Source organism: Exiguobacterium sp. A1_3_1 (assembly GCF_048985645.1).
Classification (GTDB): domain Bacteria; phylum Bacillota; class Bacilli; order Exiguobacteriales; family Exiguobacteriaceae; genus Exiguobacterium_A; species Exiguobacterium_A indicum.
Map to the genome: position 1 here is coordinate 1 of NZ_WBYY01000004.1, position 49,741 is coordinate 49,741.

Sequence of the window (49,741 nt, forward strand, 5' to 3'; positions counted from 1 at the left end):
TCATGACACGATAAAAAGAACGGAATCCGCGGATTCCGTTCTTTTTATTTGAAGCGATAGGCATTTTTGTCTTCCTGCTTGACGGTATACATCGCTTCATCGGCGCGAATCAATAGGAGACTCGTCGTCGTTCCGTCTTCCGGGTAACGTGCGATTCCGATCGAAGGCGTGACGTGCATCGTCTGCGCTTGATAAAGAAACACCTCATTCAGCCGCTTAAGAATGCTTTCTGCATAATGGATCGTACCTGCGCGATTTCGGTGTAAGAAGACGATGAATTCGTCGCCGCCAAGTCGTGCTGCCATCTCCGTCTGCTGCAGATCCGCTTCTAGCCGTCGTGCCGTCTCTTGTAGAACGAAGTCTCCCGCGTCATGACCGAACTGATCATTGATGTCTTTAAAGCCATCTAAGTCGATGAATAGTAACGATCCTTCTTGCCAATGTAGTAATTCATTTGATAGGACTTCCTCGAAATAGCGACGATTCGGTAAGCCGGTGAGCGCGTCCTGATATCCAAGCGAACGTAACATCCGTTCTTCCGTCAAGGCATGCGTCCGGTCCGCTAAGATAATGTAGAAGTCATGCTCGCGCGGAATCGAGATGACCGTCACTTCAAAAGCGCGTCCATCGTCGAGTTGCATCAATTGATGTTCGATTGGTGTTCCTTGCCAACTGATTGGGACGATCTGTTCCATCAGTTGATCTGGAAGCTGTCCGGCAGGAAAATACTGTTCCGCGATCGGATTCATCGCTTTTTCGTGACCGTTGGCATCCATCCGAACGATTGGATACGGATGATTCAGAAATAGTCGACGGTACTCTTCCTTTCGCAGTTCGAGGCGTTCTGTTTTTTCGTTGACGCGTTGTAACAACTCATGTTCCGAAAGGCTCAGCTCACGCAAGAGTCGTGTGTTTTGACGTTCGGAGAAAAATTGGCGTACGAAAAAGAGCGAGAAGAGACCGATGAGACTGCTCCAGTAGATGGTAGATGGAATCGGTACGTACGAGATGCCACCAACGACGATCAAGAGACTGAGATAGGGCAGGTACGAGATCGTCCATCGTTCGGAGGCTTCCGGCGAGTGCGTTTTTCTATAATACTGCAAGAGGCCGTATAAGCTGACCGGATACAACGGGAAGAACCAGCTGGCGATGTCGAGCTGATTCCGGATGAAAAACGTATAGTAACCGAAAATTGCAAAGATGAAGAGAAGCATCGATTTAATCAGTAAGCGATGTGATGTGCTGTGCAAGCCGGTCGTATAAAGTAAGAAGAAAAAGAATAGTTGCGCAATAAAACTAAGCGCAAAACCGCTCATCCCAGCGAGTTCAATGGAAGAACGAGCAATATCCGGTATATACCTCAAGATGATTGTATAACCGAAAACGAATGTCATACCGAAGAGTAAAATCCCGTCGACGTAAAGAAGTGGTAAGCGCCGGACCGTCGACCAATTAATCTGTTTCGCGAAAGTCATCGCTGTCAGGATAAAAAAGCCGGTAATCGTCAGGTTGACGACGGTATCGAGCTCTGGTGGGTGCCAGGCAACTGGTAAAAAGCTAAAGGCAAAGTTCAAGATGATACCGATCGTGAACCACTCGATTGCTCGCCGGATGATCGGTAACGTACCAGACGAACGAGCTACCCACGAGCAATAGAGAAGTCCGGCAATCGTACTGAAGACAGCAAAAATCGGACCAGCATGAAACCAGCTTGATCCGAGAATGGCAATGTACGTAACGATGACATACCACTGGACGCGAGACATGTGTCGCATGCGTGATCCTCCTTTTTATGTAATTTGATTAGACGTTATGTGTTTCACGATACAATTCCCAATGTTCCCGTGCTTCTTTTTTTGTCCGGTCCGACACGGTCTTACTTTGGAAGATGAGACCATACCATTGTTTCGCATCATCCGTCCGTTTTAAGACAGCATATAAGTCGCTGATCCGCAGTAAGAGGACATCGTGAGGGATACCGGTACGAACAGCGTCGGTATAATTGAGATACAAGGCTTCGTACTTCGTGACCGACCGTTCCATCCACTGCAATTCTTGAGCTTCGTCTCCGAGCATTCGGTACATCCAAGCGATTCGAACACCGAGCATGGCAAGAATTGCCTCTTTTTGTCCCGTCACTTGCGCCGTATAGAGCGCTAATTTATATAGTTGTAAGGATTGTTCAATCGTTCGCTCCGTTGCTGCGAACGACAACACTGGGAGCGTTGGTAAAATTTGCTCTTCGAGTGTCTGACGCACGTCCGTCCGCAACTTTTCAAACGATTCATGAAAGACGAATCGACAGTGGGAACACTGGATCGGTTCGTACAGATAGGGATTCGATCCTTGGTAATGGACGAAGCCGTCAAAATCCGTCCGCTCGACTCGAATATGACGGGATAGGACACGCTTCGTCTCCGTTTCTTTTAAGCAATAGGTACACTTACATTTTTTTGAATATAATTCAGGCATGGATAATCTCCTCATGTTGTCGGATTAGACAAAGACGTTGACGAGCATGCCTTTGATTTCCCCGACTTGATCTAAAATATCAAGTCGTCTTGATTCTCCGGATAAGACGGTGTCCGTCAATTGCAACAGCTTCGTATCGACTTGTTCGACGACTTTATAAATTTTCGTCCGTCCACGACGATTGAAGCCACGTTTCTCTTCTAGTTGCTGTGACTGATCCAATGCATCCTTCAGGAAGTCCTTGATCTTCTCCTTGTAGCTCTCTAGATTTTCGATTGTATGACTCTCAGCGAGGAGTTGACCGTGCTCTTCGACGAGCAGTAACTTTTGCTGGAGGCGTTCGTAGCCTTTATGTTCTCGTTTATCCTGCATCAAGGCAGAGAAGGTCGTTGATGCCTCGACTTCCCGAGGACCGGACCGAGCTGCTTGAAGCCGTTGGGTTTCTTGAATGCGGCGAATGTCCATAGCTGACACTTCCTTCTTAGTTGAGTAGTTGCAAGACGCCTTGCGGTAATGCGTTCGCTTGCGCAATCATGGCCATACCGGATTGGTTGAGGATGTTGTACTTCGCATACTCCATCATCTCCCGTGCCATATCGGTATCGCGAATCCGTGACTCGGAGGCCGTCAAGTTCTCACGGCTGATACTGAGGACCGAATTCGTTGCTTCAAAGCGGTTTTGGATCGCACCAAGTTTCGCGCGCTGATTCGAAACGTTGTCGATCGCTTTCGTATAGAGTTCGATGGCGGTATTAGCACTCTCACTCGACATGACGCTTAACGCATATTCCGTCGTGCCACTCGTTTCCGTCATGGCGACACCACCCGTTGCTGGAGCAGTCGTCGTACTGATACCGAGCGCCAGCCCACGCATATCTTCGACGGTAACCGAGATACCTTCGTTCGCCCCGGCATTCGTTTGAATAAAGAGGGCGCTTTTCCCTTCAGCGAAGTCACCCGTTAGGATATCTTTGCCGTTGAACTGGGTCGTCTTCGCGATACGTGTCACTTCATTCGTTAACTGGTCGATTTCGGATTGGATCGAAGAACGGTCTTCAGGAGCGAGCGTTCCGTTACTTGCTTGGACAGCGAGTTCACGCATCCGTTGTAAGAGACTATGCGTTTCATTCATGCCGCCTTCTAAGGTCTGCACCATCGAGATGCCGTCGAGAACGTTTTGTTCTGCTTTATCGAGTGCTTGCAAGCGATTCCGCATCTTCTCAGAGATGGCGAGACCAGCTGCATCGTCTGCAGCACGATTAATCTTTTGACCGCTTGATAGTTTATCCATCGTTGTCTTGACATTTAATTGATTCGCTGTCAGGTTACGATACGCCTTTAGTGCTTGGACATTGTTTGAGATTTTCATTCGTATGCCATCCTTTCATATCCTGCATGATGGGCTGCCCGAGCAAGTGGGCGCTTATTTGTACTTGCTGCTTGCCATGTAACTAGCAGTTCTTCAGCAAAGAAAAGTGCTTCCGTGAGTACGTGATGTTCTGTGTAGGCACGCAGCGTCTGTTGACCGAGGTAAAAGTATAATGCTTCGAGTTGGGAGGTGATGATGCCGCCGTCGTCATGCAGTCCTTCCGAGAGCTTCGTCAGTAGCGCGTAGGCTTTTTGAAGACGTTCATTCATGTGATCAAACGCTTTTGCTTCAATCGCCGTGATTGCCTGTTCATACTGGAAAACGAGTCCTTGTAACATTTTTTCCGTCAATTGTTGTGGGGTCATCTGATACAGTTCTTGTTCTGTCATGTCTGTCGTCCTTTCGCGTGGTCCAGTTCTTCGATTAATAAGAGGAGTTCTGCCATGACGTCATAGAGTTGCGGTGGAATCGCGGTCCCAAGGTCGAGATCGAGCAGGTGACCGAGTAACGAGGTATCGTGTTCAACAGCGATTCCGTTGGCGCGAGCTTCCTGCAAGATCCGATCTGCCGCTTGTCCTGTCGCGCGAGCAACGACGACAGGTGCTTGTCCAGATGCTTCATCGTAACGCAGAACGGCAGCAGATTTTCGGTGCTTTAAATCGATTTTCTGGTACATGGCTTCCTCCTTTAAATCCGATAATCGTACCCATTTGGCGTCTCATCCTTTTGCGTAGCAACGTCTGGGCGTTCTTCTTTCGTGAACGGTCGGAACTGAATCCGGACATCCTGATAACCGGTCGCTTCTAAGGCATCCGTCGTCCGTTCGAGAAAAGGTGCGGCAAGTCGCTCGAGAATCGGGAGATCATTTTCGATCGTGATTTGCATTTTTCGGTTGACGGTTTCGACGCGTACGCCGATATCCCCAAGGCGTTTCGTATTCAGCTGGACGTACAACGTATTGTTTTCCCAGTCGATCACTTCATCCGGTCGCTTGTTTTGAAGGTGAACATGAAGACCGGCTGTCGCTTCGACGATTTGGACCGGGAGTGATAACAGAATCTGATTCAACTGTTGTTGATTATCAGGCTTATTGATTTGCTGTTGCGTTGTTAAGAATGACTGAAGCTTCGAAGCCTCCGGGTTGAGAGTCGGAGCAGCGAGCTTCAACTCGGCGCTTTGTAGCTGCAGTGCTTTTTGAATCGTTTCTTGTAAAACTCGCGGACTGTTTTGTTTCGGTTCATACGGTATGAGTTTTGTCGGTGCGTCGTTTGGCGTTCGAGTGCTTGACGCGTTCCATTCCGGTAAATAGGTCGGACGGACGTTCGCTGGTGCGTAGCGGAAGGCTTCAAAGCCCGTTCGGACTTCTTGCAGTAGTACCTTCGCTTCCGTTCCCCGACCGAGGGAAGCGAGTTCAGCGCCTCGTTCGAGCTTAGATAAGAAGTGGATCAACTGTTTTTCATCCCGCATCGTCGTATGCAACATCGCGTCCGTTTGCTGGAACATTTGCTTCAAGCGGTGTGCCGTACTTTCGATGACAGCAACCATTTGCACCGGACGGGACTCGACGAGTGGTTCGATTTGTCGTAGTTGTGACACAATCGTTCGCTGTTGGCTTTTGAAGTCGTTCGTCACCTCCGCTAAGCGAGGGGTCACCTCTCGGACGAGCGTCAGAGCTGAACGCGTCGCAGTTGCGGGCTCGACCGGACTTGCGGCACGCGCCGTCAGACCGATCAATTGCTCACGGACACTCGTCTTCGGCTCAAGTGGAGCTTGCGGGAAGTAAGGTGTCAGTTGTTTTCGGACCGTTTCGACGTCCCCTTGATCAAGCGCTGTAATGAGTTCGGGGCGTTCCTTCGCTGGCAAATGTTCAATGTACTGACGCATATGCAACGGTGTCGCAGCTTCGATATCCCGCTGCGTCGGTAAAGTAGCGCGTGCAACGTCAAGAGCAACGGCTTTTTCAAAAGTCGGTTGGTCGCGTAAGGCGTCGCGTTCCGGAAGGACATCGACGAAGTCTTCTGTCGTCGCTAACAGGCTATCGATCAAGAGTTCTGCTTCCGGTGGAAGGGAATTGTTAGGACGCGAGACGAGTTCAAGGACAAGATCCTTGTAGCTGCCTTGAAGGGCAGTGACCAGTTGGGCGACGACTTCCGGTGTTTGAGGCAACTGACCGCTCGCAAGGAGTTTTGCGACAGCCGGTTTCAGGTCTGCTGGCACGCCTTCGAGTAAAGCAGGATCGACGTTTGACGGAATCGAGACGGCGGACGGTGTTTCAGCGTCAGATCCTGAGACGGTCGGTAGCTGTTCGATCAGATAACCTTCTGCCGTTTGACCTTTTACTTTAAACTGGAAATCACCTGTCGGAACATCTCCAGTGAATGTCATCTCGATTTTATCCCGTCCGACTTGAACGAGCGCCGTATGCGGTCCTGTTTGTTCCAAGACAGTTCCTTTATATGTCTTCGTCTCCGAAAGAACGGTTTGTCCGGCAGGTACCGTCGAACGAGCTGGATTCAACTGGATATTCATCAAACGTCCTCCTTTTTTCAAAATACATCATCTTATTATATATCGGCAGAAACGAAAAAGGGTTGAGCGAAAATATCGCCCAACCTTCGTTTTTTCAAGATTTGATTGCATTAAAGCGTTCCTCTAATGTCATCGCGTTCAATTGTTGATAGCGAGCCATAAGCTCACCTGTTGCTTTCATTTGGTTGCGGACGATGTAAGGAGAGGCGTTCACGGGAAGGATCATGCCATTGCGGGTCTTCAGCTTAGTCTGTCCATCCTCTTCGAGGACATCAATCATATGACTCCAAGCGTACCATTCGCAATCATCACGTTTCGGTGATTTGGTAGGGAAAAAGACGAGGCCGAGTGACGGTTCGATGACAATCGGGACTTTTCCTTTCACGGATGCGACACGTTTTGCGGTGACGATCCGTTCCTCAATAGAACTATTGTACTGCCTGCACGATAATTGCAACAGTTGATACGGTCGAAGTGGCGTCATGATGGTAGAACCATCTTCTAGCACGATGATGGACTGCTTCATCATGTCGTAGCAAGGTAAGATTGCTACGGTCCGCTTCGTGATTCGATACTTTTCATCATTATGGAATGGTCGCATGTCGACTACATCCTCCTCAAATGGGACAATGGATAAAACAGGTAATTACTAACGATATAATACAATATTACAAATGTAATGACAATGTAATTTTTTGAAATATAGAACAATGTCTTGGTGGAAATTGATAATTACGTGGTAATGGTTTCTAAATAATCAGAATTTTTAATTGTCAATAATTCCTTCTTTTGATAGACTAATTCGTGAGAGCTTGCTCTCGTACTCTGGTTTGCGAAGGGAACGTGAATTCGAATGGAACAAGGTAAAGTCAAATGGTTTAATGCTGAAAAGGGTTATGGATTCATCGAAACGTCTGACGCGAAAGACGTCTTCGTACACTTCTCAGCGATTCAAGTCGATGGCTACAAATCACTTGAAGAAGGCGAAGAAGTGGAATTTGAAATCGTTGAAGGCGATCGTGGTCCACAAGCTGCGAACGTTTCAAAGATCTAATCCAATAGCAGCCGCCACCGTTTTTAGGCCATCCGCCTAAAAGCGGTTTTTGTTTTGAATCCATTTGAAACGGGTATATACGTTAACATCAACATGCTTCAATATTATCGTACGCTAAGAATCGAAGTGAACGTTCATGAGAATGTCATCGTTTTCATGGTCTTCCTTCACTTATCGTGCTATAATAAAAACGAACCAAAGAATTTCGAATATTCAGAAGGAAACGACTGGATCATCTCGAATTCATAGGTTCAACCGGTTACTTAAGGAGGAGTTTACATGATCTACAACATTCGCGGTGAAAACTTGGACGTCACAGATGCTCTCAAGGATTACGTCGAGAAAAAGCTTGAAAAGTTAACTCGTTATTTTACAACTCCTACGGAAGCGCAAACGGCTTATGTCAATCTCAAAGTCAACAATGAGAAGCAAAAAGTCGAAGTGACGATTCCAATGCCAAACCTCTTGCTCCGCGCAGAGGATATCAATGGCGATATGTATGCAGCCATCGACCTCGTCGTCGATAAGCTCGAACGTCAAATCCGGAAACACAAAACGAAGTTGAACCGGAGAGGACGCGCTAAAGAAGGCGGCATCGGAGAGTACTTCAAAACGCTCGAAGGACCGGAAGCGGAAGCGCCAGTCTATGAAGAGGACGAGGCAGAACTCGAACTCGTTCGGACGAAGCGTTTCACACTCAAACCAATGGACACGGAAGAAGCGATTCTTCAGATGGACATGCTCGGACACGCATTCTTCGTCTTCTCAGACGCAGAAACGGGCAACACGAACGTCGTCTACCGTCGTAAGGATGGTCGTTACGGTTTGATTGAACCAGAATAATGAATGTAACAGGGACTCGCTCTTACGGGCGAGTCCCTTTTTGATATGATGGAAAACTATTTTTAAACACGATACGTGTGCTCTATGACGAAAGACCGAGACCGCTACTCGGTCCGCTTGTTGAAATTTGACGTCGTATTCGGTACACTGAATAAAGGAAAAATCTCGGAATTCTGTTCGTTCAAAGAATCGTTCGAAGTAAGGGGACTGTAAGGCATGGCTAATTTTCTAAAAGAATTATTTGCACCAACGAAACGTGTCCTGAAGAAAGCCGAAAAAGCAGCAGACGCTGTGGAAGCATTCGAGACACAAATCGGTGCATTATCGGATCAAGAACTCGAAGGAAAAGTCGTTGAATTCCGTGAGCGTCTCGCTAACGGAGAAGACTTAGATGATATTTTACCGGAAGCTTTCGCGGTCTGTCGCGAAGTGTCAACACGCGTTCTCGGCATGCGCCACTACCGCGTTCAGTTGATCGGTGGATATGTCCTGCATAACGGGGATATCGCCGAAATGAAGACCGGGGAAGGTAAGACACTCGTCGCAACACTCCCTGTTTATTTGAATGCCCTCGCTGGCAACGGCGTTCACGTCGTTACCGTCAACGAATATCTTGCAAAACGTGACCGTGACATCATGGAACCTCTTTATGCGGCCCTTGGTCTATCGGTCGGCTTGAACCTCTCAAGCATGTCGCGTCAGGAAAAACAAGCAGCCTACAGTTGTGACATCACGTACGGAACGAACAATGAGTTCGGTTTCGACTACTTGCGTGACAACATGGTCCTGTATAAAGAAGACCGTGTACAACGACCGCTCCATTACGCTGTCGTCGATGAAGTCGACTCAATCCTCGTCGATGAAGCGCGGACACCGCTCATCATCTCAGGGTCTGCCGAGAAATCGACAGCGCTCTATTCGCAAGCCGATGCATTCGCGAAAATCATGAAAGCAGATGAAGACTACACCGTCGACATCAAGACGAAGAGTGTCCTGTTGACGGAGCAAGGAATTGACCGCGCTGAGAAATATTTCGGCATTGATAACCTGTTTGGTCTTGAGCACGTCTCACTTAACCATCACTTGAGCCTCGCGCTTCGGGCGAACGCCGTCATGCATCGCGACGTCGACTATATGGTCCGCGAAGACGAAGTCATGATCATCGACCAATTCACGGGTCGTGTCATGGAAGGTCGTCGTTACTCAGAAGGTCTGCACCAAGCGATCGAAGCGAAGGAAGGCGTCGAGATTCAACGCGAATCGATGACCCTTGCGACGATCACGTACCAAAACTTCTTCCGAATGTATACGAAGCTTGCCGGGATGACGGGTACAGCGAAGACAGAGGAAGAAGAGTTCCGTAACATCTACAACATGCACGTCGTACCGGTTCCGACGAACAAACCAGTCGTCCGAAACGATATGCCGGACTTAATCTTCAAGACGATGAACGGGAAGTTCGCTGCCGTCGCAGACGAAATCGAACGTGCCCACCGCGAAGGACAGCCTGTCCTAGTCGGTACGGTTGCCGTTGAGACGTCGGAGTTACTCAGTAACATCCTCAAGAAACGTGGCATTCGTCACGAAGTCTTGAACGCGAAAAACCACGCACGTGAAGCGGAAATCATCGAGAACGCTGGTCAAGCGAACTCGGTCACGATCGCAACGAACATGGCCGGTCGTGGTACCGACATCAAGCTTGGTGAAGGTGTCTTAGATAAAGGTGGTCTCTTCATCCTCGGGACAGAACGTCACGAATCACGCCGTATTGATAACCAGCTCCGTGGTCGTGCCGGTCGTCAAGGGGACCCAGGGGCATCACAATTCTATCTGTCACTCGAAGATGAGTTGATGCGTCGTTTCGGTTCCGACTCACTGCAATCTATGATGGATCGTCTCGGAATGGATGATTCACAACCAATCGAGAGCCGGATGGTGTCTCGTGCCGTTGAATCGGCTCAAAAACGCGTCGAAGGAAACAACTTTGATGCGCGGAAACAAGTCCTCGGCTACGATAACGTCATGGCGGACCAACGGAAAGTCATGTACGCGGACCGGGCAGCGATTCTCGATGCGGGTTCCGTGTCAGATATCGTCCGTCCGATGATCGAGCAGACGATCGAAGCAGGCGTCCATCAGTACACGCCGGTCGAGTTCGTCCCGGAAGAGTGGAGCATCGGTGCACTTGCGGAGTGGGCAAACCAGACGCTTGCGATCGAAGAGAAGGTCACGGAAAGCGACCTCTTCGGAAAAGAACGTGAAGAGATCATCGAGTTGCTTAAAGAGCGGACATTCGCGCACTACGAGCACAAACGGTCAGAAGTCCCAGCCGAAGCATTCGATGAGTTCGAAAAAGTCATCGTTCTTCGTGCCGTTGACCAACACTGGATGAACCATATCGATCAAATGGATCAACTCCGTGAAGGGATTCACCTCCGGGCATACGGTCAAAACGACCCGCTCCGTGAATACCAATCGGAAGGTTCGATGATGTTTGATGCGATGAACGCTGCGATCGCAGAAGAAGTGACACAATTCGTCCTTCGGGCAGATCTTGATCCAAACCTCAAACGCGAAAAAGTCGTCCAAGACGAAGTCGCCGTTTCGGGTAAGGAAGACAAAGCGGTCAAGAAAAAACCGGTCCGGAAAAATCCAAACGATCAAATCGGACGCAACGATCCGTGCTGGTGTGGATCCGGTAAGAAATATAAGAACTGTCACGGCCGTCAGGCATAAGTGATGAATCGACTGAAAGAGAGGCAGGAGATTCCTGCCTCTTTTCACGGAAAGAGAAGGTGGAACACATGGAATTAGCAGAAATTCGCAACACCGCCGAGTGGATGGAAAAGAAACTCGACGAATATAAGGCATCACTCGACCTCGAGTCGAAGATTGCCCGAATCGAAGAACTTGAAAACGAGATGACGTACCCAGACTTCTGGAACAACCAAGAATCGGCACAAAAAGTCATCGATGAGTCGAACGGCTTAAAAGCGATGGTCGATAAATACAAAGAACTCGAAGCAGGTCACGAGAACGTCGCTTTGACGTACGAATTGATCAAGGAAGAGCCGGATGCGGATCTTCAAGAAGAGCTCGAGTCAGAACTTGGCGACCTCAAGAAGAAGTTCGAAGACTTCGAACTCCAAATTCTCTTAAACGGCGAGTATGACGCAAACAACGCGATCCTCGAGTTACACCCAGGTGCGGGTGGCACCGAGTCGCAAGACTGGGCATCGATGTTACTACGGATGTACCAACGTTTCTGCGACAAGCAAGGCTGGAAAGTCGAAACGATGGACTACCAACCGGGTGATGAAGCAGGTGTTAAATCGGTCACGCTCCGTATTCAAGGGCACAATGCCTATGGATACTTAAAAGCTGAAAAAGGGATCCATCGTTTAGTCCGGATCTCACCGTTTGACTCGTCAGGTCGCCGTCATACATCGTTCGTCTCGTGTGACGTCATGCCGGAATTCAACGATGACATCGACATCGAAGTCCGTACGGAAGATTTACGGATCGATACGTACCGTGCCTCTGGTGCCGGTGGGCAGCACATCAATACGACAGACTCGGCTGTCCGGATCACCCACGTTCCGACAGGCGTCGTCGTCTCTTGTCAACAAGAACGGTCGCAAATCAAAAACCGTGAAGCGGCGATGAAGATGTTGAAAGCGAAACTCTACCAACGCGAAATCGAAGAGCAACAAAAGAAACTCGACGAAATCCGTGGTGAAAAATCGGATATCGCATGGGGTAGCCAAATTCGTTCGTACGTCTTCCACCCATACAGCATGGTCAAGGATCACCGTACGAACTATGAAGTCGGGAACACGCAAGGGGCAATGGATGGCGACATCATGGGCTTCATCGATGCGTACCTCCGTCTCATGAATATGTAAGACAACCAACCAGTCGGACGATGTTCGACTGGTTTTTTGACCGTCAAAGGGGGAACAGTAATGCAGGAGCAAAGTCGGATCAACAAACAAGCGTGGGAGTACCGGGCATATGAATTTTGGGAAAAGCGTGACGGAACACCGGCAGAATATGCTGCGATCATCAAACAAGATCCAGCCGCATGTTTGAAGAAACATCGTCGTCATTTCGAAGACGTCGCCGGGAAGACGATCGCGAACATCTGTGGTTCGAACGGACGCAAGGCGGTGCCGTTAGCGTTACTCGGAGCAGACGTCACCGTGTTCGATATTTCAGAGGAGAATGCCAAGTACGCGCTTGAACTAGCGCACCATGCTGAGACATCAATCAACTATGTCGTCGGGGATCTCTACGCGATCGATCTTGAACGATATCGCAATACGTTTGACCTCCTCTACTTAGAAGGCGGGATTTTGCATTACTTTGCGGATCTCGAGCGTTTTCTGCAGATTTTGTTTACGATCTTGCGACCCGGTGGGCAGTTGATCCTTAGCGATTTTCATCCGGTCGGCCGCTGGATCGATGCGGATTTGACGTATCGACCGCGTTATTTCGATCAAGCGTTGCAATCAGGCGATTTGGCGTATAAGACGCACTTTACGGACGCGGAACAAACCGATTTTCCGGACGTCTCCGTCCGTTACTTTACGCTGAGTGAGATTTTAAACGGCGTCATCGCAACACGTTTCACATTAGAACGATTCGACGAGCATCGTGGCTGGAACGGTGAGAACATCCCGTCCGAGTTCACGCTACTCGCAATGAAACCACTCGAAGGGAGCAATAGCTGATGATTATCCGTAAAGAAGGCTTCAAGGATGCAGCGGGAATCCGGCTTGTCCATGAGGCAGCGTTCGAACAACCGAACGAAGCGAACCTCGTGGATGCGTTACGCGAGGACGAAGCGGCGCAACCGGTCTTTGGTCGCGTCGCGATGACCGACAAAGGAGAAATCGTCGGTCATGTCCTCTTGAGCCGAATCCATATCGGTGACATCCCGTCACTTGCCTTAGCGCCGGTCGGTGTGTTGCCGGCTTGGCAACGAAAGGGCATCGGTTCTGAGTTGATCCGCCAGGTGATCGAGGATGCACGGGATGCCGGTGAATCACATATCGTCGTGCTTGGTCACGACAGCTACTATCCACAGTTTGGTTTCGAACGGGCGATCGACTACGGTATTGAGCCACCGTTCCCCGTTCCGCCAGAAGTCTTTCTCGTCCTTGCCCTCGAACGGAATGGGTTGCGTGGCGTCAGCGGCATCGTCCGCTACAGTCCGCCCTTTAGTGCGGTATAAAGGGAACACTGTGAGTTGTTCCGCCTCTCTAGTCGTTGTCTGACTTTTCCGCTAAAATGAAACACGAGAATCAATCGATAAGGGGAAATGGAATGTCATGACATCGACACGTCAGGAAGTCGTGCGCGATTATGCGTATTTGTTAATCGGGTCCTTGTTCGTCGCAAGTGCCTTTAGTTTATTTTTAGCACCGAATCAACTCGCTTCAGGAGGCGTTAGTGGCTTATCGATCGTCTTGAACGATCTGTTCGGGATCTCACCCGGCTTGTTCCAACTCGTCGCGAACATCGTCTTGCTCGCGATCGGGTGGATGATCCTCGGGATGGGTTTTGGCGTCAAATCACTCGTCGGGTCGATCTTTTTACCGGTCGTCATCCTCGTCTACGAGCGGTTCGATGTTCCGGCTGCGACGATGAATCCGATGCTTGCCGCGATCTTCGGTGGTGCCGGTGTCGGGATCGGACTCGGTCTGATCTTCCGGGGACGTGCCTCGACCGGGGGAATGGATTTGATTGCGCAAATTTTGCACCGTTTCACAAAATTGCCACTCCATCTCTGTATCGCCTTGCTCGACGGAACGATCGTCATCAGTGCAGCGACAATCTTCTCGCTTGAGATCGGACTGTACGCGCTCGTCGCCTTGTTCATCACGATCAAGATGATCGACGTCGTCCAACTCGGGATCACGAACGACAAGCTCGCCTATATCATTTCCGATCAACGGGAAGCGTTAGTGAAGGAAATCTTTGAGACTCTCGATCGCGGAGCGACGGAGATCGAGGCAGCGGGTGCGTTTACGCGGACACGGAAACCGATGCTGATGGTCGTCGTCCGCCAAGGAGAGATCACAACGCTTAAAGAGATCGTCAAACACATCGACCCGTCGGCGTTCCTTGTCGTCAGTGAAGCGCATGAAGTTCTCGGACTCGGTTTTACGGACGACAAACGCTACCGGAATGTGCCGTAATTGTTCCAAACTCGTGAAGTTTTTGTGAAATCATGCTTAACTCTTCTGCATAACGGTTATACTCTAACTAGGATCAGAAGCGTTTACTTAGATACTTACAAGAGGGGGATATCCGGATGAAGCTGAAAAACTTGTTACTCGCGTTAGGGTTAGGCACGACGCTTGCACTCGCAGCATGTGGTGGTAGTGACGACTCCAGCTCTAGCGATTCGTCAAGTACGAAGGAAGAGTCGACGATGAACGATGATTCGTCGAAGACGGAAACAGCTGTTGATGCGGAAAAAATCTTCGCGAACAACTGTGCATCGTGTCACGGGAACAACCTTGAAGGAAATGTCGGACCAAATCTGACGAAGGTCGGCTCGAAATACTCTTCAGAAGAGATTCAAGAGATCATCAAGAACGGGAAAGGGCAAATGCCGGCTGGAATCCTCAAAGAGGATGAAGAAATCGTTGCCGTTGCTGACTGGCTCGCGGATAAAAAGTAATTATGGGATATGATGGGGTATGAGATGACAGACACGACATGTGTTCGTCATCTCGTACCTCTTTTTTATGGTATCATCGCTTGAAATGACATTTGATTGTAATGTGCGTTCAATTTCGTCCCTGTTATAATGGTGGTCGGTGGGTTTTTAGACCTATCCATTCAGCATCAGTAAATAAGTAAGGATGTGAAGTACGTGATCAAGATGCAACGAATCAGTAAGATTTATCCGAACGGCGTCACGGCACTCCGTGAGGTCGATTTGACGATTGATCAAGGCGAATTCGTCTATATCGTCGGTCCGTCGGGTGCGGGTAAGTCAACATTCATGAAAATGATGTACCGCGAAGAGAAACCAACGAGCGGTTCATTTTTATTTAAAGGAATCGAAGTCGGTAAGTTGAAGAACCGTCAAATCCCCGAACTTCGTCGCCAAATCGGCGTCATCTTCCAAGATTTCAAACTACTCCCGTCATTGACGGTTTATGAAAATGTCGCCTTCGCATTAGAGGTCGTAGGAGAAGACAAGTCACAAATCCGCCAGAAGGTGCTCGAGGTACTCGATCTCGTCAAGCTCAAGCATAAGGAACGGAACTATCCGGATGAATTATCTGGGGGCGAACAACAACGAATCTCGATCGCGAGAGCCATCGTCAATCGTCCGTCACTCGTAATCGCCGATGAACCGACAGGAAACTTGGACCCGGATACTGCATGGGAGATCATGGAAGTGTTCGAAGAGATCTATCGCCGTGGGACAACGGTCGTAATGGCGACACACAACCGAGACATCGTCAACAAGATGCGTCATCGTGTCTTAGCGATTGACGGTGGAAAAATCGTCCGAGACGAAGAGAAAGGAATGTACGGCTATGAAGTTTAATGGATTCCGTCATTTACGGGAAGGGGCAAAAGGTCTCGTCCGGAACGGCTGGATGACATTCGCTTCAGTCAGTGCCGTTACCGTCACACTACTTCTCGTAGGAATATTCGCAATGCTCATGTTCAACGTCAACAAGATTTCTGATAACGTCGAAAAAGACGTCGAGATCCAAGTCTTCGTCGAACGGGAAGCAGACCAAGCAAAAATTGATTCAGTTGGCGATTCATTGAAGCAATTACCGGGTGTCGCCTCTGTCCGTTATAGTTCGAAAGAAGAAGAACTGGACCGCTTCAAGGAGCAACTTGGCGAAGGTTCACAAGCGTATCGGTCTGTTGAAAAAGATAACCCGCTTCACGATCGATACATCGTCAAAGCTACCTCACCAAAAGAGACAGAAACACTTGCAAATTCCATCAATAAAATGGAAAATATAGATAGTGTCGAATATGGTAAGGACTATGTTAAAAAGATGTTTAACTTCCTTGAAGGAGTTCGGATCGGTGGAATCATCCTGATCGTCGGTTTGACGTTCATGGCGATGTTCCTCATTTCGAATACGATCAAAGTCACGATCTTCTCCCGTCGTCGGGAAATCGAGATCATGCGTCTCGTAGGAGCGAAAAACGGATTCATCCGTGCACCGTTCTTCGTTGAAGGGTTGTTGATGGGGATATTGGGTGCGATCATCCCAATTGTCGTTGTCTACTTTGGTTATGAAGCCTCGTATAATGTGATTCAACCTCAACTGGCAACGATTAACGAAGGAATCTTCTCACTGATTCCGCCAGGACAATTATCACTAGAGGTCGTCTTAATCTTACTCGGTCTCGGTGCATTCATCGGTGTCTGGGGATCGACAACTTCACTCGGTCGTTTCTTGAAGATTTAATCGATTCATTTAAAAATAAAATAGAGGAGAGATGCTTCTCATGAAAGTCCGATTCTATTCTGTCGTCCTGAGCTTAGCTTTGATTGGAACTAGCGTGTCCGTTCATGCCACGTCGAAAGAAGATTTGTTGAAGGAACAACAGGAGGTCGAAAGCCGTCTAAAAGAGACGGAACGATCACAGAATCAGACATCAGAGAAGTTGATCTTGACGAAACAGCAGCGCAAGGAAGCCCGTGCGCAACTGGATGAAGTCAACAGCCGTTTGGATGATTTAGCGCGTAAGATAGCCGATCAACAAGCGGCTGTTGTTGCATCTAAGGAACGATTACGTCTGACGGAAGAAGCCATTTCCGAAACGTTGAAGGAATTACATCAACAAGAAGATTTACTAGGCAGTCGCTTACGTGCCGTCCAGCAAAAAGGAGACGTTACCTACATCGAGGTCTTGCTTGACGCGAAAGACTTCGGTGATTTGATTTCGCGCTTCAGCACAGTCAGTGAGATCATGAAGCAAGATGATGATGTCCTGCAAACATATAAGACGAACGTCAGCCAGTTGAACGAACAGCGATCCGAGCAAGCGTTGTTGCTCGAAAGTCTGAAGCGGGAGCAACGGAAATTACTTGTCCTTCAGACGCAAATCATCTCAGAATCGGAGTTGAAGCGAAAGCTGGTCGTCCAGTTGAACACGAAGGTAAAAGCGTTGCAACAAGAGCAGTTCTCAAAAGCTGAAGAAGCAGAAATTCTCGCTGATCAGCGACAGTTGATTCAAAATGAACTGGCTGCACTGAAAGAAGCAGAACGAAAAGCAAAAGAAGAAGCAAAGCGACGGGCAATCGAGGCAGCACGTCAAGCCGAAGCGAAGCGAGTAGCGGAAGCCAAACGGCAAGCAGAAGCTGCGCGTGCTGCTGCAGCGAAACAACAGGAAGCGGATGCTGAGAAAACGAAGCCACCCGTCCCTGAAGTCGAAGTACCTTCTGAAACACCTGATACACCAGCAGACGTCGATTCGAATCGTCCGTTCCATTTACCGGTGCAAGGCTATGTCTCATCACCGTTCGGTCCACGAAACAATCCGTTGACTGGAAAGCCGGAGATCCATAAGGGAATCGATCTCGTCAATGCGAAAGGGACACCGATTCATGCGGCAGCCGGAGGAATTGTTTTGCGTGCAGGCAGTGCGACGGGGTACGGCAATGTCGTCATGGTAACTCATTTAATTGATGATCAGGTCTATACGACCGTTTATGCCCACCTGGAGTCAATCGATGTCAAAGCCGGTCAAACGGTCATGCCGGGTCAAACCGTCGGCACACTTGGATCAACCGGCTGGTCGACAGGACCGCATCTGCATTTCGAATTGCATAAGGGAGAGTGGGCTGCCGGTCAACCGAATGCAGTCGATCCGGCACCGTACATCTTTTGACATCCCATAGAATACTGAAAAGATAGGGTAACCTATCTTTTTTTGCTATACTGAAAAAAATAAGGCGTTTTTTAACGGAAGTGGGGAATCAAGCGTGAAAAAATCTACAACAGCAGTCATCGCGGTCAGTACCTTCGGGCTTGGTTTAGGGGCAGGCGCTGTCGGGATGTTAGCGGCGGGAGGAACGGATTCTGTCTCGACGTCATCGTCGTCTGCGAATGCGACGGGTGATTGGAAAAAAGTTGATCAGGTCCGTCAAATGATCGAACAGAACTATCTAGAGGACGTAACGGATAAAGAACTGCTGGACGGTGCATTATCCGGTATGGCGGAAGTGCTTGACGATCCGTATTCCGTCTATATGGATGAGTCGGAGACAGCATCGTTCAATACGAATCTATCGTCTTCATTTGAAGGGATCGGTGCGACACTGGAACAAAAAGGCGAGTCGATCGTTATCGTCTCACCGATTAAGGGATCACCCGCTGAAAAAGCCGGGATCAAACCGGGTGACGTCATCTTAAAAATCGACGGCAAGTCGACGAAAGGGCAAAAGACGGATCAGGCGGTCAAGAAAATCCGTGGTGAAAAAGGAACGAACGTCGTCCTGACGATTCAACGTAGCGGTCAAGACGCGATGGACATCACGATCAAACGGGATACGATTCCGATTGAGACGGTCTATACGTCGACCGAGGACGTCAACGGGAAGAAGATTGGTGTCTTGCAAGTGACACAGTTCTCAGAACCGACGGCTAAAGAGTTCGAGAAGGGGCTCGCGAAACTCGAGAGTCAGAATATCGATGGACTCGTCATCGATGTTCGCGGAAATCCGGGTGGTCTTTTGACGGCTGTCTCAAGCATGATTGCACCGTTTATTCCGAAGGACGTTCCGATTTATCAAGTCGAGAACAATAAGGGAGAGCGTCAGCAGGAATTCGGGAAGGCAGACGAGAAGAAACCGTATAACATCGTCGTGCTCGAAGACGGCGGATCAGCGTCCGCGTCCGAGATTCTGGCAGCCGGTCTAAAGGAAGGTGCCGGGGCTGAGGTCGTCGGTACGAAATCGTTCGGTAAAGGCATCGTCCAAAGTGCCTATGACTTGAAGGACGGTAGCGATTTGAAGTTAACGACGAACAAATGGCTGACACCGGACGGCAACTGGATTCATAAAAAAGGCGTTAAGCCGACGATTGAAGTCAAGCAACCGGCGTACTTCAACGTCACGAAGATCCTGACTGATCAAAAGTCACTCACAGTCGGCGATTATGGAAAATCAGTCGAAAATGCTCACCTCGTTCTCGAAGCAATCGGTTTCGAGCCAAAAGGACAAAATGGGTATTTCGGTGACACGATGAAGCAAGCCGTCGAAGCCTTGCAAAAGGATGCGAAGCTTGATGTCACTGGAAAAATCGATCAGCAGACAGCGGGTGAGATGGAGACGCGTCTCCTGAAGAAACTCGAGGACGATAAGAATGACGTCCAGCGGAAAAAAGCACTCGAGGTCGCTGCTCAATAATAAGGAATGGAAAGAGGTCTGAATGCGCGTGGAATTACTCGATGAAATTGGTTGGACCGCGATTAGTCTCATCGCCAGTCCGACCTTGTGGTTAGCACTCCTTGTCAGTTGGGTCATCGGCATCCGGCGTGTTAAACGGGAACGTGGACTATTTCGCTCCCGGACACACGGTAAACGAAGCGATGTCCTCGAAACACTTTTACCTGGGTTACTAATTGGTCTCGTCTTATCCGTCGTCAGCGGCTGGCTCGGATTGACGCTGACGCCGCAATACGCTCTGTTGTTACTCGGACTCTCGAGCGTCCTGTTGTTGGTCGGGATTGTCCGCTTGAACGTACCGCTTTGGCCGATCGTCTTGCTTGGACTTGCCGGCTGGTTTCTAATGGATGCACGTCTTGATCCGGTTCGAGCGGTTGATCCGAAAATGATTTTATTGCTTGCGACGTTAACGCTCGTCGCGGAATGTCTACTCGTCTGGTGGCGCGGAAAGCGACGCCTGTCACCGTCACTTGTCGTCTCGAAGCGTGGTCGCTTCATCGGTGGGTTGTCAGCGAATAAACTTTGGCTATTGCCTTTGCTCGTCTTTGTTCCGGGCGACGTGCTTGAAGCTTGGTGGCCACGTTACAGCTTCCCAGAGCTCGTTCCGATCGTGCTTTGGTTACCGATCGGCTTCAGCTTCCTCTTTACGGGTAAGTTGCCGAAAGAATTGATGCGTCCGCTCGTTCAAGGACGTTTGATCACGAGTCTCGTCGCGATTCTACTGACGGTTCTTGCATACGTCACCGGACAAGCTGAATGGCTGTACGGAATCGTCTTGTTGCTCGTCCTGCATATCCTATTGCATCAGCGGGTCAAACGCTTGAACCGGGCACAGACCCCATTGTTCCTCAATGGAACGCGTGGTGCCGTCATTCTTGGAACGCTACCTGATAAACCAGCTGCTGAGATGGGCTTGATTCCGGGCGAAGCGATTTATAAAGTCAATGGTGAGAAGGTCGATTCGGAAACATCTTTCTACGAAGCCATCCAAAAACACAAACCGTATCTGCGTCTTGAAGTCATGAACCATAACGGCGACATCCGGTTTGCGCAACGTGCCTTCTATGAACAAGATCATCATGAGCTCGGTATCCTGTTCGTCAACGAGCCGGTCCATGGTCGCACTAAAGTGCGGTCCTTGCATTAAATTAGTACATCCCTGTCACGGAACAGCCGTGACAGGGATTTTTTTTGTCGGCAGAAAAATCGAGGATCAACACTCGAAGCAAAAAGAAACTTTTGCATTTTCGAAAAAAAGGGTAACTTCCTAAAAGGAGCACTTCATAATCGAATGTTTGTTCGTAAAGTGGTACAATAAAAATAGATTTTTTACGTGATGAGGGGGAAGCAAACGATGGATTTTGAACTCGTTTCACCATTTGAGCCAGGCGGTGATCAGCCGACGGCAATCGAAAAATTGGTGACTGGGCTAAAACAAGGCGAACGACATCAGACGTTGCTTGGGGCGACCGGTACCGGGAAGACGTTCACGGTCTCGAACGTCATCAAGGAAATCAAGAAACCGACGCTCGTCCTTGCCCATAACAAAACACTAGCGGGACAACTCTACTCGGAGTTTAAGGAATTCTTCCCGAACAATGCGGTCGAATACTTCGTTAGTTTTTATGATTATTATCAACCGGAAGCATATGTTCCATCAACGGATACGTTCATTGAGAAGGACTCTTCGATCAACGATGAGATTGATAAACTACGTCACTCGGCGACGTCCGCCCTGTTCGAACGGGAGGACGTCTTGATCGTTGCTTCTGTTTCGTGTATCTATGGTCTTGGTAACCCGGAAGAGTACAATAACCACGTCTTGTCACTGCGTGTCGGCAATGAGATGGGACGTAACGAGATGCTCCGTCGTCTAATCGACATCCAGTATGAGCGTAACGACATCGACTTCCAGCGCGGACGGTTCCGCGTCCGCGGAGACGTCGTCGAAATCTTCCCGGCGTCACGCGACGAACAGTGTGTTCGAGTCGAGTTCTTCGGTGACGAGATCGAACGGATTCGTGACATGGATCCGCTGACAGGTGAGATCGTTGCGGACCGCGAGCACATCTCGATCTTCCCGGCGTCCCACTTCGTGACGGGGGATACCCGTCTGCAGAAGGCGATCGCGAACATCGAGAAGGAACTAGAGGTCCAGCTTGCGAAGTTGCGTGAAGACAACCAGTTGCTCGAAGCGCAACGGCTCGAACAACGGACGAATTACGACCTTGAGATGATGCGCGAGATGGGCTATTGTTCCGGAATCGAGAACTATTCACGTCACTTGAACTTGATGCCGGAAGGGGCAACACCGTATACGTTGCTTGATTACTTCCCGAAGGACTTCTTACTCGTTGCCGATGAGTCGCACGTCACGCTGCCGCAAATTCGCGGGATGTATAACGGAGACCAGGCGCGGAAACAAGTCCTCGTCGATCACGGCTTCCGTCTTCCGTCGGCAAAAGACAACCGTCCGTTACGATTCGAGGAGTTCGAGGAGAAAGTCAGTCAGGCGATCTATATCTCGGCGACACCAGGACCGTATGAACTCGAACATTCAAAAGAGATGGTCGAGCAAATCATCCGTCCGACTGGTCTCGTCGATCCGACGATCGAGATTCATCCGATCACGGGACAAATCGATTACTTGATGGATAACATCCGTGACCGGGTCGCGAAGAACGAACGTGTTCTCGTGACGACACTGACGAAGAAGATGGCAGAAGATTTAACTGATTACTTGAAAGAGAACGGTGTTAAGGTCAACTATATGCACTCGGAGATCAAGACGCTGGAACGGATTGAAATCATCCGTGACTTGCGGCTTGGGAAATACGATGTCCTCGTCGGGATCAACTTGTTACGAGAAGGACTCGATATTCCGGAAGTCTCACTCGTGACGATTCTCGATGCCGATAAGGAAGGCTTCCTCCGTTCGGACCGTTCGCTGATTCAAACGATTGGTCGGGCGGCGCGGAACGCGGAAGGACACGTCATCTTGTTTGCCGATAAAGTCACCGATTCGATGCAACGCGCAATCGATGAGACGGAACGCCGTCGCGCGATCCAGATGGCGTTCAACGAAGAACATGGCATCACGCCGCAGACGATCAAAAAAGACGTCCGTGGTGTCATCAGTACGACGATCGAGAGCGACGATACCGTCGAAAAACTCGAGAAGTTCAACAAACTCAAAAAACCGGAGCGCGAAACGTTGCTTGAACAGCTTGACCAAGAGATGCGTCAAGCGGCGAAAGACATGCAGTTCGAACGAGCTGCTGAGCTCCGCGACCTCATATTAGAATTGAAAGCAGGTGCCTAAGTTGGGAGAAAAGAAGAATCAGATTATCATCAAAGGCGCTCGCGTCAATAATCTACAAAACATCGATGTCGAAATTCCCCGCGATCAGCTCGTCGTCTTGACGGGCTTGTCCGGGTCAGGGAAATCGTCGCTTGCCTTCGACACGATTTACGCGGAAGGACAACGACGTTATGTCGAAAGTTTATCAGCCTATGCCCGTCAGTTCCTCGGACAGATGGATAAACCGGATGTCGACACGATCGAAGGACTGAGTCCAGCAATTTCAATCGACCAGAAGACGACGAGTAAAAACCCACGGTCGACGGTCGGAACGGTCACAGAAATCTATGATTATCTGCGTCTATTGTACGCACGAATTGGTAAACCGATTTGTCCAAATCACGGAATCGAGATTTCGAGCCAGACGATCAGTCAGATGGTCGACCAAGTGATGGAGTTACCGGAGCGGACGCGTCTGCAAATTCTCGCGCCAATCGTTTCCGGACGAAAAGGAACGCACGTCAAGGTGCTCGACGATTTGAAGAAGGAAGGCTTCGTCCGCGTTCGTGTCAACGGAGAGACGATGGATCTCGCTGAAGAGATCACGCTTGAGAAAAACAAGAAACACTCGATCGAAGTCGTCGTCGACCGTGTCGTCGTGCGACCAGATGTCGAAGCCCGTCTTGCGGATTCACTGGAGACTGCACTTCGCCTCGCGGACGGTCGGGTCATCGTCGATACGATGGATGGCAACGAATTATTGTTCAGTGAACATCATGCTTGTCCGATCTGTGGCTTTTCGATCGGCGAACTCGAACCACGGATGTTCTCGTTCAACTCACCGTTTGGTGCTTGTACGTCATGTGACGGTCTCGGAACGAAGCTTGAGGTCGATGTTGATCTCGTCGTGCCGCATCCTGATAAGTCATTGAACGAAGGGGCAATCGTAGCGTGGGAACCGACAAGCTCGCAGTATTATCCACAATTGCTCAAAGCGGTCTGTGACCACTTTAAGATCGATATGGATACACCATTCGAACAGTTGTCAGAAGAACACCGTGAAACGATCTTGAACGGAAACACGAAGGAAGAGATCCACTTCCGGTATGAGAACGACTTCGGGATGGTCCGAAATACGAATCTCTACTTCGAAGGGGTCCTCAATAACTTACAGCGTCGCTTCAAGGAGACATCGTCTGATTATATCCGGGAACAGATGGAAGGCTATATGGCGAAGAAAGCATGTCCGACGTGTAAAGGACATCGCTTGAAACGGGAATCGCTCGCCGTCAAAGTATCTGACCACCATATCGGTGAAGTGACGAAGATGTCTGTCAAACAAGCGGTCATGTTCTTCGACGAACTGCCGGAGAAATTAAGTGAGAAGGATCAGACGATTTCGCGGATGATCGTCCGTGAGATTCACGAACGGGCGTCGTTCCTTGAGAACGTCGGTCTCGATTACCTGACGATCTCACGCGCAGCGGGGACGTTATCCGGTGGAGAAGCGCAACGGATTCGTCTTGCGACACAAATTGGTTCGCGTCTGACGGGCGTCCTCTACGTTCTCGATGAACCATCGATTGGCTTACACCAACGCGATAATGATCGTCTGATCAATACGCTGAAGGCGATGCGTGATCTCGGCAACACGTTGATTGTCGTCGAACACGATGAAGACACGATGATGGCAGCTGACTACTTGATCGATATCGGACCTGGTGCCGGCGATCACGGTGGATTCGTCACGGCAGCCGGGAAACCGGAAGAGTTGATGCAGGATGCGAACTCGTTGACTGGTCAATACTTGTCCGGGAAGAAGTTCATTCCTGTTCCGTCAACACGCAAAGAGCCAGACGGTCGGATGCTCCATATCCACAAAGCATCGGAAAACAACCTGAAGAACGTCGATGTCGACATTCCGCTTGGTCTGTTCGTCGCCGTCACCGGTGTCTCGGGCTCCGGGAAATCGACGTTGATCAATGAAATTCTCTATAAGACGATTGCGCACGAGATGAACCGGGCGAAAGAAAAACCGGGTGCTCATAAAGGGATCACCGGTCTTGATCAAATCGATAAGGTCATCGATATCGATCAGTCACCAATCGGTCGGACACCGCGTTCGAACCCGGCAACGTATACCGGTGTCTTCGATGACATTCGGGACGTTTTTGCTTCGACGAACGAAGCGAAACTCCGTGGTTACAAAAAAGGACGTTTCAGTTTCAACATCAAGGGTGGACGTTGTGAAGCGTGTCGTGGCGACGGGATCATCAAGATTGAGATGCACTTCTTACCGGACGTCTATGTTCCGTGTGAAGTCTGTCACGGAAAACGCTACAACCGCGAAACACTCGAAGTGAAATATAAAGGCAAAACGATTGCCGACGTGCTTGAGATGACGGTTGAAGATGCCCTTGCCTTCTTCGAGAACATTCCGAAGATTACGCGGAAACTGCAGACGATCGCTGACGTCGGTCTGACGTACATGCGTCTCGGTCAACCAGCGACGGAACTGTCCGGCGGGGAAGCGCAACGTGTTAAACTGGCGTCCGAGTTGCATAAACGCTCGACTGGGAAGACGATCTATATTCTCGATGAACCGACGACAGGGCTTCACGTCCATGATATCGCGCGTCTCCTGAAAGTGTTGCAACGTCTTGTCGACAATGGCGATACAGTACTCGTCATCGAACACAACTTGGACGTCATCAAGACGGCCGACTACTTGATTGATCTTGGACCTGAAGGTGGCGACGGTGGCGGAACGATCGTTGCTGCCGGTACACCGGAACACATCGCTGAAGTTGAAGCATCCTACACGGGACGATACCTCGCACCTGTCCTTGAACGCGATGCGGCACGAATTGAATCGTGAAACTTTTGTGGATGAGGATTCGTAGGAAGGAACTAAGGGAACTTAAACGAAAGTATCATGTAACACACGTTTGAGGTTCAAGAATAGGAGGGAACGGTTCATGAAGCAAGATATGCGTCAATTGATATTGGAGCAAGTCAAAGAAGGAAAGTTAACGATTGATGAGGCACTCGATAAACTCGAGCGGCTCGAAGCGATCGACGAACGTGCAACTTCTGCCAGTGAACATAAGTACGTCGATGAACCAGAACAATATGATCGGGTCGACCAGTATTCCGTCGATTCACTGACGACGAAAGTCATGTCAGCGTTCGATAATCTCGTCAGCCGGATCAAGGACAGTGATCTTTCGCTTAATCAGGCGTCTGGTCCGAACGTCACCTACGTCAAACAATTCCCATTCAGCGGTGAGACGGTTCATGTCGATCTGTTCAATGCGAACTTGGTTGTTGAACCAAGTGATCTTGAAGAATGTGAGTTGACGGTGACGGGACGTCCGCTTCGTCGCCAACAGGTGACAGAAGAACAAGCGCTTGAGCAACTTCAGGCAGCCGTTCAACATGCGGTCTCAGCAAACACGCTCTCGATCCGCTTGAAGGATAAGAGTGTCCGTGCGACGGTCCATCTGAAAGTTCCGCGCCGTCATTACGAATCATTCGTCTTACAGACGCTGAACGGGGAAATTTCGTTGACGTCACTTGATACGACATCCGCTCAACTGATGACAGCAAACGGTCGAGTCAACGTTCGTGATCTATTCAGTGAGGATGTCAAAGTATCGACAGCGAACGGTTCGATTGAAATCGAAGAGTCGGAGTTGAAGGTCTTGAAGGCGAAGACAGCTAATGGACAAATCATCACGACGGGTGTCTTCGAACGTTCAGAACTGAAAACGGCGAACGGAAACGTCCGCTGCGAGCTGAAGACCGTGCAAAACGCGAAGGTCAAAGCGTCGTCGCTTGCCGGAAGCATCGCCTTGATGTTGCCGCACGGCGCTGAAGTCTACGGGGAGCTTGAGACGAACTTCGGTGGTCTCAACTGCAACCTCGATGATATGGAATTGATCCGGGATCAAAAAGAAATCGTCAACCGGAAGCTCCATTTCGTATCAGGTCGCGGTCGTTCACCAAAAATTGAGGTCGAAGCCGATACGAAGACAGGTACGATTTCGGTCACGCACGGTGTTCACCTCAGTCCACAAGCGTTATAAGCATACGAGCGCAACTTCTTGAAAAAGAGGTTGCGCTTTTCTTATGACGTCGCATCCGCTTTGCGTGCTTTCCTCAGGCGAGACACAAGCCGCGGCTACGTCGTTCTAGGAACGAGTAGCCGGGTCTCGTTTGTCTCTGACAGCGCGGATGACCGCGCTTTTTCCTGTAGGAGTCACGCGAGCGGAGCTTCGTCAGCTGCATAGACAAAAACACCCATCCTCATAAGAAGATGGGTGTAGTTCCTACATCAATAATCGTAATCCTGATCCATCATCGGCTCGTCGAAGTTCATGTTCTCGATATTATTCATATCGTAACCAAACGAGAGTAAGGCAATGACACCGATGATTGCAAGAACGATCGAAACGAGAATCAGGCCGATTCCGAGCCAACTCTTTCCGCGTGCGCGATTCCAATAGAAGATGATCGCGAGGACGTAGGAGATGAATGAGCCACTGATGAAGATTCCGATGATCGAGATGATGAAGAATAAAAGAGCTGTTTGATCTTGATTACGCGAATACGCTTTCCACATATCAATCAGTGAGATGATGAGGTAGACGAAACCAGCAATCGCTAGAACCGCAAATAAGATAATGACTAAAATGAATCCGATACCACCGCCTGACATCACGGCAAAACCTCCTTCAAAATATTAACTCTTTATTCCATTCCCAAGAAATCATGCTTCTAATCCAATTCCATGAATCGAATAAAAATATGGTACAATACTTCAAGTGAAAGGGGCTGACGAAGCGTGCAACCAAAAGTGCGAACAGCTGAAATCGTAAAACAATTCAATCTCCACATCGTCACGGGAGAAGAGGGCTTACATCGCCCGATTCTGACGGCTGATTTGTGCCGACCTGGCCTTGTGCTTGCCGGTTATTATGCCTATTACCCGGCAGAACGTCTCCAGATTCTCGGAAAAACAGAATTGACGTTCTTCAATAATTTAACGTACGAGGAACAACGCGAACGAGCGAATGTCCTCTGTACGGATGAAACACCTGGTATCTTGATCACACGTGGATTTGAAGTACCGGAAGCGATCATCCAAGCCGCAGACGAGACGAACGTGCCACTGTTGACGACAAAAGGGCATACGACATCGGTCGAGTCACAGATCACGAACTTCCTCGAAGCGGAACTCGCACCAACGACGGCGATGCATGGTGTCCTCGTCGATATCTATGGTGTCGGTGTCTTCATCAAAGGTGCAAGTGGTGTTGGTAAATCGGAAACGGCACTCGAACTCGTTAAGCGGGGTCACCGTCTAGTGGCGGACGACTCGGTCGAGATTCGTCAAACTGGTGACGGGATTCTCGTTGGGACAGCACCGAAGTTGATTCAGCATCTGCTTGAGATTCGCGGAATCGGGATCATCGATGTGATGACGTTGTTCGGTGCAGGCGCTGTTCGCTCGCACAAGAAGATCAGCCTCGTCTGTAACCTCGAGATTTGGGATCAATCGAAAGTCTATGACCGTGTCGGTCTGGACCAAGAGACACTTCAAATCATCGATACGGAAATTCCGTTCCTAACGATTCCGGTTCGTCCCGGACGAAACCTTGCTGTCATCATCGAAGTCGCAGCGATGAACTATCGTCTGAAGAACATGGGCATCAACACAGCAGAAGAATTCGCGGGACGTCTCGCGCAAGCAATTGAAGATGGGAATGGTGGTCTTTGATGGGAACTTTAGCCTCTGTACAACCAACGTTTGACCGCGTGGCGATTGAACTCGGTCCTGTACCGATTTACTGGTACGGCATCGTCATCGCACTCGGTGCGGTCGTCGGTCTCCTGATCGCAATCTTCGAGTCGAAGCGAATCGGCTTCAACGAAGAGTATGCGGTCGATGTCGTCATCTGGTCGATTCCGATCAGTATCATCTGTGCCCGGATTTACTACGTCGCGTTCGAGTGGAACTACTATAGTCAACATCTTGACCAAATCATCAATATCCGCCAAGGTGGGATCGCGATTCACGGTGCGATCATCGGTGCGATTTTGACGGTCATTATCTATACGCGTAAGAAAAAGATCTCGTTCTGGCAAATCGCTGATATCTTGGCACCATCCCTCTTGTTCGGACAAGCCGTCGGACGCTGGGGTAACTTCTTCAACCAAGAAGCACACGGTGGCGAAACGACATGGTCGTACTTACAAGATACGCTGCACTTACCGAACTGGATCGTTAACCAGATGTACATCGACGGGACGTACTACCTACCGACGTTTCTCTATGAAAGCATCTGGAACATCATCGGTGTCATTCTGTTGATCGTCTGGCGGATGAAGTTCAATCCACGTCGTGGATATGTCTTCCTCGGTTACCTCGTGTGGTATTCAATCGGACGCTTTTATATTGAAGGACTCCGGACGGACAGTCTGATGATGGGGGATGGACTCCGGACAGCGCAAATCGTCTCAATCTGTCTGATCATCTTCGGTGTGATCATGATGGTTGTTCGCCGCAACGCCGTTCGTTACTTGGACGGTTCGAAAAAGGAGGCGAAGTAATCGATGATTCGCACGCTACTGTTTGACTTAGATGGCACGTTGATCGACACGAATCCATTGATCTTAAAAAGCTTCGAGCATACGCTCAGCTACTATTATCCGGACCGGACGTTCACGGAAGCGGAATTGCTTCCGTTCATCGGTCCGACGCTAGAAAAATCATTCTCAGCGATGAATGCGGAACAGTGGAAAGAGATGGTCGCTTTTTACCGCAGCTACAACATCGCGATGCATGACGCGCTCGTGCTCGAGTATCCGGGTGTGCTTGACGGGTTACGTCGTCTGCATGAAGCAGGCTACAAGATGGCGGTCGTGACGTCGAAGAGTCGTCGTGTCGCTCTTCGCGGCATCGAGTTGTTCGGACTGACGTCACTCTTTGACGCCGTCATCGCAGCCGACGACGTAACGGAAGAAAAACCAGCCGTCGAGCCGTTCGAAAAGGCGATGCAGTTGCTTGGATCAACGGCAGACGAAACGATCATGGTCGGTGACAACGATACGGATATTCTCGGTGGTAAGAACGCGGGACTGAAGACGGTCGCGGTCGGTTGGGCGATCAAAGGACGCGCGTACTTAGAAGCCCTCGAGCCGGACGTCATCATTGATTCGATGGATCATCTCGCTGCTTGGCTGGAGGAACAAAATGGCACGGCGAACTGATCGGTTTCAGGTCGGGACGACGAATCCACTCTGGCACATGTACCGGACCGTGTCGTTCTTTAAAGTGATGTGGTGCTTTACGATCATCACGATTGGTCGGTTTGCTCCGTCGCTAGGTTTTAAGAACGCACTCTACCGGACATGCCTCCGGATGAAGATCGGGGAGAAGACGGCACTTGCCTTGATGGTGATGCCGGACACGATGTTCCCGGAGCGGATCACGATTGGTGATAATACGATCATCGGCTTCAATACGACGATTCTCTGTCATGAATATTTGACGACGGAGTACCGTTTAGGTGACGTCGTCATCGGAAGCAATGTCTTGATCGGTGCGAACGTGACAATCCTACCGGGCGTAACGATCGGAGATGGTGCTGTCGTTGGTGCCGGATCGGTCGTTCACCGGGACATTGCGCCGAATGAACGCGTCTCGAGTCAGCCGCTTCGCCGGCACGAAATGTGACAAAACTGTGAGAAGGAAGAAGGAAAAAAGATGACGCACATCCGCTTTACGTATAAGACAGGAAAGTATTTCGGAAGATTATTCGCCGAACGTCCACAAGGTCTCGTCGTTGAGGTGTTGGCTGTTGAGAAGCATCCCGTTCAAGGAGATCTTCACCAACCGAACCAAGTCGATGTTCCACTCTTCCATATCCGGACTGCCTTGCATAAGCACGAAAAGATCACGGTTTCGCCCGCAGTCGTTTATGCGTATGACGGAGAGATTCCCGATTATGCGACGAGCTTACGGCAGGCATATGACAAGGACGTGGCACGTCTGGAAGGACTGAATCCAGAGACGGATGCTTTTGTACGAAAATGCTTAGAGAATTACAAAGAACTGGAATCGATTTATGCAAAACGCTGGGGATGAACTCCGGCGTTTTTTTCTGTTGCATGCCTCCTAGAGATAGGGTATTCTTGTGTCTGCAACTACGAAACCAGTTTACTATTTATGGGGGCTTGAATCATGATGGAATTAACCAAATACAAAGCAGACCCCTTTGCGATAACAGCGCGCCAAGCGGAACTTTTTTATTTCCGCGGACGGAAGGCGCACCGGGAAGGGCGACTGGACGAAGCCGTCTATCATTTAGATGAGGCGACGACACTTCAGCCAGCGGACATCCGTTATTTGCTCCGTTATGCCCGTGTCTTATTCGAGACAGGAGAAATCAATCATGCGAATGATGTCTTGAAACAAGTACGCGCACTCGACGCATCAAATACGGAAGCACTCTTTTATTTAGCGAATAACTACGCACACGTCTCACTTTACGAAGAAGCGCGACAACATGCGATGGAATATTTAGAGCAAGCACCAAACGGCAAACACGCGGAGGCATCGGCCGCACTCGTGGAACTGATTGATCTCGAACAAGAGATGGAAGACGACGAAGAGGATGAATTGATTCGTCTGCACGGTCAGGCACAACGCCAGATCGATAAAGGGATGCTGTTCGCGGCACAGGAGACGTTGACGGGACTGATTGCCCAGTACCCGACGTTCTGGCCTGCCTACAACAACCTCGCGATCGTCGAGTTCTATTTAGGAGAGAATGATCAGGCATTCGCTTCCCTTGAACGGGTCCTTGAAGGGAATCCGGGGAATTTGCATGCCCTCTGTAACACGCTCGTCTTGTTACACGAGATGGGTCAGGACGAAGAGGCGCATCGTCTCTCTCGTCAACTCGAACACGTGCGTTCCGTGCACCTTGAGACACGTTATAAGGTCGCATCAACGCTTGCGATCATCGGACGATACGATATCGCCTATGAAGAGTTGAAGTTGCTCGAGCGTCGCGGTTACCGGGGAGATCCACTCTTTGGGCACTGGTTATCAATCTCTGCCTATAAAACAGGACGCGTCGAAGAAGCAGCCGCTTTCTTGAAGTCGGACGAAGCACAAGCGTTAAAGGAAGAGACGGATACGTATGACATTCGGCACAACCTGCAGTTTCGCTCGGCACTCATCCAAGCGCTGAAGACGGAAGATGATGTCTCGCGGATCTTCACGGCACTTCTCCTTGGCAAACTGAACGATGCTGAAGCACGGCTTGCATTGTCGATGATGCCAGAAGTGACAGAGCAGGAAGACGTCCTCTTATTGACGGAACAGATTGTCATCGAGATGGAAGGACGGACTGATGTCGTGGATGAACGCATTCACCGGGCATTGCAGACGATCCGTCTTGCGGAACGGTTCGTTTCAGACGAAGAACGGATGAGTCTCGAAGGGGATTTTTATGAACGCTTCGCACAGCTCGTCTTAAGCGGGGAATCGTTCGATTCGATTGAAGCATCTGCTGCATCACTGCTTTATCTGTTCCATGATTTACGGGACGGGATGTTGATCGAGGAATGTGCATCACTCGTCGATTGTTCGTTCGATCACGTCGCATCGATGATCCGGACACATGAACGGATGTTGGCACCGCTACAAGCAAAGTGTTAGACGTTTAGGCGATTCTCACCTATACTCAAACTACAACGATTACGATAAATGGGGTGGAATCATGGCGGAAACAGAACAAAAAATTTATGACGTCATCATCATCGGGGCAGGACCTGCTGGGATGACAGCCGCACTTTATGCATCACGTGCGAACCTTTCGACATTGATGATCGAACGCGGGATTCCGGGCGGTCAAATGGCGAACACAGAAGATATCGAGAACTACCCAGGATACGATAGCATCCTCGGACCAGATCTCTCGCAAAAAATGTTCGACCACTCGAAAGCATTCGGCGCAGAATATGCGTACGGAGACGTTCGAAGCATCGAAGACGGTAAAGCATACAAAACGATTCATGCACACAACAAAGATTACTACGCACGGGCGATCATCATCGCGTCTGGTGCACAATATAAGAAAATCGGCGTACCGGGTGAAGAAGAGCTCGGCGGTCGCGGTGTCTCGTACTGTGCTGTCTGTGATGGCGCGTTCTTTAAAGAAAAAGAACTCTTCGTCATCGGTGGAGGCGACTCTGCGGTGGAAGAAGGCGTCTACTTGACACGCTTCGCGAAAAAAGTCACGATCGTTCACCGTCGTGATGAGCTCCGCGCTCAAAAGATTCTTCAAAAACGTGCGTTCGACAACCCAAAAATCGACTTTATCTGGAACCATACGGTCAAACAGATCAACGAACAAGACGGGAAAGTCGGCGGCATTGAGCTGATCAACACAAAAACAGCTGATGTGACGACGCATCCGATCGATGGTGTCTTCATCTACATCGGGATGAACCCGATCACTGGTTACGTCCAAGACCTCGGTATCTTAAACGACCAAGGTTACGTCGTAACAAACGAAGCGATGGAAACAAACATCAAAGGCATCTTTGCTGCTGGTGACGTTCGTGAAAAAACATTGCGTCAAGTCGTTACAGCGACAAACGATGGTTCGATTGCCGCGCAAAACGCGCAACACTTCATCGAAGCGTTACTTGAAGAATTACAAGAATCCTCACACGCGTAATAACGAACCAGTTTCATTGAAGGTACCTTCAGTGAGGCTGGCTCTTTTTTTATGATATACTGAGAAAGAAGCGAAAAATACACACGGAACTGTTGTCTGGAGGGCGAAAAGATGGAACAGAATCAACCGCAACTTGTCATCATCACGGGTATGAGTGGGGCTGGTAAGACAGTCGCAATGAACAGCTTTGAGGATTTAGGCTATTTCTGTGTCGACAATCTACCACCGACGTTATTGCCACAACTCATCGAAGTCATCGGACAAGTGCGTCCTAAAATCGCCGTTGCCATCGATACACGTGCGCGTGATTTCATTGATAGTTTTTTTGTCGTTTATGAGGATTTGAAAAAGACGAACTTACAAACGCGGATGCTCTATCTCGATGCGCGTAACGACGTCCTCGTACGCCGTTACAAAGAATCACGTCGTTCCCATCCGCTTGCACCGACCGACTCACCACTGACTGGGATTGAACGCGAGCGGACGTTACTTGAAGGATTCCGTGATAAAGCACAAATGCTGATCGATACGAGTGACATCAAACCGCTTGCGCTAAAAGAACGTTTGTTGAAAGAATTTACGACAGGAGAGCGGATTCCGTTTACGGTCAACGTCATGTCGTTTGGCTTCAAACATGGCTTACCGCTTGATGCCGATCTTGTCTTTGACCTCCGGTTCTTACCGAATCCGTTCTATATTCCGGAACTGCGTCCAAAGACAGGACTCGATGAGGAAGTCGCGTCCTACGTCATGCAGTGGCCGGAAGCGAAGCTGTTCTATAAAAAACTCGTTGACTTGCTCGAGTTCCTGATTCCGCAATACGAGCGGGAAGGAAAGTCGCAACTCGTGATCGCCCTCGGCTGTACAGGCGGGAAACACCGGTCGATCACGTTCGCGGAAGCCATCAGCAAGGAATTCGCGACGCAGTATCACATCGAGACGAATCACCGGGATTATGTGCATGCGAAGGAGGAGAAGTGATGAAATGGGAACGTAAAGTCGTCGCCATTGGTGGCGGGACAGGACTCTCAACGCTTCTTCGTGGACTGAAGCATTACCCGCTCGACATTACAGCGATCGTTACGGTCGCGGATGACGGCGGCAGTTCTGGTCGTCTGCGGACGGAGTTTAATATGTTGCCGCCTGGCGATATTCGCAATGTCATCGTCTCCTTGTCGAAATCGGAAACCTTGATGGACCGGATCATGCAGTACCGGTTTGAGACCGGCGAAGGATTGCATGGGCATTCGCTCGGCAACTTGATGCTGACGGCAGCGACACAACTCTGTAACGGTTCGTTCGTCGAAGCGATCGGTGTCATGGGACAACTGTTGAACGCAGAAGGAAAAGTCTATCCGGCGACAGAGCGCACAATCACGTTATGTGCCGAATTCGAGGACGGGACGATCGTCAAAGGCGAGTCACTGATTCCGACGGTCGGTAAGAAGATTGAACGGATTTTCCTTGAAGAACAAGATGTCCGTCCGGTACCGGAAGCGATTCAAGCGATTCTCGATGCTGATGTGATCGTCCTTGGACCAGGAAGTCTTTATACGAGTATCATCCCGAACGTCTTGATTGATGAGATCCGGGAAGCAATTCAGCAATCACTGGCGCCAGTCGTCTATATTTGTAACGTCATGACACAACCAGGCGAGACGACAGCATTTACAGCCAATGAGCATTTATCGACGCTCGAACGTTTTCTCGGTCAAGGCGTCGTTGATACGATCATCGTCAATAATGAGTCAATCGATGCCGGTTACTTGAAAAAGTATCAAAAGGATCATGCCGACATCGTCACCTATAATGAAAAACAATTCGAGCTCGCAGGCGTCGAAGTGCTGGCAGATGATATTGTCGACTACAATCATCATTTCATTCGCCATGACTCAGATGCGGTCGCAAGCCTCGTCATGCGAAAAGTACTATCGATTCGGCGGATGCGTCAACTCGAAGGGAAGGAGGAGCTGACATGAGCTTTGCCTCAGAAGTCAAAAAAGAATTAACGCAGATTCCGATCACCGATCACGAGATGAAAGCGGAACTCGCGGCGCTCGCGCGGATGAACGGTGCAATCTCGTTCGGTCTCGGACGGGGTCTGACACTTGATATCTCGACCGAGAATGCCTCGATTGCCCGTCGGATTTATTCGCTGTTGAAAAAAGCATACGGAGTCCATCTCGATTTACTCGTGCGGAAAAAAATGCGTCTGAAAAAGAATAATGTCTATATCGTCCGTGTTAAGCAACAAGCAGACAAGATTTTGCAGGACCTTGGAATTTTAGGGGAAGGGTTCACGATGATTCGTTCGATCAGTGACACGATTTTAAACGATGAACGAAAAGCGCGTGCGTATTTACGAGGAGCGTTCCTCGCCGGGGGTTCGCTCAACAATCCAGCGACGTCGTCATATCACTTGGAGATTTTCAGCTTATATGAAGAGCATAATGCAGCGCTCCGTGGTCTATCGAACGTCTTTGATTTAAACGCGAAGGCGATTGAACGAAAAAAAGGGCATATCCTTTATATCAAAGAGAGCGAAAAGATTTCCGATTTCCTCAAGCTCGTCGATGCGACACAATCGATGCTACGGTTCGAGGACGTACGAATCTTAAAAGACATGCGTAACTCGGTCAACCGTCTCGTCAACTGTGAGACGGCGAACCTCAATAAAACGGTCGGTGCGGCATTACGTCAAGTCGAGAACATCAAGTTCCTTGAGCGGACGGTCGGACTCGATGTTTTACCGGATAAGTTGAAGGAGATCGCGATTTTGCGCGTGACACATCAAGACGTCACGTTACAAGAGCTCGGGGAGATGGTCGAAAGCGGCTCCATCTCAAAATCAGGAATCAATCACCGGTTGCGGAAGATTGATCAAATCGCTGAAAAAGTACGGAATGGAGAGTCGATGACAGGGGCCTTATAAGAGGGTCGCTTGCGAGATGAACCATAGTCTACTATAATATATAGTCGATGCAACTAAATGTTCGAATTAAGGAGTTTTTGAAATGGCTAACGAAAAGAAACGTATTTCGCTCACTGTAGACGCGAAGTTTGACGAAGTATTAACGAAAAAAGCAAAATCAATCGGTGTACCGAAAAGCACACTCGTTGCGTTCGCAACATCTTTATTCCTGAAACAATTACAAGCAGAAGAAGAGCTTTCGCCACATGCGAACGCGATCTACTCGCTGATTCGTGAAAACCACGACATCGTTTCAGATATCACAGACTTGATCGACTGATCATCGACCTCTCGTTCTACAAGGAACGGGAGGTTTTTTGTTGTATGCAGATGAATAGAGAAGAGTTCGCTTTCCTACAGATACAAAAAAAGTGCCTCCCGAAGGAGACACTCTGGGTGACTTATGCACGTTCCATGACGCGGTCGATGAGACCGTAATCAGCAGCAGCTTGTGCTGACATGAAGTTGTCACGCTCTGTATCGCGTTCGATGACTTCAAGTGGTTGTCCTGTGTTTTCAGCCATGATTTTGTTGAGGTGCTCACGCATTTTGATGATACGCTCCGCATGGATTTTAATATCCGATGCTTGACCTTGTGTACCACCGAGTGGTTGGTGGATCATGATTTCAGCGTTTGGTAACGCGAAACGTTTTCCTTTTGCGCCTGCTTGAAGCAAGAACGCACCCATCGATGCTGCCATACCGATACAAATCGTTGAGACTTGTGGCTTGATGAAGTTCATTGTATCGTAAATCGCCATACCGGCAGTGATCGAACCACCTGGGCTGTTGATGTAAAGCGAGATTTCTTTATCTGGATCTTCTGCTGCTAAGAACAGAAGTTGGGCAACGACTGAGTTGGCGACGTTGTCGTCAATCGCGCTCCCGAGAAGAATGATGCGGTCTTTTAGCAAACGTGAGTAGATATCGTAAGCACGTTCCCCGCGGTTTGTTTGTTCGATGACTGTTGGAATTAACATAGTCTTTGCCTCCTTATAGTTGGTATGTAGCTTCCTATTCGACTTATCCTTATCATAATCCTTTGGTCAATATTGGTCAAAAGATACGATGCGACTTTTAGGTATTTTTCCATTACAAGGGCAAATGAAACATATCAATATAGAAAAAAGGCAACGCCATTGCTGGCATTGCCTTGTAGTTGAATAAATGGTACACCCGGAGAGATTCGAACTCCCGACACCTGGTACCGGAAACCAGTGCTCTATCCCCTGAGCTACGGGTGCATCTGATGTACTGAACAATTAATAGTATAGCGACATTTTTTCAGGAAAGCAATAGGGAAGCATGACTTTTCTTTTCCTTAGCGACTTAAAAGAGGCTCAGAGCACGTTTCTTAAAACGTTTCTTCTATAATAAGAAGAGGAGGAGGGGAATCGATGGATCAACGCCAGGAACAGACGCAACAGATGACGTTATCGGCGTCACAACAGTATCAATTACATGTGCTTGAGCAACCAGCAGCTGAGCTCGAGGAGGAATGGCGACGGTTGAAACGACGGTTGCATCGTCATTACCCGAATCAGGTTTCGCTAGAGGTCGAGCAGATGGCAGGTAATATGGCATCCTATGAAGACGAGCTTCTTGCACAAATACGTTTAGAATCAGTCAGACAGGAAATAGGATATATGGCGGAACAACTCATCGTGTATTTAGAAGCGGACGGTTTATTACGGACGTCGGACGAGCAGCTCGCTGCATCCTTCTCGACCGATGTCGCAACGATTACAGAAGCACGGACACTTTTACAACAATGTGAACCAGTCGGCATCGCTGCCCGCTCGGAACGCGAGTGCCAATGGTTACAAGCGATCGAGCTAGACGACACGGAATTGATCGGACTGACGGATCGATTGCGACATGAACCCGCGAGTCAGGTGTTCGCTCAGTTCAGTGAACAGGATCGAGCGCGGTTGCGAAAACGATTGACGCGGCTGAGCCGGACACCGGATCTTCCTAAAGAAGAACGACCGGTCATGGCAGAAGCACGGATTCACCTGTTAGATGGAAAACTTCAGATCGACTGGATGACACTCGATACGGATCAGACGTGGCTCGAACTAAAAGAGGCAACGCCTTTTTTGCGCGCGTACGAACGACGCCGTGTCACGATGCATGCGATCCTCTCAGTTTTGCTTGAGCGACAAGAACGTTGGTTCAAAGGAGAATTGCATCTTGAGCCACTGACGAAAAAACAAGTCGCTGAGGCGACGGGGCATCATCCGTCAACGATTGGTCGAGCGATTGCTGCGAAGTATGTCGAGACGGTCCATGGTCTCGTTGCTCTAGAAGACTTGTTCGTCTCACGGACGACAACCGGAGATTCGAGTTTTTTGATTAAACGGCGGATCGCCGAATACATTCAACACAGCGATCGTCCGTTAAGTGATCAGCAATTGACGGATCGTCTACAAGCAGACGGTCTGACAGTCGCGCGACGGACGGTTGCGAAATATCGGGCAACGCTTGGTTTAACGAAAAAAACGATGCAGCAAAGGAAGGCGCAATCAGAATGGGATTAAAACGACACAGACACTTAACACTCTATTCACGTCCGGGATGTACGCTATGTGAAGAGGCCGCCATCTTACTCGACTTCGTACTCGATGAGTTTCCGGAATGGACGTTCGAGGAAGTCAACATTGATCAGGATGAAGCGCTCAGTCTACGGTTCTTATATGAAATTCCGGTCGTCATGCATGACGAGGAAATCTGGAGTTATGGCAAATTCGAGACGGAAACGATAAGAAACCGCTTACTTCAAAAAACTTGAGAAACGAGACTTGCAAGGCGAGAAACGGACTGTTATGATAACGGTGTACCAAGTGGGACACGTTATGACATGCGGGACAGAAAGCGTCCAGCTACTTGAGAGGAGAGGGAAATACATGATTCGGCAGTTAGTCCAGATCCAAAAACGAATCGTGCCTGATCTGATCGAAGAAATGCAGACACGCTACGACATCCTTCATTATGTACGACTGATGCAACCGATCGGACGACGTACGCTTGCGACAAGCCTTGGCTTGACGGAACGCGTCTTACGGCGGGAAGTCGACTTCTTGAAGCAGCAAGACCTCCTAGAGGTCGCGACGCAGGGGATGTCCTTGACGGATGAAGGACGAAATGTTCTTCGCAGCATGCACAGCATCATGGGAGAACTCGCAGGGATCTCAGACATGGCGAAAGCCTTAAAAGAGAGACTCGGAGTACGTGACGTCGTCATCGTACCGGGTGATTCCGATGAAACCTTCTGGGTACAACGAGATATGGGGCGGGCAACCGTCGCACGACTCAAACGAGAGCTTTCTTCAGACCATCACAATACGATCGCTGTCACAGGCGGTACGACGATGGCTTCCGTCGCGGCGATGATGTCGCCAGACAAGGAACACCGTCCAATGACGTTCGTTCCGGCACGCGGAGGACTGGGAGAAACGCTCGAACTACAAGCGAACACAGTATGCTCACGGATGGCGTCACGCGCTCAAAGTGATTATCATCTGCTTCACATCCCGGACATGGTCAGTACAGAGACGTTCGTGAAGATGATCGAAGAGCCGAGCATAAAAAATGTGCTTCAAATGATTAAAGGTGCTTCAATCGTGGTACATGGAATTGGTGAGGCGAAAACGATGGCAAAACGTCGTCGCGCGTCTGAAGATCTCCTGACCCGACTGGAACATGAGCAGGCAGTAGCGGAAGCATTCGGATATTACTTCGACCGAGACGGAAACATCGTGCACCGGGTCAAGACGGTTGGTCTTCAACTGGCTGACTTGAAGCAAGTCGAACACGTCATCGTTGTCGCAGGTGGTCATTCGAAGGCAGAAGCGATCAACGCCTATGTCAAACAGTCGCCAGACATCATCCTGATTACGGATGAAGGCGCAGCAGCTTCGATTTTGAAAGGGTAACCCCCTTTTGAATAATAGATAACTCGCTTTACATTAAAAGGAGGAAAATTATCATGGCAGTAAAAGTTGGTATTAACGGATTTGGACGTATCGGACGTTTGGCACTTCGTCAAATTCTTCAATTCGATGGAATCGAAGTAGTCGCGATCAACGACCTTACAGACACTAAAATGCTTGCACACCTTCTCAAATATGATACGACTCAAGGTCGTTTCGACGGCGAAGTTGAAGTACACGACGGTTACTTCCTCGTCAACGGTAAAGAAATCAAAACACTTGCTAACCGTAACCCAGAAGAACTCCCATGGGGCGAGCTCGGTGTTGACATCGTTCTCGAATGTACTGGTTTCTTCACAGATAAAGAAAAAGCTGAGCTTCACTTGAAAGCTGGTGCTAAAAAAGTCGTTATCTCTGCACCTGCAACTGGCGACATGAAAACAGTCGTCTTCAACACGAACCACGAAATCCTTGACGGAACTGAAACAGTTATCTCTGGTGCTTCTTGTACTACAAACTGTCTCGCGCCAATGGCTAAAGTTCTCCAAGATCAGTTCGGAATCGTTGAAGGTCTCATGACTACGATCCACGCTTACACTGGTGACCAAAACACACTCGACGCTCCACACCCTAAAGGTGACTTCCGTCGTGCACGTGCGGCAGCAGCAAACATCGTTCCAAACTCAACTGGTGCTGCAAAAGCAATCGGTCTCGTTCTTCCAGAACTTCAAGGTAAACTTGATGGATCTGCACAACGTGTACCAGTTGCTACAGGTTCACTCACTGAGCTCGTAACTGTACTCGACAAAAAAGTTTCTGTAGAAGAAGTCAACGCAGCAATGAAAGCAGCTGCTAACGAGTCTTACGGTTACACTGAAGACGAAATCGTTTCTTCTGACATCGTTGGTATCTCTTACGGATCACTCTTCGATGCAACACAAACTAAAGTCATGACAGTCGGCGACAAACAACTCGTTAAAACAGTTGCTTGGTATGACAACGAAATGTCTTACACTAGCCAACTCGTTCGTACACTCAAACACTTCGCAGAAATCGCTAAGTAATTCGAGCAATTAAATAGCAATTGAATAAGAGCGGAAACGATATCAGTCTCCGCTCTTATTGCGGAAAAAAGCGGGAGGGGCATTCGCCCCTCACTATACGTAAGAGACGGAGGACGAATGTATGAATAAGAAATCGATTCGCGACATCGATGTACAAGGAAAACGCGTATTTACACGCGTGGATTTCAACGTACCGTTGGAAGACGGTAAAATCACGGATGACACACGGATCCGTGCTGCACTCCCAACGATCAAACACTTGATCGACGGTGGAGCAAAAGTCATTCTCGCTAGCCACATGGGTCGTCCAAAAGGCGAAAAGAACCCTGAGTTCTCACTTGCACCAGTCGTAGCACGCCTCAACGAATTGCTTGGTAAAGACATCAAGCTCGTTGAAGAAGCATACGGTCCAGTTGCAGAAGAAGCAGTCAGCAAACTCGAAAACGGCGATGTCGTCGTCTTAGAGAACGTTCGCTTCTACCCTGGTGAAACGAAAAATGACGAAGAGCTCGCTAAAGGATTCGCGAAACTCGCTGACGTCTTCGTCAACGACGCGTTCGGCGCAGCACACCGTGCACACGCATCGACAGAAGGTATCGCACACCATGTCGACACAGCAGTTGCCGGTCTTCTTATCGAAAAAGAACTTCAAGTTCTCGGTAAAGCTCTTTCTAACCCAGATCGCCCGTTCACGGCAATCATCGGTGGTTCGAAAGTAGCGGACAAAATCGGTGTCATCGATCACTTACTCGACATCGTCGATACGTTGATCATCGGTGGCGGCTTATCGTACACGTTCCTCACAGCTCGTGGTATCGAAGTCGGTACTTCACTTCTTGAGGTCGATAAAATCGACCAAGCGAAGGAATTCATGAAGAAAGCAGAAGAAAAAGTCGTTAAGTTCCTCATGCCAATCGACTGCGTCATCACGAAGGAATTCGGAGAAGAAACATATGTCGGACCACGTGACATCACAGAGATCCCAGCCGATCACATGTCACTTGATATCGGTCCAAAAACGGTTGAACTCTATGCAGAGGCAATCAAGAACTCGAAACTCGTCGTCTGGAACGGACCGATGGGCGTATTCGAACTCGATAAATACGCAAACGGTACAAAAGGTGTCGCGCAAGCTCTTGCGGACAGCGATGCGTACTCAATCATCGGCGGTGGCGACTCAGCTGCTGCGGCAGAGAAATTCGGTCTTGCTGACAAAATGAGCCACATCTCTACAGGTGGTGGAGCAAGTCTCGAATTCATGGAAGGGAAAGCTCTTCCTGGTGTCGAAGCGCTAAACGACAAGTAATCTAAGTTCACAAGGGAGTGTTTCTCAATGCGTAAACCAATTATCGCAGGTAACTGGAAGATGAATCTGACACTCAAGGATGCAGTCGCATTCGTTGAGGAAGTCAAAGGAGCTGTACCTGCTTCGACGACAGTCGACGCAGCCGTCTGTGCGCCAGCAGTATTCTTGGCACACTTGACAGAAGCAGCAGCTGGTACGGATCTTAAGATCGGTGCTCAAAACATGTACGACAAAGAGAGCGGTGCGTTCACTGGTGAAATCAGCCCGCTCATGCTCAAAGAACTCGACGTGACATACGTCATCCTCGGTCACTCTGAGCGTCGTGAGTACTTCGGCGAAACAGATGCGTTCATCAACAGCAAAGCGAAAAAAGCGTTCGAGCACGGTCTCGTTCCAATCGTTTGTGTAGGTGAAACACTGGAAGAGCGTGAAGGCGGCAAGTTCGAAGACGTCATCCGCGAACAGACAGCAAACAGCCTTAAAGGTCTTACTGTCGACCAAGTGAAAAATCTCGTCGTCGCTTACGAGCCTGTCTGGGCAATCGGAACAGGTAAATCAGCGACAGAACAAGATGCACAAGATTCTTGTAAATTCGTCCGTGACGTCGTTGCAGCTGAATTCGGTGCTGAAGCAGCAGAAGCTGTCCGCATCCAATACGGTGGTAGCGTCAAACCGGAAAACATCAAAGAATATATGGCTCAACCAGACATCGACGGCGCGCTCGTCGGCGGTGCAAGTCTTGAGACAGGATCGTTCCTCAAACTGTTGGAGGCGATTTAAATGAAAAAACGTCCAGTCGCACTGATCATCCTTGATGGTTTTGGTATGCGTGACGAGGAGTTCGGAAATGCCGTTACGGCGGCGAACAAACCGAACTTCGACCGTTACTGGGGTCAATACCCGCATACGTTGTTGAATGCGAAAGGTGAATACGTCGGTTTGCCTGAAGGTCAAATGGGGAACTCAGAAGTGGGTCACCTCAACATCGGTGCAGGTCGCGTCGTCTATCAATCGCTATCCCGAATCAACAACGCAATCAAGGATCGCTCGTTCTTCTCGCGTCAAGCGATGAACGATGCGGCAGGTCACGTGAAGAAATACGGTTCAGCGCTTCATATCTTCGGTTTGGTCTCTGACGGTGGAATCCACAGTCACATCAACCACTTATATGCGGTGCTCGAATTCGCGAAACTTCACGAAATCGAAAAAGTCTACCTCCATGCTTTCACGGACGGTCGTGACTGCGACCCACAATCGGGCGCTGGTTTCCTCCGTGACGCGCAAGCGAAGATGGATGAATTGAATGTTGGACAATTCGCGAGTATCTCTGGTCGCTACTATGCGATGGATCGCGATAACCGTTGGGAGCGCGTCAAGAAAGTCTATGACGTCATCACGTTCGGTGAAGGTCCAACGACGAAGGATCCAATCGGCATGGTTGAAGCTTCGTACAAACAAGACGTAACGGATGAGTTCATCGAACCAACTGTTGTCGTGCAGGAAGACGGTACGCCAGTCGCACCGATCCACGATAACGATGCGATCGTGTTCTTCAACTACCGTCCTGACCGTGCGATTCAGCTTTCGAAAGTCTACAAAGAAAAAGGTGGCTTCGACGGATTCGAAATTCCGGACAACGCACCGAAGAACCTCCTACTCGTCTCGATGACGAAGTACTCGGATGCGATCGATACGGACATCGTCTTCCCGCCTGAAGACATCAAGAACACGCTTGGGGAGACATTGTCAAAACAAGGTCTCAAACAGCTACGCATCGCGGAAACGGAAAAGTATCCGCACGTCACGTTCTTCTTCAACGGACAACGTGAAGAACCATACGAAGGGGAAGATCGGATCTTAATCCCTTCACCAAAAGTCGCGACATACGACTTGAAACCGGAGATGAGCGTCTATGAAGTCACAGACGCGCTCGTCGACGCAATCAACTCGGACAAACACGACGCCATCATCCTCAACTTCGCAAACCCGGATATGGTCGGTCACTCGGGTATGCTCGAGCCGACGAAAAAGGCGATTGAAGCTGTCGATGAGTGTCTTGGGAAAGTCGTTGACTTGATTCTCAGCAAAGGCGGCGCGGCAGTCATCACGGCTGACCACGGGAACGCGGATAAAGTCCTCAATGCGGACGGCAGTAAGATGACGGCGCATACGACAGAACCAGTTCCATGTATCGTGACGGTCGAGGACGTTGAACTCCTTGAACCACTCACAGGTGCACTCGCTGACCTCGCACCAACGGTCCTTGATCTCCTCGGAGCGGACCAACCAGCAGAGATGACTGGTAAATCGATCGTATTGAAGAAATAATCCCGTCGATCGAAAGAATTACAGCACATATTTCTTACACACAAAAGGAGCGAATTTAAATGTCAATGATTACAGAGATTTACGCACGCGAGATTCTTGATTCACGCGGTAACCCAACAGTAGAAGTAGAAGTTTATACAGAAGATGGCGGTTTCGGTCGCGCACTCGTACCATCAGGTGCATCAACTGGTGAGCACGAAGCAGTCGAACTCCGTGATGGCGACAAAGCACGTTACCTCGGAAAAGGTGTTTTGAAAGCTGTTGACAACGTCAACGAAAAAATCGCACCAGAAATCATCGGTTACGATGTCTTCGACCAAGCTGGAATCGACAAAAAGATGATCGATCTCGACGGTACGAAAAACAAAGGTAACTTCGGCGCTAACGCAATCCTTGGTGTTTCTATGGCTGCTGCACGTGCTGCTGCTGATGAGCTTGGTCTTCCACTTTACACATACCTCGGTGGATTCAACGCGAAAACATTACCAACACCAATGATGAACATCATCAACGGTGGATCACACGCAGACAACAACGTGGACTTCCAAGAGTTCATGATCATGCCTGTCGGTGCTCCAACATTCAAAGAAGCACTTCGTATGGGTGCTGAAATCTTCCACGCGTTGAAATCAGTTCTTAGCGGAATGGGTCTTAACACAGCAGTTGGTGACGAGGGTGGATTCGCTCCAAACTTGAAATCAAACGAAGAAGCAATCACAGTTATCCTTGAAGCAATCGAAAAAGCTGGCTACAAAGCAGGCGAAGATGTTTACCTTGCAATGGACGTCGCTTCTTCTGAGTTCTACGATAAAGCAGCTGGAACATACAACCTCGCTGGCGAAGGCAAAGTCCTCTCAACAGAAGAGCTTGTTGAATTCTACGCACAACTCGTTGACAAATACCCAATCATCTCAATCGAAGATGGCTGTGACGAAAACGACTGGGATGGTCACAAACTTCTTACAGATCGTATCGGACACAAAGTTCAACTCGTTGGGGATGACTTGTTCGTAACGAACACTGAGAAACTTGCTGAAGGTATCGAAAAAGGCATCGCTAACTCGATCCTCATCAAAGTTAACCAAATCGGTACGTTGACTGAAACATTCGACGCAATTGAAATGGCTAAAAAAGCTGGTTACACAGCTGTCGTTTCTCACCGTTCTGGTGAAACTGAAGATTCAACGATCGCTGACATCGCTGTTGCGACAAACGCTGGTCAAATCAAAACTGGTTCACTTTCACGTACAGACCGTATCGCGAAATACAACCAACTTCTCCGCATCGAAGACATGCTTTCAGACGTTGCTGTCTACGACGGAATCAAATCATTCTACAACCTCAAGAAGTAATTTCAGGTTGATCGTTTGAACAAGCTATAAGGAAAACCTCCTATTCGTGTGATACGTACACACGGGTAGGAGGTTTTTTGTATATCAAGCAATGTCAAACCAAAAAGTCGCTTTTGTCATCAAAACTATACTGAACTGTCAAAAAATTGATTCATCCTAGTAGATGACTAAAATGTTATACTCATAAATAAGTGCAAATTAAATAGTTATAGGCATTAATTACATCTTGCTCGATGCAGATGACAAATACGTCTAAAGGAGATACGATCATGTTAAATTCAGATTTAGATATCCGTTTAGAACCACGCATTCAAGAGTTATATCGACTTCACAAGGAGCGTTCAGCCAACATCGACTGGAGCTACCACGAGTTCATTCCGTGGGATAAGGCGATGTCTTTCAAACGCGTTCCTTGGGACGAAAGCCAAGTCACACTTCCGGAAGGTGTCATCGTCGCAATCGAGACAGCATTACTGACAGAAGTCAACCTACCGTGGTACACGTCGCACTTAGACTATACATTCAAGAACTCGATGAAAGTCATCAATGACTTCGTCCGGACATGGACAGCAGAAGAAGATCAGCACTCGAACTTACTCGAGACATATTTACTCGTCACGCGAAACGTCAATCCAACGCGACTCCATCAATTAAGAAGACGCGTCGTTGAGAACGGCTGGTTCCCGGACTTCACGAACCCGTTAGCGACAATGGCATATACGTCATTGCAAGAGTTAGCGACACTCGTCTTCTATAACAACGTCGCGAAAATCGCAGGGGCACACGACAAAGACTTAGCAACGCTACTCCGTCGTCTAGCGAAGGACGAAGCACTGCATTATGCGTTCTATCGTGACACGGTCAAAGCACACCTAGAGCTTGATCCGAACTTCATCGTCTTCTTCGAAGACGTCATCATCAACTTCTCGATGCCAGGTGCTGTCATGCCTGACTTCACGGAACGGATGAAGACGATTGCCGTCGATACGAACTATGGACCACTCCAATACTTCGACCAAGTATTAGACGTCGTCGTCAAATTCTGGGGCATCGCTGATTTAGAACCGACAAGCGAAGAAGCGAAACAATCTCAAGCGAACATCATGAAGTATCATGGACGTTTAAAGCGTATCAAGGAACGTCAAGAGCGCCAACTCGAAAAAGCGAAGATTGACGCGTAAGGGGGAATGAAGATGAAGTGTGAAATCTGTGGAACTGAAACGAACAACCAAGTCAGTTACTTGGAACTCGATACATGGGAATTCAACTCATTGAACAAAGAAGCAAAAGATTTTTATCCGATCTGTTTTGATTGCTTCGACAAGCATACGAATCAGTTCATCGATCAGGAGATGGATCTTGAATTACGTAAAAAACGTTCGCAAATGGTCAACAAAGAAGTAGAAGCTGAAATCGAAGCGATTCTTGAGGTTGAGAATTAAGTCGTCTTTACCATACGTGAAGGGAAGCAAAACCGGTAGTGCTTTGGCGCTATCGGTTTTTTATTATCCCTAAAAAAAGCAGTTATCTCTTGCTTCACATGTTTTGTGAAAGAAGAAATAGCTGCTTTTAACATGAAGTCAGTCTTCGATGAATGTAACGAGATAATGATGGGCAGAATGAAGCGGTGCACGGGTCACGAAAAAGTCCGGGAGATCGACATCGATTCCCAATTCGCGTAGTGTATCGGGATCCAAACATTCATGAATCAAACGTTTGATGTCTTGTAACAGTTCATCGTGCAAGTTCGCTTCCTTCGGAAAGGCACGTTTCGCGTCATCGCGCAACAATAGCACGATCGGTGGTAGACCTCGTAAGAGATCAACCTGAAGGGGCTGCTGATGACGTTCGAAATAATCATTCAGACAACTGACGACCCTCATCGAGTGTTCTTCTTTCATCCGATCCCAACTCTCTGTATGTGACTGTAACTCTCTAGCTATTCCCTAATTGAAGCGAGGATATGCAGGGAAACTGGAAATGAAGCATTACGAGGACGCTGTTCGGGGTAGAACTAGAGGGAAGGGGGAATCGACATGCTATTTCGGTTTTTGTTTTTAGGGCTTGATACGTCGATTGGTGACATCCCGTTGCGCCTCATCTATTTTACGGAACTCATACTATTCATCGGTTTGTATCAAATCACGAGCCGATTTTCACGTCAGAGTCTGATTTTGGGAACGGCACTCGGAATTGGCGGACTGATTGCCATCTTACCCGGTGCGCTCTATATCATCCGTTATAATCCGGAGGATGCCGTCATCGATGTCACGTTCCTATTGATTTATTTGTTTGAGCCGCTGGCAATCATTGCGTTCGTTGTGGCTTTGATTCGACGTTTGTATACAGAGAAGAAAAATAAAAAGAATCAAAGCGAAGATATTCATTGATTTTCGTCCAAGACGTCGCTTTTTGCGGGCGGAAGGCAAGCCTCCTCGTCGCGTGTGCTCCTGCGGGGTCTTACCTATTCCGCTATTCCCGCAGGAGTCTCCGTCTTTTCTGAAAATCAATTGTCTAGTGCTATCTAATCTGACAATCAATACACCGTAAGCTGGCGTGACGCTGTCTTACGGTGTATTTGCGTATACCTCCAGATACTTTCTTTCAATAGTGTAAGGAAGAGTAACTGGAAGAATATTCTATAATAGAGGGAGAGCGAAATCAGATCTTAGTTGGTTTCGTAAGATCCTGGTGATTATAGGGGTGAGTTTCATGCATAAAGTGTTGTTCGGTTTGTCCATTTTGAACAGTGTCTATATTACGAATAACTTATTTACGTATTCCGATAGTTTTTTGAATGCACCACTCGGCATCACGACCGTTATTGCCGTGACGTTGATGTTTCTAAACGACAGCGTCAAAAAAGATAAACCGTCATTGTACACGAAAGCGACGGATGGGTTAGGATTCATTAATATTTTGATTGGTCTTTCACTGATTGTCTTTATTTAAGACATGATTCAAAGTGATGATCATAAGGAATGATTGTAAGTCCTGTCTCTTATACACATCTC

The 49,741-nt window shown here is 48.9% G+C and carries 49 protein-coding genes, 1 tRNA gene and 1 pseudogene; 39 read left to right on the forward strand and 12 right to left on the reverse strand.

Annotated elements, in window-relative coordinates:
• Positions 1–44 precede the first annotated feature (44 nt).
• From F8N00_RS00910 to F8N00_RS00945, 8 genes are all read right to left on the reverse strand, one after another.
• Positions 45–1,778 (reverse strand): diguanylate cyclase domain-containing protein, encoded by a 1,734-nt coding sequence (locus F8N00_RS00910; RefSeq protein ID WP_421017605.1) that lies wholly within the window; start codon positions 1,776–1,778, stop codon positions 45–47.
• Between the two features lie 28 nt (positions 1,779–1,806).
• Entirely contained in the window at positions 1,807–2,475 is a 669-nt protein-coding gene (locus tag F8N00_RS00915) for a DUF2225 domain-containing protein (RefSeq protein ID WP_421017606.1), read from the reverse strand.
• 24 nt (positions 2,476–2,499) lie between these two features.
• Entirely contained in the window at positions 2,500–2,940 is a 441-nt protein-coding gene (locus F8N00_RS00920) for a YaaR family protein (protein ID WP_053454195.1), read from the reverse strand.
• A 16-nt stretch (positions 2,941–2,956) separates the two neighbouring features.
• A complete protein-coding gene (locus F8N00_RS00925; protein WP_421017607.1) occupies positions 2,957–3,844 on the reverse strand; it encodes a flagellin in 888 nt (295 codons plus the stop codon).
• Positions 3,841–4,233, reverse strand: coding sequence for a flagellar export chaperone FliS (gene fliS, locus F8N00_RS00930; RefSeq protein ID WP_421017608.1), 393 nt, complete (start codon positions 4,231–4,233; stop codon positions 3,841–3,843). The genes F8N00_RS00925 and fliS overlap by 4 nt, the downstream gene beginning before the upstream one ends.
• Entirely contained in the window at positions 4,230–4,520 is a 291-nt protein-coding gene (locus F8N00_RS00935; protein WP_053454192.1) for an EscU/YscU/HrcU family type III secretion system export apparatus switch protein, read from the reverse strand. The genes fliS and F8N00_RS00935 overlap by 4 nt, the downstream gene beginning before the upstream one ends.
• An 11-nt stretch (positions 4,521–4,531) precedes the next feature.
• A complete protein-coding gene (locus F8N00_RS00940; protein ID WP_421017609.1) occupies positions 4,532–6,373 on the reverse strand; it encodes a hypothetical protein in 1,842 nt (613 codons plus the stop codon).
• Positions 6,374–6,467: 94 nt separating this feature from the next.
• Positions 6,468–6,974, reverse strand: a complete 507-nt coding sequence (locus F8N00_RS00945; RefSeq protein WP_023469249.1) for a competence protein ComK — start codon at positions 6,972–6,974, stop codon at positions 6,468–6,470.
• A 252-nt stretch (positions 6,975–7,226) separates the two neighbouring features.
• Between F8N00_RS00945 and F8N00_RS00950 the strand changes: the two genes are divergently transcribed.
• The 16 genes from F8N00_RS00950 to F8N00_RS01025 all read left to right on the forward strand — a co-directional run bounded on the left by F8N00_RS00950 (position 7,227) and on the right by F8N00_RS01025 (position 27,105).
• Entirely contained in the window at positions 7,227–7,427 is a 201-nt protein-coding gene (locus tag F8N00_RS00950; protein ID WP_023469248.1) for a cold shock domain-containing protein, read from the forward strand.
• A 279-nt stretch (positions 7,428–7,706) separates the two neighbouring features.
• A complete protein-coding gene (gene hpf / locus F8N00_RS00955; RefSeq protein ID WP_023469247.1) occupies positions 7,707–8,270 on the forward strand; it encodes a ribosome hibernation-promoting factor, HPF/YfiA family in 564 nt (187 codons plus the stop codon).
• A 216-nt stretch (positions 8,271–8,486) separates the two neighbouring features.
• A complete protein-coding gene (secA, locus tag F8N00_RS00960; RefSeq protein WP_029342500.1) occupies positions 8,487–11,006 on the forward strand; it encodes a preprotein translocase subunit SecA in 2,520 nt (839 codons plus the stop codon).
• 68 nt (positions 11,007–11,074) lie between these two features.
• Complete coding sequence (gene prfB / locus F8N00_RS00965; protein ID WP_023469245.1) at positions 11,075–12,175, forward strand: peptide chain release factor 2; 1,101 nt, start codon at positions 11,075–11,077, stop codon at positions 12,173–12,175.
• Between the two features lie 60 nt (positions 12,176–12,235).
• Entirely contained in the window at positions 12,236–13,003 is a 768-nt protein-coding gene (locus F8N00_RS00970) for a class I SAM-dependent methyltransferase (RefSeq protein WP_421017610.1), read from the forward strand.
• Complete coding sequence (locus F8N00_RS00975; RefSeq protein ID WP_421017611.1) at positions 13,003–13,506, forward strand: GNAT family N-acetyltransferase; 504 nt, start codon at positions 13,003–13,005, stop codon at positions 13,504–13,506. The genes F8N00_RS00970 and F8N00_RS00975 overlap by 1 nt, the downstream gene beginning before the upstream one ends.
• Positions 13,507–13,603: 97 nt before the next feature.
• Entirely contained in the window at positions 13,604–14,473 is an 870-nt protein-coding gene (locus tag F8N00_RS00980) for a YitT family protein (protein WP_313634904.1), read from the forward strand.
• Between the two features lie 116 nt (positions 14,474–14,589).
• Positions 14,590–14,961 (forward strand): cytochrome c551, encoded by a 372-nt coding sequence (gene cccB / locus F8N00_RS00985; protein WP_023469241.1) that lies wholly within the window; start codon positions 14,590–14,592, stop codon positions 14,959–14,961.
• A 195-nt stretch (positions 14,962–15,156) separates the two neighbouring features.
• Complete coding sequence (gene ftsE, locus F8N00_RS00990) at positions 15,157–15,843, forward strand: cell division ATP-binding protein FtsE (protein WP_023469240.1); 687 nt, start codon at positions 15,157–15,159, stop codon at positions 15,841–15,843.
• The gene (ftsX, locus tag F8N00_RS00995) at positions 15,833–16,732 is read left to right on the forward strand and encodes a permease-like cell division protein FtsX (RefSeq protein WP_023469239.1); all 900 of its coding nucleotides are present in this window, start codon (positions 15,833–15,835) and stop codon (positions 16,730–16,732) included. Before ftsE ends, ftsX begins: the two co-directional genes overlap by 11 nt.
• Positions 16,733–16,772: 40 nt before the next feature.
• Positions 16,773–18,158 (forward strand): peptidoglycan DD-metalloendopeptidase family protein, encoded by a 1,386-nt coding sequence (locus F8N00_RS01000; protein WP_421017612.1) that lies wholly within the window; start codon positions 16,773–16,775, stop codon positions 18,156–18,158.
• A 94-nt stretch (positions 18,159–18,252) separates the two neighbouring features.
• Positions 18,253–19,677: a S41 family peptidase gene (locus F8N00_RS01005; protein ID WP_421017613.1), complete on the forward strand. Its 1,425-nt coding sequence runs from the start codon at positions 18,253–18,255 to the stop codon at positions 19,675–19,677.
• Positions 19,678–19,699: 22 nt separating this feature from the next.
• The gene (locus F8N00_RS01010; protein ID WP_421017614.1) at positions 19,700–20,863 is read left to right on the forward strand and encodes a PDZ domain-containing protein; all 1,164 of its coding nucleotides are present in this window, start codon (positions 19,700–19,702) and stop codon (positions 20,861–20,863) included.
• A 207-nt stretch (positions 20,864–21,070) separates the two neighbouring features.
• Complete coding sequence (gene uvrB, locus F8N00_RS01015; RefSeq protein ID WP_075642814.1) at positions 21,071–23,038, forward strand: excinuclease ABC subunit UvrB; 1,968 nt, start codon at positions 21,071–21,073, stop codon at positions 23,036–23,038.
• 1 nt (position 23,039) lies between these two features.
• Positions 23,040–25,895, forward strand: a complete 2,856-nt coding sequence (gene uvrA / locus F8N00_RS01020; protein WP_035396286.1) for an excinuclease ABC subunit UvrA — start codon at positions 23,040–23,042, stop codon at positions 25,893–25,895.
• Between the two features lie 100 nt (positions 25,896–25,995).
• Positions 25,996–27,105, forward strand: coding sequence for a DUF4097 family beta strand repeat-containing protein (locus F8N00_RS01025; RefSeq protein ID WP_035396288.1), 1,110 nt, complete (start codon positions 25,996–25,998; stop codon positions 27,103–27,105).
• 248 nt (positions 27,106–27,353) lie between these two features.
• Here the strand turns inward: F8N00_RS01025 and F8N00_RS01030 are convergent, their stop codons facing one another.
• Positions 27,354–27,737 (reverse strand): hypothetical protein, encoded by a 384-nt coding sequence (locus tag F8N00_RS01030; RefSeq protein WP_050678702.1) that lies wholly within the window; start codon positions 27,735–27,737, stop codon positions 27,354–27,356.
• 126 nt (positions 27,738–27,863) lie between these two features.
• On the opposite strand from F8N00_RS01030, the gene hprK reads away from it, so the two are divergent.
• The 11 genes from hprK (at position 27,864) to F8N00_RS01085 (ending at position 37,025) form a co-directional block, all read left to right on the forward strand.
• Positions 27,864–28,799 carry an HPr(Ser) kinase/phosphatase gene (gene hprK, locus F8N00_RS01035; RefSeq protein ID WP_035396292.1) on the forward strand — a complete coding sequence of 312 codons (936 nt, stop codon included), beginning with the start codon at positions 27,864–27,866 and terminating at the stop codon, positions 28,797–28,799.
• On the forward strand, positions 28,799–29,632 hold the full coding sequence (gene lgt, locus F8N00_RS01040; RefSeq protein ID WP_023469230.1) for a prolipoprotein diacylglyceryl transferase: 834 nt from the start codon (positions 28,799–28,801) through the stop codon (positions 29,630–29,632). The genes hprK and lgt overlap by 1 nt, the downstream gene beginning before the upstream one ends.
• A 3-nt stretch (positions 29,633–29,635) precedes the next feature.
• Entirely contained in the window at positions 29,636–30,292 is a 657-nt protein-coding gene (ppaX, locus tag F8N00_RS01045) for a pyrophosphatase PpaX (RefSeq protein ID WP_058264666.1), read from the forward strand.
• Positions 30,276–30,758: an acyltransferase gene (locus F8N00_RS01050; protein WP_421017615.1), complete on the forward strand. Its 483-nt coding sequence runs from the start codon at positions 30,276–30,278 to the stop codon at positions 30,756–30,758. Before ppaX ends, F8N00_RS01050 begins: the two co-directional genes overlap by 17 nt.
• 30 nt (positions 30,759–30,788) lie before the next feature.
• A complete protein-coding gene (kapB, locus tag F8N00_RS01055; RefSeq protein ID WP_023469227.1) occupies positions 30,789–31,169 on the forward strand; it encodes a sporulation phosphorelay system protein KapB in 381 nt (126 codons plus the stop codon).
• A gap of 96 nt (positions 31,170–31,265) precedes the next feature.
• Complete coding sequence (locus tag F8N00_RS01060; RefSeq protein WP_255997595.1) at positions 31,266–32,750, forward strand: tetratricopeptide repeat protein; 1,485 nt, start codon at positions 31,266–31,268, stop codon at positions 32,748–32,750.
• A 61-nt stretch (positions 32,751–32,811) separates the two neighbouring features.
• A complete protein-coding gene (gene trxB / locus F8N00_RS01065; RefSeq protein ID WP_023469225.1) occupies positions 32,812–33,774 on the forward strand; it encodes a thioredoxin-disulfide reductase in 963 nt (320 codons plus the stop codon).
• Between the two features lie 111 nt (positions 33,775–33,885).
• The gene (rapZ, locus tag F8N00_RS01070) at positions 33,886–34,755 is read left to right on the forward strand and encodes an RNase adapter RapZ (RefSeq protein ID WP_023469224.1); all 870 of its coding nucleotides are present in this window, start codon (positions 33,886–33,888) and stop codon (positions 34,753–34,755) included.
• Entirely contained in the window at positions 34,755–35,753 is a 999-nt protein-coding gene (locus F8N00_RS01075) for a gluconeogenesis factor YvcK family protein (RefSeq protein WP_023469223.1), read from the forward strand. The genes rapZ and F8N00_RS01075 overlap by 1 nt, the downstream gene beginning before the upstream one ends.
• Complete coding sequence (gene whiA / locus F8N00_RS01080) at positions 35,750–36,706, forward strand: DNA-binding protein WhiA (RefSeq protein ID WP_023469222.1); 957 nt, start codon at positions 35,750–35,752, stop codon at positions 36,704–36,706. The genes F8N00_RS01075 and whiA overlap by 4 nt, the downstream gene beginning before the upstream one ends.
• 82 nt (positions 36,707–36,788) lie before the next feature.
• Entirely contained in the window at positions 36,789–37,025 is a 237-nt protein-coding gene (locus F8N00_RS01085) for a hypothetical protein (RefSeq protein WP_023469221.1), read from the forward strand.
• A 121-nt stretch (positions 37,026–37,146) separates the two neighbouring features.
• On the opposite strand, the pseudogene clpP reads toward F8N00_RS01085, so the two are convergent.
• Both clpP and F8N00_RS01095 read right to left on the reverse strand, forming a co-directional pair.
• Positions 37,147–37,731: pseudogene (clpP, locus tag F8N00_RS01090) on the reverse strand (ATP-dependent Clp endopeptidase proteolytic subunit ClpP); the annotation flags it as partial.
• Between the two features lie 182 nt (positions 37,732–37,913).
• A tRNA-Arg gene (locus tag F8N00_RS01095) sits at positions 37,914–37,989 on the reverse strand.
• A 153-nt stretch (positions 37,990–38,142) separates the two neighbouring features.
• Between F8N00_RS01095 and F8N00_RS01100 the strand changes: the two genes are divergently transcribed.
• From F8N00_RS01100 to F8N00_RS01145, 10 genes are all read left to right on the forward strand, one after another.
• Positions 38,143–39,285, forward strand: coding sequence for an RNA polymerase subunit sigma-54 (locus tag F8N00_RS01100; protein WP_421017616.1), 1,143 nt, complete (start codon positions 38,143–38,145; stop codon positions 39,283–39,285).
• Positions 39,276–39,536 carry a glutaredoxin family protein gene (locus tag F8N00_RS01105; protein ID WP_023469219.1) on the forward strand — a complete coding sequence of 87 codons (261 nt, stop codon included), beginning with the start codon at positions 39,276–39,278 and terminating at the stop codon, positions 39,534–39,536. Before F8N00_RS01100 ends, F8N00_RS01105 begins: the two co-directional genes overlap by 10 nt.
• Before the next feature lie 115 nt (positions 39,537–39,651).
• Positions 39,652–40,680, forward strand: coding sequence for a sugar-binding transcriptional regulator (locus tag F8N00_RS01110; RefSeq protein WP_023469218.1), 1,029 nt, complete (start codon positions 39,652–39,654; stop codon positions 40,678–40,680).
• Between the two features lie 53 nt (positions 40,681–40,733).
• On the forward strand, positions 40,734–41,741 hold the full coding sequence (gap, locus tag F8N00_RS01115; RefSeq protein WP_023469217.1) for a type I glyceraldehyde-3-phosphate dehydrogenase: 1,008 nt from the start codon (positions 40,734–40,736) through the stop codon (positions 41,739–41,741).
• Between the two features lie 121 nt (positions 41,742–41,862).
• Entirely contained in the window at positions 41,863–43,047 is a 1,185-nt protein-coding gene (locus F8N00_RS01120; RefSeq protein WP_421017617.1) for a phosphoglycerate kinase, read from the forward strand.
• A 27-nt stretch (positions 43,048–43,074) separates the two neighbouring features.
• Positions 43,075–43,827 carry a triose-phosphate isomerase gene (tpiA, locus tag F8N00_RS01125; protein ID WP_023469215.1) on the forward strand — a complete coding sequence of 251 codons (753 nt, stop codon included), beginning with the start codon at positions 43,075–43,077 and terminating at the stop codon, positions 43,825–43,827.
• Positions 43,828–45,375 (forward strand): 2,3-bisphosphoglycerate-independent phosphoglycerate mutase, encoded by a 1,548-nt coding sequence (gene gpmI / locus F8N00_RS01130; RefSeq protein WP_035396306.1) that lies wholly within the window; start codon positions 43,828–43,830, stop codon positions 45,373–45,375.
• Between the two features lie 59 nt (positions 45,376–45,434).
• A complete protein-coding gene (eno, locus tag F8N00_RS01135; protein ID WP_023469213.1) occupies positions 45,435–46,727 on the forward strand; it encodes a phosphopyruvate hydratase in 1,293 nt (430 codons plus the stop codon).
• Positions 46,728–46,996: 269 nt separating this feature from the next.
• Positions 46,997–47,908: an acyl-ACP desaturase gene (locus F8N00_RS01140; RefSeq protein WP_421017618.1), complete on the forward strand. Its 912-nt coding sequence runs from the start codon at positions 46,997–46,999 to the stop codon at positions 47,906–47,908.
• Positions 47,909–47,920: 12 nt separating this feature from the next.
• On the forward strand, positions 47,921–48,169 hold the full coding sequence (locus F8N00_RS01145; RefSeq protein WP_230088506.1) for a hypothetical protein: 249 nt from the start codon (positions 47,921–47,923) through the stop codon (positions 48,167–48,169).
• A 138-nt stretch (positions 48,170–48,307) separates the two neighbouring features.
• Here F8N00_RS01145 and F8N00_RS01150 read toward each other — a convergent pair whose 3' ends face one another.
• Positions 48,308–48,628 carry a hypothetical protein gene (locus tag F8N00_RS01150; protein ID WP_255997608.1) on the reverse strand — a complete coding sequence of 107 codons (321 nt, stop codon included), beginning with the start codon at positions 48,626–48,628 and terminating at the stop codon, positions 48,308–48,310.
• A 135-nt stretch (positions 48,629–48,763) separates the two neighbouring features.
• Between F8N00_RS01150 and F8N00_RS01155 the strand changes: the two genes are divergently transcribed.
• Positions 48,764–49,117 carry a hypothetical protein gene (locus tag F8N00_RS01155; protein WP_058264670.1) on the forward strand — a complete coding sequence of 118 codons (354 nt, stop codon included), beginning with the start codon at positions 48,764–48,766 and terminating at the stop codon, positions 49,115–49,117.
• A 322-nt stretch (positions 49,118–49,439) separates the two neighbouring features.
• Positions 49,440–49,679 carry a hypothetical protein gene (locus F8N00_RS01160; RefSeq protein WP_055968902.1) on the forward strand — a complete coding sequence of 80 codons (240 nt, stop codon included), beginning with the start codon at positions 49,440–49,442 and terminating at the stop codon, positions 49,677–49,679.
• Positions 49,680–49,741: the final 62 nt, after the last annotated feature.

What these genes read in the sequence shown, in the direction of transcription:
- F8N00_RS00910 (WP_421017605.1), bottom strand. Translation starts at nt 1,778, where the DNA reads ATGCGACACATGTCTCGCGTCCAGTGGTATGTCATCGTTACGTACATT.
- F8N00_RS00915 (WP_421017606.1), bottom strand. Translation starts at nt 2,475, where the DNA reads ATGCCTGAATTATATTCAAAAAAATGTAAGTGTACCTATTGCTTAAAA.
- F8N00_RS00920 (WP_053454195.1), bottom strand. Translation starts at nt 2,940, where the DNA reads ATGGACATTCGCCGCATTCAAGAAACCCAACGGCTTCAAGCAGCTCGG.
- F8N00_RS00925 (WP_421017607.1), bottom strand. Translation starts at nt 3,844, where the DNA reads ATGAAAATCTCAAACAATGTCCAAGCACTAAAGGCGTATCGTAACCTG.
- fliS (WP_421017608.1), bottom strand. Translation starts at nt 4,233, where the DNA reads ATGACAGAACAAGAACTGTATCAGATGACCCCACAACAATTGACGGAA.
- F8N00_RS00935 (WP_053454192.1), bottom strand. Translation starts at nt 4,520, where the DNA reads ATGTACCAGAAAATCGATTTAAAGCACCGAAAATCTGCTGCCGTTCTG.
- F8N00_RS00940 (WP_421017609.1), bottom strand. Translation starts at nt 6,373, where the DNA reads ATGAATATCCAGTTGAATCCAGCTCGTTCGACGGTACCTGCCGGACAA.
- F8N00_RS00945 (WP_023469249.1), bottom strand. Translation starts at nt 6,974, where the DNA reads ATGCGACCATTCCATAATGATGAAAAGTATCGAATCACGAAGCGGACC.
- F8N00_RS00950 (WP_023469248.1), top strand. Translation starts at nt 7,227, where the DNA reads ATGGAACAAGGTAAAGTCAAATGGTTTAATGCTGAAAAGGGTTATGGA.
- hpf (WP_023469247.1), top strand. Translation starts at nt 7,707, where the DNA reads ATGATCTACAACATTCGCGGTGAAAACTTGGACGTCACAGATGCTCTC.
- secA (WP_029342500.1), top strand. Translation starts at nt 8,487, where the DNA reads ATGGCTAATTTTCTAAAAGAATTATTTGCACCAACGAAACGTGTCCTG.
- prfB (WP_023469245.1), top strand. Translation starts at nt 11,075, where the DNA reads ATGGAATTAGCAGAAATTCGCAACACCGCCGAGTGGATGGAAAAGAAA.
- F8N00_RS00970 (WP_421017610.1), top strand. Translation starts at nt 12,236, where the DNA reads ATGCAGGAGCAAAGTCGGATCAACAAACAAGCGTGGGAGTACCGGGCA.
- F8N00_RS00975 (WP_421017611.1), top strand. Translation starts at nt 13,003, where the DNA reads ATGATTATCCGTAAAGAAGGCTTCAAGGATGCAGCGGGAATCCGGCTT.
- F8N00_RS00980 (WP_313634904.1), top strand. Translation starts at nt 13,604, where the DNA reads ATGACATCGACACGTCAGGAAGTCGTGCGCGATTATGCGTATTTGTTA.
- cccB (WP_023469241.1), top strand. Translation starts at nt 14,590, where the DNA reads ATGAAGCTGAAAAACTTGTTACTCGCGTTAGGGTTAGGCACGACGCTT.
- ftsX (WP_023469239.1), top strand. Translation starts at nt 15,833, where the DNA reads ATGAAGTTTAATGGATTCCGTCATTTACGGGAAGGGGCAAAAGGTCTC.
- F8N00_RS01000 (WP_421017612.1), top strand. Translation starts at nt 16,773, where the DNA reads ATGAAAGTCCGATTCTATTCTGTCGTCCTGAGCTTAGCTTTGATTGGA.
- F8N00_RS01010 (WP_421017614.1), top strand. Translation starts at nt 19,700, where the DNA reads ATGCGCGTGGAATTACTCGATGAAATTGGTTGGACCGCGATTAGTCTC.
- uvrB (WP_075642814.1), top strand. Translation starts at nt 21,071, where the DNA reads ATGGATTTTGAACTCGTTTCACCATTTGAGCCAGGCGGTGATCAGCCG.
- F8N00_RS01025 (WP_035396288.1), top strand. Translation starts at nt 25,996, where the DNA reads ATGAAGCAAGATATGCGTCAATTGATATTGGAGCAAGTCAAAGAAGGA.
- F8N00_RS01030 (WP_050678702.1), bottom strand. Translation starts at nt 27,737, where the DNA reads ATGTCAGGCGGTGGTATCGGATTCATTTTAGTCATTATCTTATTTGCG.
- lgt (WP_023469230.1), top strand. Translation starts at nt 28,799, where the DNA reads ATGGGAACTTTAGCCTCTGTACAACCAACGTTTGACCGCGTGGCGATT.
- ppaX (WP_058264666.1), top strand. Translation starts at nt 29,636, where the DNA reads ATGATTCGCACGCTACTGTTTGACTTAGATGGCACGTTGATCGACACG.
- F8N00_RS01050 (WP_421017615.1), top strand. Translation starts at nt 30,276, where the DNA reads ATGGCACGGCGAACTGATCGGTTTCAGGTCGGGACGACGAATCCACTC.
- kapB (WP_023469227.1), top strand. Translation starts at nt 30,789, where the DNA reads ATGACGCACATCCGCTTTACGTATAAGACAGGAAAGTATTTCGGAAGA.
- F8N00_RS01060 (WP_255997595.1), top strand. Translation starts at nt 31,266, where the DNA reads ATGATGGAATTAACCAAATACAAAGCAGACCCCTTTGCGATAACAGCG.
- trxB (WP_023469225.1), top strand. Translation starts at nt 32,812, where the DNA reads ATGGCGGAAACAGAACAAAAAATTTATGACGTCATCATCATCGGGGCA.
- rapZ (WP_023469224.1), top strand. Translation starts at nt 33,886, where the DNA reads ATGGAACAGAATCAACCGCAACTTGTCATCATCACGGGTATGAGTGGG.
- F8N00_RS01075 (WP_023469223.1), top strand. Translation starts at nt 34,755, where the DNA reads ATGAAATGGGAACGTAAAGTCGTCGCCATTGGTGGCGGGACAGGACTC.
- whiA (WP_023469222.1), top strand. Translation starts at nt 35,750, where the DNA reads ATGAGCTTTGCCTCAGAAGTCAAAAAAGAATTAACGCAGATTCCGATC.
- F8N00_RS01085 (WP_023469221.1), top strand. Translation starts at nt 36,789, where the DNA reads ATGGCTAACGAAAAGAAACGTATTTCGCTCACTGTAGACGCGAAGTTT.
- F8N00_RS01100 (WP_421017616.1), top strand. Translation starts at nt 38,143, where the DNA reads ATGGATCAACGCCAGGAACAGACGCAACAGATGACGTTATCGGCGTCA.
- F8N00_RS01105 (WP_023469219.1), top strand. Translation starts at nt 39,276, where the DNA reads ATGGGATTAAAACGACACAGACACTTAACACTCTATTCACGTCCGGGA.
- F8N00_RS01110 (WP_023469218.1), top strand. Translation starts at nt 39,652, where the DNA reads ATGATTCGGCAGTTAGTCCAGATCCAAAAACGAATCGTGCCTGATCTG.
- gap (WP_023469217.1), top strand. Translation starts at nt 40,734, where the DNA reads ATGGCAGTAAAAGTTGGTATTAACGGATTTGGACGTATCGGACGTTTG.
- F8N00_RS01120 (WP_421017617.1), top strand. Translation starts at nt 41,863, where the DNA reads ATGAATAAGAAATCGATTCGCGACATCGATGTACAAGGAAAACGCGTA.
- tpiA (WP_023469215.1), top strand. Translation starts at nt 43,075, where the DNA reads ATGCGTAAACCAATTATCGCAGGTAACTGGAAGATGAATCTGACACTC.
- gpmI (WP_035396306.1), top strand. Translation starts at nt 43,828, where the DNA reads ATGAAAAAACGTCCAGTCGCACTGATCATCCTTGATGGTTTTGGTATG.
- eno (WP_023469213.1), top strand. Translation starts at nt 45,435, where the DNA reads ATGTCAATGATTACAGAGATTTACGCACGCGAGATTCTTGATTCACGC.
- F8N00_RS01140 (WP_421017618.1), top strand. Translation starts at nt 46,997, where the DNA reads ATGTTAAATTCAGATTTAGATATCCGTTTAGAACCACGCATTCAAGAG.
- F8N00_RS01145 (WP_230088506.1), top strand. Translation starts at nt 47,921, where the DNA reads ATGAAGTGTGAAATCTGTGGAACTGAAACGAACAACCAAGTCAGTTAC.
- F8N00_RS01150 (WP_255997608.1), bottom strand. Translation starts at nt 48,628, where the DNA reads ATGAAAGAAGAACACTCGATGAGGGTCGTCAGTTGTCTGAATGATTAT.
- F8N00_RS01155 (WP_058264670.1), top strand. Translation starts at nt 48,764, where the DNA reads ATGCTATTTCGGTTTTTGTTTTTAGGGCTTGATACGTCGATTGGTGAC.
- F8N00_RS01160 (WP_055968902.1), top strand. Translation starts at nt 49,440, where the DNA reads ATGCATAAAGTGTTGTTCGGTTTGTCCATTTTGAACAGTGTCTATATT.